A 57,671-nucleotide genomic window follows, 5' to 3' on the forward strand; every position below is an offset into this window, starting at 1 on the left:
GGTCCTTGGAGTGGCCAGGGGTGATCACCGCCGGGGTGGGCTCGTCGCCGCTGGTGCCGGTGGCGCCGGCGTAGTTCCCGTGCAGGGTGATGCTGGTGCTGTCGTTGTGCAGTTGGGTGGTGTCCACGGCGAACTCTTTGATCGCGCGGAGCACGACCGCGGTCGCCAGGGACGCCCGGTCCGCATAGAACAGCTCTTCGAGCACCCGCCCGACCCGGTCGTCGTTGACCGCCCCGACCTGAGCGGGTGACAGGCCAAGCAGGGCCGGGTCGTAGCGAGCGGCCCACTCGCCCAGGGCGTAGAGCGGCTCGCGGCCCAGGACCAGGTTGGTCACCACGAGCCGGACCGCCGCGGCGCCCGGCAGCTTCACCCGGGGGTCGCCGGTGCCCAGCGCGGCGGTGAGGAGAGCGGGAAGGGTCAGGCGGTCCAGGATGCGGTTGACGATCGGCAGGGCGCCGACCTGGGCGGAGACCAGCTGGCAGTCCTGCACCTGGTTCATGAGAACCCTTCCTCCTGTTGACGGCGTCCGTCTCCCACACTATCCTTCGATTGTCAACCGGAGGACGCGACGCGCCGAAAGGACTCCCATGCCCTCGCCCCCAGCCCCAGACGTAGCCCCAGACGTAGCGGGTCTCGCCGCCGAGCTCGACAAGACCCGCTACGCACTGCCCGGCACCCTCTCCCGGCGTTTCATGCGCTGCGGAAAGGCGAACTGCCGATGCAAAGCCGACCCGCCCGCCCTGCACGGGCCCTACTTCCACTGGACCCGGACCATCGCGGGGAAAACCGTCAGCCGAACCCTGAGCGCCGACCAGGCCGCCCGCTACCAACCCTGGTTCGACAACGCCCGCCAGTTCCGCGAACGCCTCAGCGACCTCGAGACCCGATCACTCCACGCGTTCGACGAAGCCGAAAGACCCGACTAAACCCGCCAACTTCGACCCCAGCGATGTGCGGAACGTGCGCTATAGGACGTCAACGCTCGGACGTTGCGGGGGGCTACGGGTTGCAGCCCGCGGCGAGCATGGTGAGCGAGTCGACCTTGGGGCGCCACGGCTCGAGGTTCCAGCTGGCCTTGTCGGGTGCGCCCAGCGCGTGGCACAGCATCTGGTCGTGCATCGTCGCCAGGTCGGCCGCCGGCTCGGCGGCGACGAGCGCAGACCACAGCGCGTCCTGAGCCGCGAGCCCACCCGTCCGCACCCACGGCGCCGGCACGACGGCGAGCGACCGCCCGCCTTCCTGGGTGGTCCAGTGCTCCCTGACCAGCGGGTCCGCACCGAACACGAGAGTCGCCGTGCCTGCCGGTCCGGCGTCGACGAGCAGGTCGGCCAGCCCGGGGTCGCCCTTGCGGACGGCCAGCTCGGCGTCCCGGCGCACCCCTGCGCCGCCGACGACCCCAGCGCGGGTCAACGCCCCGACGACCGCCCCCGAGCCCCCGAGCACCGCGGCCGACCCGTCCGACCGGGCCTCGAACTGAAGGCCCGCGGGAGCGGCGAACACCGCGGCGACCTCGCGCGACGGCGTGCCGGTGGTGGACGCGGGTACCGCGACGACCCCGAGCGACACCGCCGCCGACCCGTCGCCCTGCGCCGTGACGGTGACCGGCGGGGTGAATGCGGCGACCGTGAGCGTGACTTTCCCCGAGTGCGCGGGCGTGCCCGCGGTCCGGGCCGTCCCGGCGAGCTTCACCGGATCCGCGACCGGTGCCGGGCTCGGAGACGGGGTGAGCGTCGACGCCGAGGATCCGCCACCCGGTGTGAGCCCGGAGCCCCCGCCACCCAGGAACGAGCAGGCGGCAAGTCCGCTCACGAGCGCCACGCACAGCACGCCGCGGGCGAGCCGGCCCGCCGGAACGGTGCACCCGAACAGGCCGATCCGGGGTGGTCGCGAGGTCACTTCCGCACCGTAACCTGCGGCACCCGTCGACAGATGCCTCCATTCCGGGCGAACTCTCGGCTCTCCTGACACTTCCGTGGGTCGTTGAGAGCGGCACTGATGTGTTTTCGCGGACACAATGAGGTGCCTCGCGACGGCGCTGAGGTCCCGTAGCGTGCGGATTGGGGTTTGCCGACTCGGTTCGCCGATCTCACGCGACTTCGTCGGTCCAGCCAGTGTCCGAGATCGCCGGCCAGTCCGCCTGGTCGACCTCAGTGCAGCGCTCTGTGCAGCGCTCTGTGCAGCGAAAGTGCACCAAAACGTCTCATTCACTGCACTCTGGCTGCACAGAGGGCTGCACTGAGCCCGCCCACTCGCCGGATTGAACACCGGCCGGGCATCGACCCCCGCCGAACGCGAAAACTCCCGGCCAGGTGACCCTGACCGGGAGCTTCGGTGGTTCTCGAGTGCGTTCCACGTGGAACGACTCGCACTGTGCGCGAGGGGGGACTTGAACCCCCACGCCCTTTCGGACACTGGCACCTGAAGCCAGCGCGTCTGCCATTCCGCCACTCGCGCGCGCCGGAGAAACTTAACACGACGAGGGGGTCGTTCCCCACGTCCGGGTCCTGCCGCGGCCTCCCGGAGGCACGGCTGCGTCACATCGACAGGTCCGCGGCACCGCTCACAGCCTCGCGTGGCACCGCAGATTGTTACGATCGGCAACAATGGGGCGCCAGTCCCACGCCTGACCCTGCCTGCGCAGGAGGCGACGAACGCACGACGACGACGCAAGGAGGTGGCCATGGGCATCCTCGACAGGTTCGAACAGGGCGTGGAGCGCGCGGTCAACACCGCCTTTGCCAAGGCGTTCAAGAGCGAGGTCAAGCCGGTCGAGCTCGCGAGCGCGCTGCGGCGCGAGGTCGACGACCGCGCCGCCGTCGTGGACCGGGAACGCACCGTCGTCCCCAACGCCTTCACCATCGAACTCTCCCCCGCGGACTACAAGCAGATCATCGACTGGGGCGCGGAGCCGCTCGCGGATGAGCTCGCGGCCAACGTCACCGAGCACGCCTCGGCGCAGCGCTACGCGTTCGTCGGTCCGGTCACGGTGACCTTCACCGAGCACGAGGACCTCGAGACCGGCCGGTTCCGGGTCCGCAGCGCGACAGTCCGGGGCGCCGTCGCGCCCGCCGCCGCGACCGCGGCGCCCAGCACGCGCCACCCGCTGGTCGACATCGACGGCCAGCGCTACCTGCTCACCGGTCCGGTCACGGTCATCGGCCGCGGCTCCGAGGCGGACATCATCGTGGACGACCCGGGCGTCTCCCGGCGCCACATCGAGATCCGGGTCACCAAGGACGGCGTCGTCGCCGCCGACCTGGGCTCGACCAACGGCCTGTTCGTCGAGGGCCACCAGGTACCCGCGGCCACCCTGCTGGACGGCAACACCCTGACCATCGGCCGGACCAGGATCCTGTTCTGGACTGGAGCCGACTCCGACGCCGAGGACGAGGACGACCAGTGACGGAGCCGCATGAGTGAGCTGGCAGTCACCCTGCTCCGGCTGGGGTACCTCGTCCTGCTGTGGCTCTTCGTCCTCTCCGCCATCGGCGTGCTGCGCCGCGACGTGTACGGGACCAAGATCACGGCCCGCGGCCAGAAGGCGACCGGCCGCAAGGCGCCCAAGGCCGCGGCGAGCGGCGCGGCCGCGCCCGCAGTGCCCGCCGCCACGCCGGCCCCGCGCCGCGACACCCCCACCCGCCTGGTGGTCACCGAGGGTCCGCTGCGCGGCACGACCCTGCCGCTGACGACGTCCGCGATCCTGATCGGCCGCGCGCCGTCGTGCACGCTCGTGCTCGACGACGACTACTCCTCCTCGCGGCACGCCCGGATCTTCCCGCAGTGCGGGCAGTGGTTCGTGGAGGACCTCGGGAGCACCAACGGCACGTTCCTGGGCACGGTCCGGGTCGAGAAGCCCACCCCCGTCCTGCCCGGCGCGCACGTGCGCATCGGGCAGAGCGTCGTCGAGCTGCAGAAGTAGGGGCGGGAGAGCGAACCGTGACCATCGCCCTGCGGTACTCCGCCAGGTCCGACGTCGGCCTGATGCGCGCCAACAACCAGGACTCCGCCTACGCGGGCCCGCACCTGCTCGTCGTCGCCGACGGCATGGGCGGGCACGCGGGCGGCGACGTCGCGTCCTCGGTCGCGGTCGCGACGCTGGCCCCGCTCGACGACGAGGCGCACGGCCCCGACGACGCCCTGGAGCAGCTCGACCGTGCGCTGCACGCCGCGCAGGAGGAGCTGCTCGCCCGCGCGACCGCGGATCCCGAGCTCGCGGGCCTGGGCACGACCGTCACCGCCCTGCTGCGGGCTGGCAGCAAGCTCGCGATGGCCCACATCGGCGACTCTCGCGCCTACCTGCTGCGCGACGGCGAGATGACGCAGATCACGACCGATCACACGTTCGTGCAGTACCTGGTCAACACGGGCAAGATCACCGCCGAGGAGGCCGAGCACCACCCGCAGCGCTCGGTCGTGATGCGCGTGCTCGGCGACTTCGACATGGAGATCGTGCCCGACCTGTCGGTCCGCGAGGCCCGCGCCGGGGACCGCTGGCTGCTGTGCTCCGACGGGCTCTCGGGCGTGGTGAGCGCGGACACTCTCGCCGAGACCCTGCGCGGCGTCCCGAACGTCGAGGAGTGCACCGAGCGGCTCATCCAGCTCGCGCTGCGCGCCGGCGGGCCGGACAACATCACGGTGATCGTCGCCGACGTCGTCGACCTGGACACCCTGCCCGACGGCGCCGCGCCCGGCACCGCGTCGGCCATCGTCGGGTCGGCGGCCACGTCGCGGAACCGGCGCAGCGCGGCCGCGGACGGCCCGGCGGCCCGGGCCGCGACCCTGACGATGAGCGCGCCGTCGGACGACGCGAGCGCCGTGGAGGCAGCGGAGGACGACGCGGAGGACGACGACGCCCGGGCCGGTCGCCGGCGCCGCCGCGTGGTGACGCTCGTCGGCATGCTCGTGCTGCTCGCCGCGATCGGCGTCGGCGGGCTCGCGGCGTACCGGTGGACCCAGACCCAGTACTACGTCGGGGTCACCGAAGGGGACGTCGCGATCTATCGCGGGATCCCGCAGACCGTCGGCCCGCTCGCCCTGTCCACGGTCGTGGAGAAGACCTCGCTGGTGGCCCAGGACCTGCCCGGCTTCGTCCGGACCCGGCTCGACCAGGCGATCCCCGCGACCTCGCTCGGCGACGCGCGCTCGAGGGTGGCCCGGCTCGTCGAGGACAACAACAAGGCCAACCCCACACCGACCCCCACCCCGGCGAAGACGCCGGTCCCCGCGAAGACGCCCGTGCCCGCGAAGACCCCGACGACTGTGAAACCCGCCTGATGGCGACGATCACGCCCCATCGCGTGCGCCCCGGCCGGAACGTCGAGCTCGGGCTGCTCGGGCTCGCGCTCGCGCTGGGCGTGGCCGCGTACGCGCTGGTCGGCCTGAACGTCGAGGGCAAGCTGCCCGCCAACATCTACGGCTACAGCGCCGGGATGGTCGTGATCGGCCTCGGGCTGCACGTCGTGCTGCGGTTCCGCGCGCCCTACGCCGACCAGGTGATCCTGCCGGTGGCCATCGCGCTGAACGGCATCGGGCTCGCGATGATCTACCGGATCGACCTCGCGCACGCCGCCCGCGGCAACCCGACCGCGTTCGCGACCAAGCAGCTCGGCTGGACCGCGATCGGCGTGACCCTGGCGGCCGTGGTGCTGATCCTGCTGCGTGACCACCGCACGTTGCGGCGCTACACGTACACCGCGATGGTCGCCGGCCTCGCGCTCACCGTGCTGCCGCTGGTGCCCGGGCTGGGCACCACGATCAACGGCGCCCGGATCTGGGTCCACCTCGGCAGCCAGTCCCTGCAGCCCGCGGAGTTCGCGAAGATCGCCCTCGCGATCTTTTTCGCCGGGTACCTCGTGACCAACCGGGACACCCTCGCCCTGGCCGGGCCCCGGGTGCTCGGGCTCCAGCTGCCGCGCCCGCGCGACTTCGGCCCGATCATCCTGGTGTGGACCGGTTCGCTCGCGGTGCTCGTCTTCGAGCAGGACCTCGGCACGTCGCTGCTGTTCTTCGGGCTGTTCGTCGCGATGCTCTACCTGGCGACCGAGCGGACCAGCTGGATCGTGCTGGGCATGGTGCTGTTCGTCGGCGGCACGGTCCTCGCCGCGACGGCGATCTCCCATGTCGGAGCGCGTTTCGACGCCTGGCTGTACGCGTTCGACAACGACGTGTTCAACCGGACCTTCGGCGGCTCCGGGCAGCTGGTGCGCGGCCTGTTCGGGATGGCCAGCGGCGGGCTGTTCGGCACCGGCTGGGGGGCAGGGCGGCCCGACCTGGTGCCGTACGCCGAGTCGGACTTCATCGTCGCGTCCCTCGGCGAGGAGCTGGGCCTGACCGGCCTGCTCGCGATCCTGGTCGCCTACCTCGTGCTCACCGAGCGCGGCCTGCGCACCGCGATCGGCGTGCGGGACGGCTTCGGCAAGCTGCTCGCCGGCGGCCTGGCGTTCGTGGTCGCCTTCCAGTGCTTCGTCGTCGTCGGAGGCGTGACGCGGCTGATCCCGCTGACCGGCCTGACCATGCCGTTCATGGCGTACGGCGGCTCGTCCCTGCTCGCGAACTGGGTGATCGTCGCGCTGCTGCTGCGGATCTCGGACAGCGCGCGGCGCCCGGCGCCACCGGTGTTCACCGGCTTCGTCGAGCCACCGACAACGACCGCCGACCATCAGAAGACCGAGATCCTCAGCGGACTGAAGGAGGCCCGCGGATGAACACCCCCTTGCGCCGGATCGCCGTCGTCGTCTGCGTGATGTTCCTGTCCCTGATGGGCGCCGCGACCTGGGTGCAGTTCGTGCAGGCGCCCAAGCTCAACGCCGACTCGCGCAACGTGCGCACCCTGTACCGGGAGTTCAACAACTCCCGCGGCCCGATCATCGTCGGCGGGGACCCGATCGCCTCCTCCAAGCCGGTCGACGACGCGTTCAAGTACCTGCGGACCTACTCGGGCGGCCCGCTCTACGCGCCCGTGACCGGCTTCTACTCGACCGTCTTCGGCCGGACCGGGATCGAGCGGGCGTCGAACGACTACCTGACCGGCTCCGCGGACTCGCTGTTCCTGACCCGGATCCAGGACCTGTTCACCGGCCGCCAGCCGCAGGGGTCCTCGGTCGAGCTCACGATCAACCCCAAGATGCAGCAGGCCGCGTGGGACGCCCTCGGCGACCAGCGCGGTGCGGTCGTGGCCCTGGACCCGAGCACGGGGGCCATCCTCGCGATGGTCTCCAAGCCGAGCTTCGACCCGAACCTCGCCGCCGGCCACAACACGGCCCAGGTCAACAAGGCGTACCGCGCGCTCGACGCCGACCCGGCGAACCCGATGCTCAACCGGGCGGTTTCCCAGACGTACCCCCCGGGGTCCACGTTCAAGCTGATCGATTCCGCCGCGGCGCTCGAGGCCGGCATGACGCCCTCCTCCCAGCTCCCCGCGCCGCGCAGCCTCGCGCTGCCCGGCTCGAGCGCGCGGGTCGGGAACTTCGGCGGCGAGTCGTGCGGACCGGGCAAGACCGTCTCGCTCGCGGATGCCCTGCGGGTCTCGTGCAACACCGCGTTCGCGCAGCTCGGGATGGACCTCGGGGCGAACAAGCTGCGCGCCCAGGCCGAGGCGTTCGGCTTCGACCAGGACCTCTCGGTCCCTCTGAAGGTGGCCGTCAGCCAGTTCCCGGCGACGCTGGACACCCCCCAGACGGCGCTCTCGTCCATCGGTCAGTACGAGGTGCGGGCGACCCCGCTGCAGATGGCGATGGTGTCCGCGGCGATCGCGAACGGCGGCACCGAGATGAAGCCGTACCTGGTGCAGACCGTGCGCGACCCCGACCTCGACGTCGTCGACGAGGCCTCTCCGGAGAAGTTCGGAGAGCCCATCTCGAAGAAGACCGCCGCGGCACTGCGGGACATGATGATCGGCGTCGTGCAGAACGGCACCGGCGGGTCCGCGCAGATCCCGGGGGTCCAGGTCGCCGGCAAGACCGGCACCGCTCAGACCACGTCCGACGCCCCGCCGCACACCTGGTTCACCGCGTTCGCACCCGCCAGCCAGCCCAAGGTCGCCGTCGCGGTCATCGTCGAGCACGGCGGGACCATGGGCAACGAGGCGACCGGAGGGCGGGTCGCGGCGCCGATCGCGCGCGCGGTCATCGAGGCGGCGCTGAACCGATGAAGCCGCTGCAGGGCATGGCTCTCGGCGACCGGTACCGGCTGGACCGGCGGATCGCCATCGGCGGCATGGGGGAGGTCTGGGCGGGGCACGACATCGCCCTGGCTCGCGACGTCGCGGTGAAGGTGCTGCGCGAGGAGTTCGCGGGGGACTCGGGCTTCCTGGAGCGGTTCCGCACCGAGGCGCGCAACTCGGCGTCGCTGTGGCACCCGAACATCGCGCAGCCGTACGACTACGGCGAGCAGGAGGGCTCCGCCTACCTCGTCATGGAGCTCGTCATCGGCGAGCCGATGAGCGACCTGCTCGAGCGCGAGCGCACGCTGTCGGCGGAGCGGCTGCTGCCGATCCTCGCGCAGACCGCGCGCGCGCTGGACGCGGCGCACGCGGCCGGCGTCGTGCACCGCGACGTGAAGCCCGGCAACATCCTGCTGGGCCCAGGCGGGCAGGTGAAGATCACCGACTTCGGCGTGTCCACGGCCGTGAACCAGGCGCCGATGACCGCGACCGGGATGGTGATGGGCACCGCGCAGTACCTGTCCCCGGAGCAGGCCGTCGGCCACCCGGCGACCGGATCCTCCGACCTGTACTCCCTCGGGATCGTCGCGTACGAGTCGCTCGTCGGGCACCGCCCGTTCACCGGCCCGACGGCGGTCGACATCGCGGTCGCGCACGTGAACGACCCCGTGCCGCCGCTGCCCGACTTCGTCGATCCCGCGCTCGCCGCCCTCGTCGTGCGCCTGCTGTCCAAGGAGGCGGAGGACCGGCCGACGACGGCGGGCGCCCTCGCGGACCTCTTCGACGAGCTGATCGCCGACGGAGCGCCCCCGGCGCCACTGGTCGTCGGGCCGGTTCCCGGGTCGGTTGTCGAGCCGGTTCCCGGGTCGGCGCCGGTCCCGTTCACGTCCGGCGTGCCGGTGTCCGGCACCCCGCTCAACGCCACGGCCGCACCCGTTCCGCCGGCCGCGCCGGTGCCCCTGACCGGGGTGCCGGCCTTCCCGCCGGCGTCCGATACCACCGGGGCGCAGGCGGGCACGCCGCCGTCGTACCCACCGCGACGCGAGCTGCGCACAGGGGCCGCACCGGGCGACGAGCGCGCCCCGCGGACCGCCGCGACGCGCACCTCGACCACCACCGGCAAGCGTCTGGGACGGCTGACCTGGCCCATGCTGGCGCTGCTGCTCCTCGTCGTGGCGCTCTTGGGGGCCGCGCTGGCGGATACCCTGATGGGGTCGGGGCGGGCGGATTCTTCCCCCGCAGAGACCACCACGGGCCTGATTCTGGCCGGTGGAGCGCCTGAACCCGCCGATTTCGGTGGGATGATCTCCGAACGCGCGCCGACCGGACAAACGGTCGGTGCGTTTACAACGACAGCTAAGGCGGACGCGTAGTGGCGGACGACGCACCCCGGATCCTCGCCAACAGGTACGAAGTTGGCGACCTCATCGGGCGCGGTGGCATGGCCGAGGTCCACATCGGCCACGACACCCGCCTGGGGCGGACCGTGGCGATCAAGATCCTGCGCTCCGACCTCGCACGTGACCCGTCCTTCCAGGCCCGGTTCCGCCGCGAGGCGCAGGCCTCCGCCTCACTGAACCACCCCTCGATCGTCGCCGTGTACGACACCGGCGAGGACATCACCTACGAGTCGACCGGCGTGAGCTCGACCGCCCCGTTCATCGTCATGGAGTACGTCGAGGGCCACACCGTCCGCGACATCCTGCGGGACGGCCAGGCCGTGCCGATCGAGGAGGCCGTGGAGATCACCGCGGGCGTCCTGTCGGCGCTCGGGTACTCCCACCACGCCGGCATCGTGCACCGCGACATCAAGCCCGCGAACGTGATGCTCACGCCGACCGGCGCGGTCAAGGTGATGGACTTCGGCATCGCCCGGGCCATCGCGGACTCCGCCGCGACGATGACCCAGACGCAGGCCGTCATCGGCACCGCGCAGTACCTCTCCCCGGAGCAGGCGCGCGGCGAGCAGGTCGACGCCCGCAGCGACCTGTACTCCACCGGCTGCCTGCTCTTCGAGCTGCTCACCGGGCGGCCGCCGTTCACCGGCGACTCCCCCGTCGCCGTCGCCTACCAGCACGTGCGCGAGCCGGCGCCGACGCCGAGCTCGCTCGCGTCCGACGTGCCCGAGTCCCTCGACCGGATCACGCTCAAGGCGCTCGCCAAGGAGCGCGACTCGCGGTACACCACCGCGGCCGAGTTCCGCGCGGACCTGGATGCCGCGATGCGCGGCGGGCAGATCACCGCCCCCGCCGTCGGGGTCCTCGCGGCCGCCGCGGTCTCGGAGTCCTCCGCCGCCCAGGCCACGCAGGTGCTGGCCCCGATCACGTCGCCGACGTCGGTCGTCCCGGCCGGGTCGCGCGCCCTGGGCTCGGTCGCGCCGCCGACGTCGAGCACCGCGACCCCGCACCGCGCGGACGAGCCGCCGAACCGTCGCGTACTGCTCTGGACGCTCATCGTGATCGCGGTCCTCGCGGTCGCGGGGATCGCGGGGTTGCTCTACGCCAACGCCCACAAGACCCCGCCGGCGCCCACCACGGTCTCGGTTCCCGACCTGACGAACCGCACGTACCCTGCCGCGATCGCGGCACTCGAAAAACTCAAGCTGACGCCCGAGCGGCAGGTCGAGCCGAGCGCGACCGTTGCGGTCAACTCCGTCACCAAGACCGACCCCGCCGCCGGCAAGAAGGTCGACATCGGTGGGACCGTGCAGGTGTTCGTCTCCTCGGGCCCTGCCCAGGTCACCGTCCCGGATGTCGCCGGACAGACCCAGGACCAGGCTCGCGCAGCGCTCAAGTCCGCCGGTCTGGTGGCCGGTGACGTCAAGACGGAGGACGTGCCGGCCACCAAGGACATCGTCACCAAGACCGAGCCCGCGGGGAAGTCCGCGGTTGCCGAGGGCAGCTCGGTGAGCATCTTCGTCGCCTCTGGTTCGGTCGAGCTGCCCGACCTCACCGGCAAGTCGAAGACGGAGGCTCTGGCGACCCTGGCCAAGCTCAAGCTGAACTCCAACACCAGCGCCGTCGAGAGCCCGGACGAGGCCCCCGACACGGTCCTGGCGCAGGACCGCAGCCCGGGTCTCGTGCCGCAGGGGACCACGATCAACCTCAACGTCGCGATCGCCCCGACCACCGTGAAGATCCCCGACGATCTCGTCGGCAAGACCTACGCCGCGGCTGAGGCCGAGCTCAAGACGCTGGGTCTGGTCGCCGCCCGCTCGGACGCCGCGAGCGACAAGCCGGCCGAAGAGGTGCTCTCCTCGAACCCGAACAAGGGCACCCCGGTAGCCGTCGGCTCCACGGTCACCCTCACGACCTCCGGCGGCCCAACCTTCACCCCCCCAGCCGCCTGACCCCCCTCCGCCGAGGTAGGGCCGTCCAAGGCTCTACTTCGGCGCTGGTACTACGTCGCCCGGGGGCCGGGTCCGCCCCCAGGATCCGGCGATGAGTGCCAGAGCAACGCGAGAGGCGAGACGTTGTCGTCCGAGCGCCCGAAACACGACAACAACGGCTCTCCTGACCGATCCGTGGGTCATTTTCGGCGGGCTGAGGTCGACTGACCCACGGAAGTGTCAGGAGAGCCACGACAACTCGCATCTCGCGGCGCAGCGGCACCTGGCGGATCACCTAAAGGCCGGGGTGCATGGTCAGGTGCGGACCAGGGGGTGCAGGGATTTGCTGCGGGGGATGGCGGTTTCGTCGCCGCAGATTGCTAGCCAGTTGGCCAGGAGGCGGTGGCCACCTTCGGTCAGGACGCTCTCGGGGTGGAACTGCACGCCGTGCAGGGGCAGCGTCTTGTGCTGCAGGCCCATGATGACGGGGCCGTTCGCGGTCGACACGTGCGCGGTGACCTCGAGCTCGTCGGACACCGTCCCGGACAGGACCGTGAGCGAGTGGTAGCGCGTCGCGGTGAACGGCACCGGCAGCCCGGCGAGCACGCCCGCGCCGTAGTGCTCGATCCGGCTCGTCTTGCCGTGCATCAGCTCCGGGGCGTGCGCGACCGTCCCGCCGTAGACCTCACCGAGCGCCTGGTGCCCGAGGCACACGCCCAGCATCGGGGTACCCGACGCCGCGCAGTCGCGGATGACCTGCATGCTCGCGCCCGCGTCGGCCGGTGCGCCCGGGCCGGGCGAGATCAGCACGCCGTCGTACCCGGCACGCTCGGCGAGCGGCGGGACGGCGTCGTTGCGCACGACGACGGTCTCGGCGCCCAGCTGGGCCAGGTAACCCACGATCGTGTAGACGAAGGAGTCGTAGTTGTCGATCACCAGGATCCGGGTCATGGAATCACCCCACAGTCGTGTTGTTGAACGGCATCAGCGGCGCGACGGCCGGGAACACCCAGAGAAAACAGGCGGCGAGGACGGCGAGCGCCGCGATGCCCAGCAGGATCACGCGCACCCACCTCGGTCCGGGCAGATGCCGCCACAGCCACCCGTACATCATGCGCCCCCGGAGATCTCGGCCGGCGCGGCGTCCGCGGCCGGCGCCCAGTAGTCCAGCACACCGTGCACGATGAACCGTTGTCGCGCGGAGAACATCGGGTGGCACGTCGTGAGCGTGATCGACCGTTTCGTCGGCACCCCGCCGGGCTTCCCGGGCACCGGGTCGATGACCTGGACGTCGCCCGGACGGACGATCTCGGTGCTGGTGACCCGGTAGACGAACCAGTTGTCCTTCGTGCGCACGACGAGCGGGTCGCCGACCACGAGCTCGGCGATCCGGTTGAACGGCTTGCCGTAGGTCGTGCGGTGCCCGGAGATGGCGAAGTTGCCCATCCCGCCCGGCATCGCGGTGCCGACGTAGTGGCCGATCCCCTTCGGGTCGAGCACCCCGACCCGGTCGACGCCCTGGCTCACCGGCCGCACGTAGTCCTTGCCCCACCGCGGCACGAAGAGCGTGGCGAACGTCACCGCGTGGCCCGGTTCCGCCATCACCGGCGGGGCGTCGTGCCGCGGCGTCGCGGACGACGGAGTCGGCGACGGCGCGCCGTCCGGCACCGGCATCGGGCTCGGCGTCCAGTGCAGGTCCGCGACGATCTGCGCCTGTGCGCGGTCCCCCTGGACGTCGGTCCACCACAGCTGCCAGACGATGAAGGCCAGCAGCAGGACGCCGAGCGTGATCATGAGCTCGCCGAGGACGCCGGTCGCGCCGAGCGCGACCTGCCGCGAACGTGCGCCCCGCGAACTGTTCACCGGCGCCGCGCGATCGCCGCGCGTCGGCGCAGCGGTCACGGTTGATCCAGGTCGGTCGACGTCGGGGCAGCCGCGCCGGCCTTGGCGGCGGACGGGAAGACCTTCGTCCCCTTGGGCACCTTCGCGAAGTGCAGCTCGGTTCCGCTCTCGGCGCCCGGCAGCTTGAGGGTGTCGCTCGTCGTCACCGACCAGCCGAGCCCGACGGCCCGGACCCAGCCGAGGTACCTCAGGATGCCCGGAGAGCGGTACAGCGCGGCCCGTAGGGCCTTCGGGTCACCGATCACCCGCACCTCGTACGGGGGCGAGTACAGCCGGCCGCCGAGCGAGAGCACGTTGCCCACGCAGCGGAAGGCGGTCGTCGAGGTCACCCGCTGATCCTGCAGCACCATCGCCTCGGCGCCACCCGCCCACAGGGCGTTGATGACTTCCTGCACGTCCTGCTGGTGCACGACCAGGTCGTCCGGGCCGACGCCGTCGCGCAGCGGGGTGTCCGGCGGCGCGTCGGTCAGCTGCACCGTGATGCCCTGACCGGTGACGGCCCCGCTGCCGGCGACGATCGCGATGTCCCGCACCTGGCCGGGGTCGCCGGTGTCGATCGCGGCGGACTGCTTGGTGGTGAGCCTGTCGACCTGCGCCCGCAGGTGGCCGACCTGGCTGCTGAGCGAACCGACCCGGTCGGACTCGACCTTCGCCAGCTCGCTCAGGTCCTGCGGGTGGCGCTCGTCCTGATCCTTGGCCAGGCGCGCGTTCGCCGTGAACATCAGCCCCGCGAGGGCCAGCACCAGACCGGCCGACGCCGTCCCACGGAGCCGGCGCAACGACGTGCGACGCGTATGGTCGGTCACCTGCGCTCCTACCCCTTTGACGAACGGCACTACGCTAGTTCACGAGCGGCGGGCTGATCTCGTTTCAGCCCTGGATGCCGCAGACAGGAGCCAGCCGAAGTGCCCGAGTCGAGTCCGCGGAAAAAGCCCGCGTACATACCACCGCCCGCCAAGGCGACCCCGCAGACGAACCCCGGCTGGCTCGTCCCGGTCATGCTCTCGCTCATGATCCTGGGACTCGTCTGGATCGTCGTCACGTACATCACGCAGTCCAAGCTGCCGATCCCCGGGCTCGGGCAGTGGAACCTGGCGGTCGGTTTCGTGCTGATCATCACCGGTTTCGGTCTGACCACCCGCTGGCGCTGACGCTCGTCCGCGCGGCCGGCCGTCCCCAGTTCTGTACTTTTCTGTGGATAACTACACGGTTGTAGTTCCACAGTTGTGAGTAAGTCTGGGGACAACTCGGTCATCCCCCGACGGGTCACACCGTCGCGTACTTGGCCAGCGCCAGGACGACCAGCAGGACGGCCATGCCGACCGTCGCGGCGACCGCGAGGACACCGCGCCGTTCGCGCGGCGCGTAGGCGAAGGCTGCTCCGACGGCCAGCCCGGTGACCAGCCCGCCGAGGTGCGCCTGCCAGGCGATGTTCGGCACCATGAACCCGATCACGGCGTTGATGCCGATGAACACCAGGATCTGGCGCGCGTCGCGACCCAGGCGCCGCAGCACCACGAGGATCGCCCCGAACAGACCGAAGACCGCGCCGGAGGCGCCGACGACGCCCGACACCCACGCGACGTCCGTCTGCGTGACGATCGGGGAGGCGAGCAGCAGCACGCCGACCGAGCCGCCGACGGCGGACAGCAGGTACAGGGCCGCGAACCGCCAGCGACCCAGGGCGCCCTCGAGGTACGGGCCGACCAGCCACAGCGCGTACATGTTGAACGCGATGTGCAGCGGGCTGGTGGAGTGCAGGAACGCCGCGGAGATGAACCTGATCGGCTCGATCTCGCCGGCGGCGGGGGAGAAGGCCCAGCGCTGGGTCCAGTCCGGCAGCATCAGCTGCGCGAGATAGCTCGCGACGCACAGGCCGATGATCGTGAGCGTGACGACCGGACGCCCGCCCCGCACGCGCCCCCCGAGCACCGTCCGGGTGGCCGGCAGCGCGCGGGCTGCCTCGCGCACGCAGTCGACGCAATGGATGCCGACGGCGGCGGGGCGCTGGCACTCCGGACACGCAGGCCGCCCGCACCGCTGGCAACGCACGTACGACACCCGGTCGGGATGACGCGGGCATACCGGCGGCTGGTCGGACAGCGGCGCCCCCACGGGAAGGTCAGTTGTCATCGGGCAGGTGACATCGAGTCCGTGGGGGCGGCGGGCGAGGTTCTCAGTCCTCGACCGTGACCGAGTTGATGACGATGTCCTCGACCGGACGGTCGCCCGGACGCGTCGTCGTCGCGGCGATCTCGTCGACGACCTTGCGGCTCGCGTCGTCGGCGACCTTGCCGAAGATCGTGTGCTTGCCGGTGAGCCACGCGGTCGGCGCGACCGAGATGAAGAACTGCGAGCCGTTGGTGCCGCCGGCCTTGCCCGTGACCGGGTCGCGGCGCTGGCCGGAGTTGGCCATCGCGAGCAGGTAAGGCTCGGTGAAGGCGAGCTCGGGGTGGATCTCGTCGTCGAAGGAGTAGCCCGGGCCGCCGGTGCCGGTCCCGAGCGGGTCCCCGCCCTGGATCATGAAGCCCTCGATGACGCGGTGGAAGATCACGCCGTCGTACAGGGGCTCGGTCCGCTCCGCGCCCGTGCGCGGGTCAGTCCAGACCTTGGTGCCCTGCGCCAGGCCGGCGAAGTTCGCCACCGTCTTGGGCGCGTGGTTCGGATAGAGCTCGAAGCGGATGTCACCGGCTGTGGTGTGCAGAGTCGCGTACATGGGTCCATTGTTCCACGCCCGGTCCCGCCCGGTTCCCTGCGACGTACGCCATGCGTCCCCCTGCGCGAACTCGGTTCCGGATGCCGGTGGCACCACGCGCGTGAGCCGTGGGTGGCAGAGTGGGGTTCTCGAATGCACGTTCCGCCGACCACCTGGGAGTGGACATGTTCGACCGGATCCGCCGTTCCGCCGCCTCGACCGCCGGGAGCGTCGACACCTCCCGGCTCAAGAGCCGGGTCGGTACCTCATTCACCGATGCCGGCGAGAACGCCGGCCAGACCGCCGCCCACCTCGCCGAGCAGGCCAAGGAGGCCGCCGTGCTCGCTCGCGCCGTGGCGACCGAGGCCGCCGCCGGCGCGAAGGAGGCCGCGGGCCTCGCCAAGGACTGGACCGCCCCGAGGCTCGAGGCCACCATCGACTGGCTGGCCCCACGCCTCGAGCACGCGTGGCAGGAGGGCGTGAAGGCAGCCGCCCCCAAGGTTGAGGCGGTCGCCGAGAAGGCCGCCCCGGTGCTCGACACCGCGCACGACAAGCTCGTCGACGAGCTGCTCCCCCGGATCGTCGCGGCCGTGAACGACGCCGCGGAGCGCGCCGGGGCCGCCATCGAGCGTGCCGCGGACAGCGCCGCCGAGGCCCCGGCAGCGGTCGCCGCCGCGGCGGCTGCGGTCAGCGCCACCAAGAAGAACAAGCACACCGGCGCGAAGATCTTCTGGATCTTCGCCGCCCTCGCCGCGGCCGCGGGCGCCTTCGCGGCCTGGCGCCGCACGCAGCCGACGACCGACCCGTGGGCGGACCCGTGGGAGCCCGTGGGAACCCCCGTGAGCGAGGGTGGGCACGACCCCCGGCACGAGATGCAGGAGAAGGTCGGTTCCGCGGCCGAGGCGGTCGGCGAGGTTGCCGGCGCGACAGTCGCCATGAGCCGGGAGGCCTCGAAGAAGGCCGCCGACCGGGTCGCGGAGGTCCGCGAGGACGTCACCGAGCGGATGGCCGAGGCACGCGAGGCGACCCGCAAGGCGACCAGCCGCCGCAGGTCGGCGCCGAACACCTCCGAGGGCGACGACGACGCCTCGAGCGAGGACGGGGCACCGACGGACGAAGCGGCCGACGCCGATGAGTCGGTGTCCGACCAGTCGGACCAGACGGCGCCCTGACCTCACAAGGCACCTGTTCGCCCCCTGCGGGGGACGATCTGTACCAGGCCGGGTTTGTCGGTCCCAGCGCGCGGTGGAGCCCGCGTACGGACCAGCAGCCCGGCCTGGTGTTTTCTTGCGCCCGACGGCTGTCCACCCAGCCGGAATACAAGAAAGCCCAGGTCACAGACGGGGTCTCTGACCTGGGCAACCGAGTGGAGCGACGGGGAATCGAACCCCGATTTGAGCCTTGCAAAGGCCCTGTTCTACCGTTGAACTACCGCCCCGCGAAACGTGAGTGGAGCTACCTCTGCCAGCTCACTCGAAGGTGTCGGTGACCTCGGCCCAGAGATCCCGCTCGTCGCGGTCCTCGTCGAGCCGTCGCCACACCAGATATCCAGCCGTGGCGGCACCGAGAAGCAGAAGCAACTTCTTCATCGAATCCCCCAGTGTCGCGTTCGTTGAAGTGGGCCTAAGAGGACTTGAACCTCTGACCTCTTCCTTATCAGGGAAGCGCTCTAACCGTCTGAGCTATAGGCCCGCACTCGTAATCCCGCCGGTGGTACCCGGGGCGCCGAAAGACTACCCCAGCCGGGCCGCGCCGCCCAATTCCTGCTCGGCGGCACGGCCCACGGCGCTAGTCGTCGGTGAGGGTGAGGCTCACGCCGCCGACCAGCGCGGCCGTGATGTTGTACAGGAAGGCGCCGATCGTGGACAGCGCGGTCAGCAGGATGACGTCCACGACGCCGACCATCGTCGCCCCGGCGACGACCCGGCTGAACTCGACGTACTTCAGGATGTCGATCGGCGACTCCTTGCCGGCGATCTCGGTGATCATGTCGTTCACCTTGGTGAAGACCGCGAGCCCGTCCAGCACGAACCAGACGACCGCGGCAGCCACGACGATCATGACGCCCACCGCCACGGACAGCAGGAACGACAGCTTCATGACGGACCACGGGTCGACCCGGGAGACGGACAGCCGCACCCGGCGCGGCGCGCCGTCGCGGGCGGCCGCCGGTGCCGGCATGCGGGCGCCGTCGGGTGCGGCGCCGGACCGGGCGGTGTTGCGGGGCGCCGCCGAGGCGGCGTGGGTGTCGTTGGCAGCGATGGTCGGGTCCGCCTTGGTCGAATCGGGCCGCGGCGGTGCGCCGTTGGCCGAGGGGGGGAACTTGGTGGCCCGAAGGGCACCCGCGGCCACCGTTGCCCCAGCAACGGTCGCGGTGGCGCTCTTGAGGGCCCTGAGCATCGAGGTCGCCATGGGGCCCCTGGCGGGGGTCTCGGGTGCCTCGTGTGCCGATTCCTCGTTCCCGGCGGCGACCGCCGGGGAGGTTGTGGTGCGCGGCGGCGCCGGAGCGGCCACCGTCAGCGCCGGGAGGGGCGCGATCTGGGTCTTGGGCGCGACGACGGGCGGGACCGTCGAGGCCGGCCTGGCGGCCACCCTCGGGACCGGGATGGACGCCGGCAGCGAGGTCGGCACCGACGTCGGGCTCGCCGGCTTCGCGGCGGCCGACGGCGACGGCGTAGCGGGCGCCTTCGCGATCGGCTCCTTCGCGGCAGGCGGCGTCGGCGTGGGCCGCGGCGCCGCCCGGGGCACGATCGGGGTCGCGGTGGTCTCCTGCGCGGACGCCTTCGGTGGTGCGGCCGACGAGGCTCCCGGGTTCACCACGGCACTACCCTGCGCGGGGACGTCGTTCACCGGCCGCACGACCATGGGCCGGGCCGCCGAGGGGCGAGCGGCGCCCGGGCTGCCGGGCTTCTTGAGCGGCGGGATGGAGGGGGGGACCGGCTGGTCGCTGCTCATACCTCTCCCTCGCTCGTCGTGCCCTCGGACTCGTCGATCGTGTTCTCGGAGATGTCTGCCTCGGTGACGTCGCTGATCTCGGTGTTCTCATCCGCCTCGACCCCGTCTGGTTCTGGCTCGCCGTCCACGGTAGCCGCATCCTCGCTCAGCTGTCGCTCGTTGTTTCGAGCGATTCCGATGATCCGGTCACCCCGGTCCGGCTTGGCGAACGTGACGCCCTGCGTGTTCCGGCCGGTCGCCGTCACCTCGTTCACCGCGGAGCGCACGATCTTGCCGCGCTCCATGATGACGAGCACCTCGTCGTCCTCGTCGGCGATGAGCGCGCCGACCAGGTCCCCGCGGGCCTCGACCAGGTTGGCGACCTTGATCCCGAGGCCGCCACGGCCCTGCACGCGGTACTCGGTGATCGAGGTGCGCTTCGCGAACCCACCCTCGGTGACCACGAACAGGTCGGCGCCCTCGCGCACGACGTCCATCGCGAGCAGCTCGTCGCGGGCCCGGAACTTCATGCCCGTCACACCCGACGTCGCCCGGCCCAGCGGGCGCATCGCCTCGTCGCTCGCGGTGAACCGGATCGACTGGCCCTTGCGCGAGACGAGGATGAGGTCGTCGATCGCATCCACGAGCCGCGCCGAGACGAGCTCGTCAGACTCGCCGTCGGTGTCCTCGCGCAGGTTGATCGCGATGACCCCGCCGGTGCGGTTCGAGTCGTACTCGCCGAGCCGGGTCTTCTTGACCAGCCCCCGGCGGGTGGCGAGCACCAGGTACTCCGAGTGGTCGTAGTCCCGCAGGTCGAGGACCTGGGCGATCTGCTCACCGGGCTGGAAGGCGAGCAGGTTCGCCACGTGCTGACCCTTGGCGTCGCGGCCCGCCTCGGGCAGCTCGTACGCCTTCGCGCGGTACACCCTGCCGAGGTTGGTGAAGAACAGCAGCCAGTGGTGGGTCGTGGTGACGAAGAAGTGGTCGACGATGTCGTCCTCGCGCAGCTGCGCGCCGCGCACCCCCTTACCGCCGCGCTTCTGCTGGCGGTAGTTGTCGATCCGGGTGCGCTTGGCGTAGCCGCCCCGCGTGATCGTGACGACCACGTCCTCCTCGGCGATGAGGTCCTCCATGGAGACCTCGCCCCCGAACGGCAGGATCGCGGTGCGCCGGTCGTCGCCGTGCTTGTCCACGATCTCCATCAGCTCGGTGCCGACGATGTCGCGCTGGCGCTGCGGGGAAGCGAGGATCGAGAGGTAGTCGGCGATCTTGCGCTGGAGCTCGTCGTAGTCGTCGGCGATCTTCTGGCGCTCCATGGCCGCGAGGCGGCGCAGCTGGAGGTTGAGGATCGCGGTGGCCTGGTCCTCGTCGACGTCGAGCAGGCCCATCAGGCCGATGCGCGACTCCTCGACGGTGGGCGAGCGCCGGATCAGGGCGATGACCTCGTCGAGCAGGTCGAGGGCTTTGAGGTAGCCGACCAGGATGTGCGCCTGCTCCTCGGCCTTCTTCAGCCGGAACTTCGTGCGGCGCACGATGACGTCCAGCTGGTGGGTGACCCAGTGCCGGATGAACGCGTCGAGGCTGAGCGTGCGCGGCACGTTGTCGACCAGCGCCAGCATGTTCGCGGAGAAGTTCTCCTGCAGCTGGGTGTGCTTGTAGAGGTTGTTCAGCACGACCTTCGCGACGGCGTCGCGCTTGAGCACGATCACCAGCCGCTGGCCGGTGCGCCCGGACGTCTCGTCGCGGATGTCCGCGATGCCCTGCATGCGGCCGTCCTTGACGAGCTCGGCGATCTTCTGCGCGAGGTTGTCCGGGTTGACCTGGTACGGCAGCTCGGTGATGACCAGGCAGATCCGGTTCTGGATCTCCTCGACGTTGACAACGGCCCGCATCGTGATCGAGCCGCGGCCGGTGCGGTAGGCGTCCTCGATGCCGCGGTGCCCGAGGATGGTCGCGCCGGTGGGGAAGTCGGGGCCCTTGATCCGCTCGATGAGCGCGGTCAGCAGCTCTTCTTTGGTCGCCTCGGGGTTCTCGAGGTGCCACTTCACACCCTCGGCGATCTCCCGGAGGTTGTGTGGCGGGATGTTCGTGGCCATGCCGACGGCGATGCCGGCGCTGCCGTTCGCGAGCAGGTTCGGGAACCGCGAAGGCAGGACGATCGGCTCCTGGTTCTTGCCGTCGTAGTTGTCGCGGAAGTCGACGGTGCCCTCGTCGATGTCCCGGACCATCTCCATGGCGAGGGTCGCCATCCGGCACTCGGTGTACCGGGGCGCGGCGGCCGGGTCGTTGCCGGGGGAGCCGAAGTTGCCCTGGCCGGCGATCAACGGGTACCGCATCGACCAGTCCTGCACCAGGCGCACGAGCGCGTCATAGATCGAGGAGTCGCCGTGCGGGTGGTACTTGCCCATGACGTCGCCGACGACGCGCGAGCACTTGTTGTAGCCGCGGTCGGGGCGGTAGCCGCCGTCGTACATGGCGTAGAGCACGCGCTTGTGGACGGGCTTGAGGCCGTCCCGGACGTCGGGCAGGGCGCGCCCGACGATCACGCTCATCGCGTAGTCCAGGTAGGACCGCTGCATCTCGAGCTGCAGGTCCACCTGCTGGATCCGGCCGTGCATCAGCAGGTGCGCGGCGGTCTGGGCCCCCTCGTCGGGCTCGACCGTGCCTTCGCCATCGCTGGACCCGGGAGTCTGATCAGTCACCGTCTACCTCATCTTTCGCGCGGGGCCCGCGGCGCCGGGGATGTTCGCCGGGCGCGGACCACCTGTGGTGCGTTCCTTTGACCTGCTTGCGAATGTCAGATGTCGAGGAACCGCACGTCCTTGGCGTTGTGCTGGATGAATGCCCGACGGGACTCGACGTCCTCGCCCATCAGGATCGCGAAGATCTCGTCCGCGGCCGCGGCGTCGTCCATCGTGACCTGCAGCAACGTGCGCTGCTCGGGGTCCATGGTGGTCGCCCACAGCTCCTGGTAGTCCATCTCGCCGAGACCCTTGTACCGCTGCAGCCCGCCGTCCTTCGGGATGCGCTTGCCGGCGGCCTGCCCGGCGACCAGGACCGCGTCCCGCTCGCGGTCGGAGTACACGTAGTCGTGCGCCGAGTTGGACCACTTGATCCGGTACAGCGGCGGCTGGGCGAGGAACACGTGGCCGTGCTCGATCAGCGGACGCATGTACCGGAACAACAGCGTGAGCAGCAGGGTGGCGATGTGCTGGCCGTCGACGTCGGCGTCGGCCATCAGCACGATCTTGTGATAGCGCAGCTTGGCCAGGTCGAAGTCCTCGCCGATGCCGGTGCCAAACCCGGTGATCAGCGCCTGCACCTCCTGGTTGCCCAGGGCACGGTCGAGCCGGGCCCGCTCGACGTTGAGGATCTTCCCGCGAATGGGCAGGATCGCCTGGGTGCGCGGGTTGCGCCCGCGGACCGCGGAACCGCCGGCCGAGTCACCCTCGACGATGAAGATCTCGCACTCTTCGGGCTTGTTCGACTGGCAGTCGCGCAGCTTGCCGGGCATGCCGCCGGACTCCAGCAGGCCCTTGCGCCGGGTCGCCTCGCGGGCCTTGCGGGCCGCCATCCGGGCCGCGGAGGCCTGGATCGACTTGCGGATGACGTCGCGGGCCTCGTTCGGGTGCTGCTCGAGCCAGTGCCCGAGCTGGTCGTTGACGACCCGCTGCACGAACGTCTTGGCCTCGGTGTTGCCGAGCTTGGTCTTGGTCTGGCCCTCGAACTGCGGCTCGTGGAGCTTGATCGAGATGACGGCGGTGAGCCCCTCGCGGATGTCGTCCCCGGTGAGGTTGTCGTCCTTCTCCTTGAGCCAGTTCTTCTCGCGCGCGTACCGGTTGACCAGGGAGGTCATCGCCGCGCGGAAGCCCTCCTCGTGGGTACCGCCCTCGGTGGTCGCGATGGTGTTCGCGTAGGTGTGCACGGACTCCGTGTAGGCGCCCGTCCACTGCATCGCGATCTCGACCGACAGCCCGCGCTCGGCGTCCTCGGACTCGAAGTCGATGATCTCCGGGTGGACCAGCTCGACCTTCTTCGCCGAGTTGAGGTGCTGGACGTAGTCGATCAGACCGCCGTCGTACTTGTAGGTCACCGTGCGGTGCGGTGCGATCTCGGCGGCGTCGCCGACCACCTCGTCGGCGGTGCCGGTGTGGCCGGGACGCTCGTCGGTGAGCGAGATCTGCAGGCCCTTGTTCAGGAAGGCCATCTGCTGGAAGCGCACACGCAAGGTCTCGAAGTCGTACGTGGTGGTCTCGAAGATCACGTCGCTGGCCCAGAAGGTCACCGTGGTGCCGGTCTCGTCGGAGTCCTCGTCCTGGGACAGCGGTCCCTGCGGGAAGCCGTCGGCGAAGCTCTGCCGCCAGACCGATCCCTGCCGGCGCACCTCGACCTCGAGGGTCGCGCTGAGCGCGTTGACGACCGAGACGCCGACGCCGTGCAGCCCGCCGGAGACCGCGTACCCGGAGCCGCCGAACTTTCCGCCGGCGTGCAGCACGGTGAGCACGACCTCGACGGCCGACTTCCCCTCACTCTCGACGATGCCGACCGGGATGCCGCGGCCGTTGTCGACGCACCGCACGCCGCCGTCGGCGAGCAGGGTGACCTCGATGTGGTCGCAGTACCCGGCCATGGCCTCGTCGACCGAGTTGTCCACGACCTCCTGCACCAGGTGGTGCAGGCCGCGCTCGCCGGTCGATCCGATGTACATTCCGGGTCGCTTACGAACTGCCTCGAGGCCCTCGAGCACGGTGATGGCACTAGCGTTGTAGCTGCCATCGGTCGTCGTGCTGGCACCGTTTGTGGGGCTCTGGTCGGCCACGGGCGGGGGTACTCCTCAAGCTCTCGCACACGCGGACGGACCGAGCCGGTGGGCCGGATCACTCCCGGGCGCTGAAGTTCCGGGCACAGACGCACCAGGAATGACCTCCACAGTCTACCTGGCGAGCGCGCCTGACCCCTTCTTCCACAGGCTCTAACCGTAGGTATCTCGCGGACCTCGGCCCGGAACCGATCGCGGACCCTTCTTGAAGCCCGGTCCGACCGGCCCGGCGACCTTCACCTCGCGCACCACGCCCTCGCCGACGTCGTCCGCGAGCCGGCGCAGCAGCTGGGGGACGAGCAGCTTCAGGTTGGTCGCCCAGCTCGTGGAGTCGGTACGCACCAGCAGGACGCCGTCCTCGAAGTTCTCGGGGGTGCAGTGGTCCGCGATCTGGTCGCCGACGACGTCGCGCCACCGGCCGATCACACCACCGACGGACACATCCTCGGTCCAGCCGCGGTCCCGAACGAGCGCCGCGAGGGTGTCGGCGACCAGGCGCGGGTCGCGTCCGTCCCGGCCGGGCGATCCCCGCAGCGGCTCGAGCGGGCTGCGCCGCCGCGGTGCCTGCCCGGGCCGGATCCCCCGGCCGGCGGCCGCGGCCTTGGCCCGGTTGAGAGCGGCGCGCGCAATCTCCGCGGGCGGCGTCAGCTCGACCCGGTCGCCGACCGGCCGGCCTTCGTCGGGCTCGCCGTCCCCGCCCGCCGGGCCGGGTCGGGACGTGCCGCGATGCGGCGGCGTGAGGTCGTCGCCGGGCAGCGGCGGCTCAGGGGACACGGGTGACCTGCCCGTCGGCCACCTCGAGCCGCGTGCCCGCGAGCTGCTCGGGCAGATCGCTCGCGACCGCGGCCGTGACGATGACCTGACCGGCCCCCGCGACCAGGTCGGCAAGCCGGTTGCGGCGCTTGGTGTCCAGCTCGGCGAACACGTCGTCGAGCACCAGCACCGGTTCGCCGTCCACGCCCCAGTCGCTCACCCAGTCCGGTCCGTCGTGCTGGGTCAACAACCGGTAGGAGGCCAGCCGCAGCGCGAGCGCGAGCGACCACGACTCGCCGTGACTCGCGTACCCCTTGGCCGGCAGCTTCCCGAGCTCCAGGACCAGGTCGTCGCGGTGCGGTCCGACCAGACACACCCCGCGCTCGATCTCCTTGCCGCGCAGCCGGCCCATGGCCTCCATCAGCCGTGCCTCGAGCAGCTCGACGTCGGGGGCGACCCCGCCGTCGGCGGGCGTCGCGTCGTCGCCGTCCGCGGGCGACGACGGCGGCTCGAGGGCGGCATCGAGGGAGGATCTGTAGGTCATGTGCGCGGCACCCTGCCCCCCACTGACCTGCTCATACGCGCTGGCGACATGCTGGTAGAGCGCACCGACGAGGGCGTGCCGGGCGGACAGGATCTGGGCCCCGGTCTCGGCGAGCTTGGCGTCCCACACGTCCAGGGTGCGCAGGTCCGCGCCTCCCCGCGAGCCGCGCGAGGCGGCGCCGGCCGACTTCAGCAGTGCGCTGCGCTGGCGCAGCACGCGGTCGTAGTCGCCGAAGACGCCGACCATCCGGGGGCTGACGAGCACCGCGAGCTCGTCGAGGAACCGCCGGCGCCCGTCCGGATCGCCCTTGACGAGCGCGAGATCCTCCGGGGCGAACAGCACCGTGCGCAGGATGCCGAGCACGTCGCGGGGCCGGGGGACCGGCGAGCGGTTGATGCGGGCCCGGTTCGCCTTGCCGGCGGTGATCTCGATCTCGATCAGTCGCGACCGGTCGTCCCGCACGACCCGGGCCCGGACGACGGCGCGGGCGGCCCCCGAGCGGATCAGCGCGGCGTCGGACGGCACCCGGTGACTGCTCAGCGTCGCGACGTAGCCGAGCGCCTCGATCAGGTTCGTCTTGCCCTGGCCGTTGGGTCCGACGAGGGACGTGACCCCCCGGTCGAGCTCGACGTCGACTCCCGCGTAGGACCTGAAGTCCACGAGGGAGAGGTGGGAGACGTACACGACTTGTCGATCCTCGCCGGTTGGACGGTCCTGGGGTTCGTGGTCGCTAGCGGGTGGTCGCGACGGTGAGCGTCGGTCAGGAAGCCGGGCCTGCGGGCTTGACCGCGTGCCCGCCGAACTGCTGGCGCAGTGCCGCGACGACCTTCATGGCCGGCGAGGCACCCTGCCGTGACGCGAACCTGGCGAACAGCGCCGCCGAGATCACCGGCAGCGGGACGGCATGGTCGATCGCCGCATCCACGGTCCAGCGACCCTCACCGGAGTCCTCGACCCAGTCGCTGATGTCGCCCAGCTCGGGATCCTCCTCGAGGGCCTTCACCAGCAGATCCAGCAGCCACGACCGCACGACCGTGCCGCGGCTCCAGGCCTTGAGCGTGCCCGGCACGTCGGTGATCAGCGGGCTCGCCTCGAGCAGCTCGTAGCCCTCGGCGTAGGCCTGCATCAGGCCGTACTCGATGCCGTTGTGCACCATCTTCGCGTAGTGCCCGGCACCGGCTGCGCCGGCGTGCACAAAGCCCTCTTCGCGCGGGCCTTCCGGGCGCAGTGCGTCGAAGATCGGCATCGCGGCCTCGACGAGCTCGTCCTCGCCGCCGACCATGAGCCCGTAGCCGTTCTTCAGGCCCCACACCCCACCGGAGACTCCGGCATCGAGGTAGCCGATGCCCTGCTCGGCGAGGGACGCCGCGTGCCGGGCGTCGTCGGCGAAGTGCGAGTTGCCGCCCTCGATGACGACGTCACCGGCTCTGAGCAGGTCCTTGAGCTCCTCGACGACGGCCAGCGTGGGTGGCCCGGCGGGGACCATCACCCACACGATGCGCCGCCCCTCGGGCAAGGCGTCGACCAGGCCACTCAGCGAGGGGACGTCCGAGACGTCCGGGTTGCGGTCGAATCCCGTGACCTCGATGTCGGCGCCGCGAAGGCGCTCGCGCATGTTTGCGCCCATCTTGCCGAGACCGACCAGGCCGATGTGCATGTGCTGCCGCGCCATTGTCAACCTGTCAGCTAGCGAAACGGATCGGTACCAGCAGGTACCGGTATTCCTGGAGATCGTCCCCGTCGAGCGAGACCTGGCCGGTGAACTCGACCGGCTTGTTCGGGTGGGTGAACGACAGCCGCACGAAGTCGGTGTTCAGCGCACCGAGGCCGTCCAGGAGGAACTGTGGGTTGAAGGCCACCGAGATCTCCTCACCGACCAGGGAGGCCTCGAGGGCCTCGGAGGCCTGCGCGTCGTCACCTTGGCCGGCGTCGAGCACGACCTGGCCCTCGGAGAACGACAGCCGGATCGGGGTGTTGCGCTCGGCGACCAGCGCGACCCGCTTGGCCGCGTCGGACAGGGCCTGGGTCGAGACCACGGCGTGGATCGGGGTCTCGTCCGGGAACAGCCGGCGCACGGCCGGGTAGTCGCCGTCGACGAGGAGCGAGGTCGTGTGGCGGCCGCCGGCCTCGAAGCCGATGAGATCGACCCCCGAGCCGGTGGCCAGCGCGATGTTCACCTGGGCGGAACCGCTCAGCGACTTCGCCGCGTCGGACAGCGTGCGGGCCCGGACGAGGGCGACGATCGAGGTGTCGGGCGAGGCCTGCGTCCAGGTGAGCTCGCGCAGCGCGAGCCGGTAGCGGTCGGTCGCGAGGAGCGTGATCTTTTCGCCCTCGATCTCCATCCGGACGGCCGTGAGCAGCGGGAGGGTGTCATCCCGGCTCGCGGCGACGGTCACCTGGGCAACCGCGCGGGTCAGCTGGTCGCCGTCGATCGTGCCGGTGATCTCCGGCATCGCCGGCAGCGCGGGGTAGTCCTCGACCGGCATGGTGAGCAGTGTGAAACGACTCGCACCGCAGGTCACGGTCACTTTCGTGCCATCCAGGATGACGTCGACCGGCTTGGCCGGCAGGGCCCGGGAGATCTCCGCGAGCAGGCGACCCGAGACCAGGACGACGCCGGGTTCGCTGACCTCGGCGGCGATCTCGGAGCGTGCGGAGACCTCGTAGTCGAAGCTCGAGAGGTACAGGATCCCGCTCGGGTCGGCCTCGATGCGCACCCCGGCCAGGACGGGAACGGGCGGTCTGGTCGGCAGGGATCGTGCGGTCCAGGTGACGGCTTCCGCCAGCACATCGCGTTCGACCCGGAACTTCATCACACGCCCCTTAGTGGTGAATCGCGACGGTTCCCGTCGAGAGGTTCGAGCGAACACTACCCGGGTGCGGAGACAGTCCGATACCCGTGGGGATGTAGTTCAGCCGGCATCGCGTGAGGTCGCAGATCGAAGAGATGAAGGCGCTGTGGATCCCTGATGAAGAACAAGTTCGTCGTTGTCATCGCCTCTGTGCACTGTGTGGACGAAGCATCGAGTTGCAGGTCACGGCGACGAAGCGGGTGTGGACGTGGTGGGGGAACGACAAGGTTCTTGTCATTCGGACCGGTGGACGAACTACAAGGTTCGCGGCTCCGTCCACGGATCCGGCCCGCTCCGTCCACATCCGGCCAAGCATGCCGTCCACACCCGTCCACAGAGATATGCACAGGTGTGTACATTCATCGAAACGGCGGATTTTCGTCGCGCGTCCGGGCGCGTCGAGGGGGCTCGAGGGGACCTCGAGCGGGGTTGCTGCGGCGGGCAGAGGTGGTCAGCCGCTGGTTGGCGGTCCGGTCAGCGGTCCGGTCAGCGACCGACCAGCGGTCGGTCGGTGGGTCGGTCAGTTGCGGCGTTGCTGTTTGATCCGGCTGGTGAGCTCGGTGACCTGGTTGTAGGTCGATCGCCGCTCAGCCATCTGCTCGCGGATCTTGCGGTTCGCGTGCATGACCGTGGTGTGGTCCCGGTTACCGAAGGCCTGCCCGATCTTGGGCAGCGACATGTCGGTGAGCTCACGGCACAGGTACATGGCGATCTGCCGGGCCGTGACCAGGACCCGTGAACGCGACGGACCGCACAGGTCCTCGATCGCCAGACCGAAGTACCCCGCCGTCTGGCCGATGACCGCCGACGCGGTGATCTGCTCGGCGTTCTCATCGCTGATGAGGTCCCGCAGGACGATCTCGGCCAGCGACCGGTCGACCTGCTGACGGTTCAGGTTCGCGAATGCGGTCACCCGGATCAGCGCACCCTCGAGCTCGCGGATGTTGGCCGAGATCTTCGAGGCGATGTACTCCAGGACGTCGTCGGGCGCCTGGAGACCCTCGCTGCCGGCCTTCTTGCGCAGGATCGCGATGCGGGTCTCGAGGTCGGGCGGCTGGACGTCGGTGATCAGGCCCCACTCGAACCTGGACCGCATGCGGTCCTCGAACCCGTTCAGCTGTTTGGGCGGCAGGTCGGAGGTGATCACGACCTGCTTGTTCGAGTTGTGCAGCGTGTTGAAGGTGTGGAAGAACTCCTCCATCGTCTGTTCCTTGCCCTGCAGGAACTGGATATCGTCCACGAGCAGGACGTCGACGTCGCGGTAGCGGCGCTGGAACGCGCCGGCCTTGTCGTCACGGATCGAGTTGATGAAGTCGTTGGTGAACTCCTCGGAGTTCACGTACCGCACCCGCACGCTCGGGTAGAGGTTGTGGGCGTAGTGGCCGATCGCGTGCAGCAGGTGCGTCTTGCCCAGGCCCGAGTCGCCGTAGATGAACAGCGGGTTGTACGCCTTGGCCGGCGCCTCCGCTACCGCCACCGCGGCTGCGTGGGCGAACCGGTTGGACGAGCCGATAACGAACGTCTCGAAGAGGTACTTCGGGTTGAGCCGGACCGGCTCGACGGGCGGGGCCTTCTTGCCGTGGTTCGTGCGCTGGCCCATGTACGCGGGCTGCAGCGGCTCGTCCCAGGTGTCGTCGTCCTCGGGATAGCCGTGCGTGGTCTCACCGGGCACCGAGGCCGGGGCCGCGACGGGCCGCAGGTTGGGTGCCGTCATGGTGTTCAGGTCCGAGTCGACCGTGATCGCGAACCGGGCCTCGCGGCCGAGCGCGTGCGACAGGGCCTCGGTGACCTCGCTGCGCACCCGCGACTCGAGGTAGTCCTTGGTCAGATCGTTCCCGACGGCGAGCAGCAGCGTGTCGTTGAGCAGCCCGAGCGGTTTGGCGAGCTTGACGAAGGCGAACTGGCGGGGCGTGACGTCGGGACTCTGCTCGATCTCGGCGACGGTCCGTTCCCAGACCTGAGTGACGCCCTCGTCCTGTCCAGACACGTGGATTCCTCGCTGCAGATCGTCGATCATCGAGCCCGCAGTCTTCCACGAGTCGCCTGAGTCCACATACTTTTCCACAGGTGCGGACGAGGCAACCCCTTCTCACTGGGTGAGAACGACAAGAATTCGCCGCGACGGTCGAACTCGGCGCGGTTTGACCGTCAGGTGGCCGTGAGCGTAATGTCGACAGGCCGCTGTTGACGGCTCCTGTGCCGTGCCCGCACGGTACGCAGGTGCCCGGTGAGTGCACCGAGCCTCAACGCTGGCAGCAGACCTGCATCGTCCGTTCCCGGACGCTGCGCTTCCTCGAAGTAGTTGGAGAAAATCGTGACCAAGCGGACCTTCCAGCCGAACGTCCGGCGCCGGGCGAAGACCCACGGTTTTCGCCTGCGCATGCGTACCCGCGCGGGCCGGGCGATCCTCGCGGGTCGTCGCCGCAAGGGTCGCGCCGAGCTTTCAGCCTGACCCAGCACGGGTGCTTCCCGCCCGGCACCGGATGCGCCGCCCCGCTGATTTCGAGCGGGCGGTGCGCCGAGGTGCACGCTGTGGGCGCCAGAGCCTCGTCGTCCACCTCGGATGCGACCCAGTCGTTCCCGGCCCGGTGGTCGTAGGGTTTGTGGTCTCCAAAGCAGTCGGGAATGCGGTCGTGAGAAACCGCGTCAAGCGGAGGTTGCGAGCTGTGGTGAGTCACCGGATCGACCAGTTGCCTGACGGTGGGCGACTGGTCGTTCGTGCGTTGCCGGGCTCTGGCGACCTGGACTCGACTGTTCTCGGTCGGGATTTCGACGCCGCCCTGCTCGGTGCCCGACGACGGATCGAACGGCAGCGGACCAGGTGACGACGTGACAGCAATTCATCCCATGTCTGACTCTCACCTGGCGACCGACTCCCGCGTCGACCCGGTCAAGCTGCGCTCGAGGATCGCTGCCGCACTGGCCTACCTCGTGCGGCTCCCGGCACGCCTCGTCGTGGGTCTGCTGCGGCTGTACCAGCTCGTGGTGTCGCCCCTCTACGGATCGACCTGCCGGTTCTACCCGTCATGTTCGCAGTACGCACTGCTCTCGGTTCAGCGGCACGGCGTCGTGCGGGGGACCCGCCTCGCGGCGTGGCGCCTCCTGCGGTGCAACCCGTGGAACCCTGGCGGCGTTGACGACGTTCCCCCGGGCAGGGTGCCTGCGCATCCTGCGCACCCGCACCACTGACCGACATGAGCCCTCGCGGGCGCCATCTGCTTTCTGACTGACGTGAGGGACTGCTCCGATGGACTTCTTCAAGATCCTCCTACCGCTCGAGTGGGTGGTGGCCTGGATCATGTATCTGGCGCACTCCGCGCTCAGCGCGATCGGGATGAGCCCGGCAAGCGGTGCGACCTGGGGCCTGTCGATCGTCGGGCTCGTGATCGTGATGCGGATCCTGCTCATCCCGCTGTTCTTCAAGCAGATCCGGGCGTCGCGTGGCATGCAGATGCTCGCCCCCGAGATGCAGGCGATCCAGAAGAAGTACAAGGGCAAGGGCGACCCGGCGTCGCGCGAGGCCATGAGCCGCGAGACGATGGCGCTGTACAAGAAGCACGGGACCAACCCGTTCTCCTCCTGCCTGCCGATCCTGGCGCAGTCGCCGATCTTCTTCGCGCTCTTCCGGGTGCTCAGCTCGCTCGGCCACATCGCGGACGGCTCGCGTGCGCCGATCGGACCGATCGGCAAGGCGGTCGCCTCGCAGGCCGAGAAGTCGACGATCCTCGGCGCCCCGCTGTCCTCGACGTTCATGGGCGCCGGCGGCGCCACCAAGACCAGCACCATCATCGTGACGGTCCTGCTGATCGGCGCGATGACGCTCACCACGTTCCTCACCCAGCGCCAGCTGACCATGAAGAACATGCCGCCGTCCGCGCTCGAGGGTCCGATGGCCCAGCAGCAGAAGGTCCTGCTGTACGTGCTGCCGCTGGTCTTCGCGTTCTCGGGGGTCAACTTCCCGATCGGTGTCCTGCTCTACTGGACGACGACGAACATCTGGTCGATGGGTCAGCAGTTCTACACGATCCGCCGCATGCCGGCACCGGGTTCGCAGGCGGAGCGGGCGATGCACGCCCGCAAGGCGCGCAAGGGCATCGCCATCGACCCGATCACGACCACCGACGGTGGCACTACGGTGATCGAGGGGGCCCCGTCCAAGGGCCAGCGGCAGCAGCCGGTCCGTAAGGACCGCGCCCGGCCGAGGCCCGTGCAGGGGGAGGCGGCCGGTGCGACCGATGGCGAGCAGCGCCCGCCCGCGCCCACGAGCCCGACGACGCCCCCCGCCGCGAAAAAGCGCAAGCCGGGCGACACCGCCCCACCTGCGTCGCCGACCCAGCCTAAGAAGTGACCGCGGCCGGTTCGCCGGCACGAGTTGTGTCTACGAGGAGTCTTGATGACCACGTCAGCTGACCGGGAGATTCCGGTCGACGAGAAGACGGCGACGAAGCGGCTCGAGGAAGAAGGCGAGATCGCGGCCGACTACCTCGAGGAGCTGCTCGACATCGCCGACCTCGACGGCGACATCGAGATCGACGTCGACCACGGCCGGGCAGCGGTCGAGATCCTCGGCGAAGAGGGTGCCGAGCGCTCGTTGCGCCGGCTCGCCGGTCCCGATGGCGAGGTCCTCGACGCACTCCAGGAGCTGACCAGGCTCGCGGTTCAGGCCAAGACGGGGGACCGGAGCCGTCTCATGCTGGACGTCGCCGGCTACCGGGCCGGCCGCCGGGCCGAGCTCCTCAAGGTCGCCGAGGCAGCGATCGCGACGGTTCGCGCGAGCGGGGAGTCCCTCGCCCTCGAGGCGATGAACCCGTTCGAGCGCAAGGTCGTGCACGACGCCGTGGCCGAGGCCGGCCTGGTGAGCGAGTCGGACGGCGTCGAGCCCGCCCGGCACGTCGTCGTGCGCCCCGCCTGACCTAGGCACCATCGCCCGCCCGCGGTAGCTCCGGGGCACCGCGGCGACGCGTCGGCGGGCGTTTCACGTGAAACACCCGCCGACGGAATGCCGACTCGCCCGTTCCCTCGGCGGGTGGCCCCCGGGAAAGCCGAGCCCGATTGTTACCAGGGCCGGGCCCGCTAAAGTCTCGTGGGCCGGCCACAGACCTTCTGCTCAGGGAGCACCAGTGGAGACCACCCCGGACGGCGCGCGCGGCGAACAGCCCCAGCCGGACCCCATCGAGCCGGACCCGATCGACCCCGACCCGATCGAGCCGGACCCTCTCGAGAATGACGAGCGGGTGGCCACCTACCTCGGTGCGGCCTACCCGATCCTCGTTCACTTTCATCGCCTGCTCACCGAGCAGGGAGTCCTGCGCGGGCTGATCGGGCCGCGCGAGGTGTCCCGGCTGTGGGAACGCCACCTGCTGAACTCGGCCGCCGTCGCGCAGTTCCTGCCGACCACCGGGCGGCTGATCGACGTCGGCTCGGGGGCCGGCCTGCCCGGCGTCGTGCTCGCCGCGATGCTCCCGGAGGTGGAGGTCATCCTCCTCGAGCCGATGGAACGCCGCGCCGAGTGGCTGACCGAGGTGGTCGCCGAGCTGGGGCTGGCGAACGCGGTCGTGCGCCGGGGCCGGGCCGAGGAGCTGCACGGTGAGCTGCAGGCGGAGGCGATCACCGCGCGAGCCGTCGCCCCGATGGATCGGCTCGGGCGCTGGACCCTTCCGTTGCTGGTCAAGGGTGGTGTTCTGGTCGCGCTCAAGGGTCGACAGGCTCCCGTCGAGGTCGCGAAGGCCCGCAGCGCATTGAAGAAGCTCGGCGCCGGCCAGGTGGAAATTCTCGAAGCTTTGACCATCGACGGCGTGGAGAGCACCACGGTGGTGCGTGTCGTGCGAGAGACTGTGCGCGGCTCGTCTTTGAGTCGGGCGGGAGCGGCACAGACCGCGGCACCCCGGCGGGATCGCGAGAAGTGACAGGAGATTCGATGGCACAGACCGACGATGTCTTCGGGGTACGCGGACCAGAGGGTCCGCGCAGCCATTTCCCCGGCGCGGTCATCATGGGAAAGATGCTGCGGCAGGGGCGCCTGGTGAAGGACGAGGCCGACGACCAGCGACGAGCGGCTCTGGTGAGCGCCCTGCCGCAGATCGACGATACGGACTCCCCGCTGCTGGCCCAGCTCGCGCTCGACGCTCGACGCCGCATCGAGCTGCGCGGCCGGCGCTTCCCGCGGCCGGCCGCGACCCGGGTGATCACCGTCGCCAACCAGAAGGGTGGCGTCGGCAAGACGACGACCACCGTGAACCTCGCGGCCGCCCTCGCGCAGGCCGGGCTCAACGTCCTGGTGATCGACAACGACCCGCAGGGCAACGCCTCGACCGCGCTCGGCGTCGACCACCACGCCGGGACGCCGTCGGTGTACGAGGTCCTGGTCGACGGCGCACCGCTGCGCGGGGCGGTCGTCCAGTGCCCCGACATCCCGAGACTGTTCTGCGTCCCGGCGACGATCGACCTGTCGGGAGCGGAGATCGAACTGGTCTCGATGGTTTCACGTGAAACCCGCCTGAAGGTCGCCCTCGACACCTACCTCGCCGAGCGCATCGCGAACGGTGAGGAGCCGCTCGACTACGTGTTCGTGGACTGCCCCCCGAGCCTGGGCCTGCTGACCGTCAACGCGTTCGCGGTCGCACGCGAGGTGCTCATCCCGATCCAGTGCGAGTACTACGCGCTCGAGGGACTCAGCTCGCTCCTCAAGACGATCCAGCTGATCCAGTCGCACCTCAACCCGACGCTGCACGTCTCGACGATCCTGCTGACCATGTACGACTCCCGGACGAACCTCGCGCAGCAGGTGGTCGCCGAGGTCAGGAAGCATTTCCCGGAGAAGACCCTGCGCACGACGGTGCCGCGGTCGGTACGGGTCTCGGAAGCCCCGAGCTACGGCCAGACCGTGATGACGCACGACCCGGGCTCGAGCGGGGCGCTCGCCTACCTCGAGGCCGCGCGCGAGTTCTCGGAGCGTGGCGCCGCGCACGCCGTGGGACCAGTGGACGGACTACCAGGCGGATCGTCCCGCACGCAGAACATCGTGAGCACGGAGGAGGACCGATGAGCGAGAAGCGGCGCGGACTGGGTCGGGGCTTGGGAGCTCTGATCCCGACCGGCACGGATTCCAACCGTCCGGTTGACGTGTTCTTCCCGCACAACACCGGTGGGCTCGCCGTCGTGCCGCGGCCGGTCGAGCTGGACGAGCCGGAGGCGCCGGCCGACATCGAGGACGCGCGAACGTTCACGCTCGGATCGGGTGCGGCCGACCTGCCCGAGCTCGACGAGCTTCCCGAGAAGGCCGAGCCCGACGACGGGCTGCTGCCCGTTCCGGGCGCGCGGTTCGCCGACCTGGCCCTCGACTCGATCCGCCCGAACGCTCGCCAGCCGCGCACCGCCTTCGACGAGGAGGCGATGACCGAGCTCGCCGACTCGATTCGTGAGATCGGCGTGCTCCAGCCGATCGTCGTCCGCGCGGCGGCGGGCGAGGACGGCACCGCGTACGAGCTGATCATGGGGGAGCGCCGCTGGCGCGCGACCCGACTGGCGGGGCTGGACTCGGTGCCCGCGATCATCCGGGAGACCGACGACGCCGACCTGCTTCGGGACGCCCTGCTGGAGAACCTGCACCGCGCTCAGCTAAACCCGCTCGAGGAGGCCGCGGCCTACCGGCAGCTCTTGGACGACTTCGGCTGCACCCACGAGGAGCTCGCCGCGCGGATCTCGCGGTCGCGGCCGCAGATCTCCAACACCCTGCGCCTGCTGCGGCTCCCGCCGCTGGTCCAGCGCCGGCTCGCCGCCGGCGTGCTCTCGGCCGGGCACGCTCGCGCGCTGCTCGGGCTGGACGACGTCGTGGCGATCGAACGGCTAGCCCAGCGGATCGTTGCGGAGGGCCTGTCGGTCCGGGCGACCGAGGAGATCGTCTCGCTCGGCGGGGACAACGTGCCGGCGCCCGTCGTGCACCGCCCGCGCGCGGGGGAGCGGAACGCAGCGCTCGACAACCTGGCTTCCCGGCTGTCCGACCGGTTCGAGACCCGGGTCAAGATCGCACTGGGGAAGAGCAAGGGGCGACTCACCGTCGAGTTCGCCTCGGTGCAGGACCTCAACCGGATCCTCGAGACCCTGTCGCCGCAGGATCCGGGTCTGCTCAGGAGCGAGTGACGCCGCAGGTCAAGGTCGTCGGGGGATGTTGACCCGCCCGGGGGAGTCGCTGGGGTTTCGACGTCGAGACCCCAGCGTCGAACCTGTGGCCCGGTCCGCTAGTTCTCAGGATCACGCGTGACGACCCGGCGTGACCGCCGGCCGCGACGGATCAGGACCTGCGTCGCATAGAACGGAACGACCGATGCGAGCATGGCGACGAGAAGGCTCAACCAGAAACCGATCTGCTGCCGGAGCTCACTGGTTCCCACGACGATTGCGCCGATGTACAGCCAGAAGAGGATCCAGTAGGACCACGGCCTGACCGGTGGATGACCCCAGAACCGGACGGGCGTGTTCGGGTTCGCGCGAGCAGCAACCACTCCTGCCAGGCCTGCGGTAATGGCTCCGAGCAGCACGAGCATCAGGCCCATGTCCGGATGCTCGCACAGGCTGAACCGGGAAAGCCACCCGACTCCCGGTACCGAAGAACCTCGCCGGTCGAGGTTTCCCGCGGCTCCCGTGACGCCGAGGGCGGTGGTGGTGGAGGCATTCCTCGTTCGCGCTGAGGACGCGTTCCCGCGGGAAAGCGCCCCTTGGAGGCCTCACGGGAGTCGGTCCGGTTGGTTCGGTCGCACCAGAGAGCCGGAGTCGCATACGGCATCGACCGGTCGGGGACTCCGTTTCACGTGAAACAGGCGGTCCGATGTGCCGAGAACTGACCGAGCATCCCTATCCGGGAAAGTTCCAACGCGCCGGGCAACCCGGCCGGCAGCGGCATGCCTTCCGCGCCGGGGTTGTGTCGCGGTCGAGGTCCGCCAGCCGGTCGAGGGCGAACTTCAGGTCCGTCACCCTTGCCCGCTCGTGCTTTTCGAGCAGGTCCTGGATGACCCTCTCGGTCAGCTCCGTGGGCGACGGGACGGCGCGATTGCTACTTCGCCGGGTACCACACGCTGACCAGCAGTTCGCGATAGGGCTTCGAGGGAACCAGCGGGTCGGGGTGGCTTCGGTCGACCAGGTGCAGATCGACCGTGCCGATCGGGCTCTTCCCCGTGGGGCCGGCAGCGACAGCAGGGCGTCTCCAATGGAATCTGCCTCGGTCCCTCCTCGTGCCGCGGGCTTGGCGGGGACCGCGGCGCGGAACACGAGGCGCCGGCCATCAGCGGGACGGCCGTGATCCCCAGACCGACGACTGCCCTCCTGGTGGGACCGGAACGGGAAGATCGGGTGGCTGTGGACATCGGTCGGTTCCTTACAGCGTCGGGGGAGGGGGTACCCGATGACTGTTTCAACCAGGACGTCCGACGGCGACGGGCTGCGGGACGATCCACCCGCGGGTCTCCTCCGTCCCGTCGAAGGAGGGCGGGTCCTCCCGGAGAGGCAATCCAGCTACGCTCGGCGGGACTGTCTCGGCTGCGTCGACGATCCGCGTGCGCTGTTCGGCGGGACGGTCGAGAGCGGAAGAGCGAGAGTCTCGTGACAAGGCCTGATCCCCGGTGCGGTCCAGGAGCTTCACGTGAAACAGGTGACGACCCAGCTCCACTCCGAGTCGCAGATCCTGGCGTTCTGTGAGCAGCGCAAGGACAACCAGCGCCAACCACGGCAGCTCGACCTCTGTCCGTGCGGTGAATATTCGGCGTGGAGATCCGAGGGCGCACCGCTACCCTGACGGGCATGCGAGATAGCTAGCCGCTCGGTGCGGCCCCTCCTCGGCGCCCGGCACTCCAAGCCGGGACGGACCGGACGGGCGATGCGCCGCCTCGCGGACCCCCCCCGCCGCCGCCGCGCCTTTGAGTGTGAGCATTTCTCGTTCGCAGTGATCGACGACGATGCCGACCCCCCTCCACGAAGGACTCGCATGCCCCACAACCTTGGCGAGCGCGCCCCTATGATCGGCCGTACCTACGAAGAGCTCATCTCCGACGCCCTGCGCGCCGCCGTCGTCGGCTGGGACTTCTCGTGGCTGACCGGACGGGTCGATCGTGGTTGCCTGCCCTGGGACTACCTCTCCCTCGCCCGCGACGAGCTGCCGCAGGTCACCAGCCTGCTCGACGTCGACACCGGTGGCGGTGAACTCCTCGCCAGTCTCGCTCCGCTGCCCGCCGCGATAGCAACGGAGCCCTACCCGCCCAATCTGCCCGTCGCGACGGCGCGACTCGCGCCGCTGGGGGTCGACGTCCGAGCAGGTAGCGGCTCGACACTGCCCGTCGGGGATGGGGAGGTGACGCTCGTCCTTAACCGACATGGATTGCTTGACCCGGCGCAAACGGCACGGGTGCTCGCGCCGCACGGCGTTCTCCTCACCCAACAGGTCGGCAGCCGGAACGACCTGGAGTTCAATGACGCTCTCGACGTTCCGCCGCCGGTTCCGCCGGACGCGCGCACACTCGCCTCGACAGTCGCCGGGCTCGAGGACGTGGGCATGGTGATCGACAATGCGCGCGAGGACTACCCCGTCGCGCGCTTCTTCGACGTGGGTGCCGTGGTGTTCCAGCTCCGTTCGGTGCCCTGGCAGGTGCCCGGCTTCGACGCGGAGAGCTCGGGGGAGCACCTGCGCAGCCTCGACGCCCACATCCGGAGAACCGGAAGCTTTGACGTCACCAGCCACAGGTTCCTGGTCCGCGCGCACAAGAAGGGGCTCAGCTGAGCCCGATCCGGAGGCAGCGGGACCGAGGCGACCGCATCCAGGCGCTCGCCCTCGTCCACGACGGCCGGCTCGTTCGCCCGAGCCGGCCGGGCCGGCCCGGCAACGATCGTGGTTCCACGTGAAACTCCGAGCACGAGCACGAGCACGAGCACGAGCAACCGATCGCTCGGACGGGGACCGGAAGCGGGGGAACGGGACCTGATCCAGGCGGTGCGGACTAGGTAGCCTGGCAGGACGGACAACGCCGGGGGCGCGCGCGAGGTCGTGAATGTGCAGGACGCGAAGGCACACCTGTCTGAGCTCGTCGCTCGCGCCGAACGAGGCGAGATCGTCATCATCGGCCGCGCCGGCTCGCCCGGCGCCCGTCTCGTCGCGTTGGCGCCGACCCCGCCCCGCACGTTCGGCTCCATGGAGTTCACCACCCCGGACACCTTCGACGAACCGCTGCCCGACGCCGACCTGCGGGTTTGGGAATGACGGCGTACTTGCTCGACACGCACGCCTACCTGTGGTTGCTCGGTGACCCCACGCGGGTGCGGGCCGAGGTGCGTGACCTCCTCGCGGACCCGGCGCACACGCTGCTGGTCTCCCGCAACGTCCGCGCTGGAGGTCGCGACGAAGGCTTGGCTCGGCAGGATCGACGCCGTCCTGACCTGGTAGTCCGAGGTGATGCCCGGCGAGACACGCAAACAGGTCGCGGGCGACCCGCCGACACGAGGGTCGAGCGACAGCGGACACGAGAAGCTGCCCGGAGTTGGCGACGAAGCGGCCCGCCGGCGGTCATGAGATATGCCGACACGACGTCGTTCGCCTCGCTGCCCCTCGGGCGGTCTCGCTCGTCGAAGAGGGATAGCCCTGGTAATCAACGGTGGCCGCAACGGCGGGTCGTTCGCTCGTCGTGCGTTGTATCTGAGGGTTTCGGTCACGGGGTTGAACAAGTCATCCACCTGCAAGACGGTCACCGGCCGCGTGTCGATGCGATGCGCCAGGTGCGAAGCGAAGGTGCTCTTGCCGCTCGCTCCGACGCCGTCGATCGAGACCAGGGCACGACCCTGGGGCGGCACTCCCGCGAGCAGCCGCGCGACGATCTCCTCGAACTCGCCGGCGGGTGCGGGGCGCCGTCCGCTCGATCGGGGTTCATCCCGTGCTCGATCACCGACGCGCGTACCGACGACCCGCCCGGCCAGTCCGCCCGCTCGACCTCAGTGCAGCGCTCTGTGCAGCGAAAGTGCACCAATACGCATCATTTGCTGCACTCTGGCTGCACAGAGCGCTGCACAGAGCCCACCCGCTCGCCGGAGTGAAGGCCGGCCCGGCGTCGAACTCCCCGGCTACGTGCGAGGCCACCGGGCCACCCGCGAGCTCGGCGACCCGCGAGCTCGGCGACCCGCGAGGCCGGCGTCGGGCAGCGATCCGGGATCTGACTTGCCACGGTCCGATTGATCCTGCGTCGAGCCGAGCGATCACCACGGCCGCCAAGACGGCACCCGGTAGCTCGAGCACCGACCGGTCCCCCCGGACAAGAATGACCCGCGGATTGGTCGGGAGAGCCACAGCTACTCGCAGTTCGCAGCCCGAGCGAGGCCGGGGACGACCGGTCGAGACCGTCGTCGAACCGTGGGCCAGTTCGACGCTCGAATCGAGCCGCGTGAACGCTCGCTCCGAGATCCGATGTGCGGACGCGACGACCGGATCCACGCTGCGACCTGATCGCGCGGTTTTGAGTCGTTGCTTGAACGGGCCGACGGACGTTCCACGTGAAACATCCGGGCGAGGACAGATCAGCTCACGCGAGCGCCGTCAGCACCAGCGACCGGTACAGCTTCGGCAGGTCGTGCCCGCCGGCGATCGCTGCCTGCGGGAAGAGCGACGTCTCGGTCATGCCGGGTGCCACGTTGACCTCGAGGAACTGGGGCGCGCCCGCGGAGTCCAGGATCAGGTCGGTGCGTGACAGGTGGCGCAGGCCGAGGGTCTGGTGCGCCGAGACCGCGACGGCCGCGACGGCGTCGGCCTCGGCGGTGGAGAGCCGGGCGGGGGAGAAGTACTCGGTGCGCCCGGGGTTGTAGCGCGCGTCGTAGTCGTAGGGACCGTCCGTGACGATCTCGACGGCGGGCAGGGCGCGGATGCCGTCCGCGTCCTCCACGACGCTGACGGCGAGCTCGCGTCCCTCGACGGCGTGCTCGACGAGCAGGGTGTCGCCGTAGGAGAAGGCGTTGACCATCGCGCGGGGGAGCTCCGCCGCGTCGCGCACCAGGGTGACACCCAGGGCGGAGCCACCGTGCGAGGGCTTCACGACCAGCGGGAGACCGAAGCGGCTGAGCAGCGCCTCGAGCACCCGGCCGGCCCCGAGCTCCCGGAACAGGCTTTGCGGGAGGGTGACGAAGTCCGGGGTCGCCAGGCCTGCGCGCGCGACCAGGGACTTGGCGATCGGCTTGCTCCAGGCGACCCGGCTCGCGCGCGGTCCGGTGCCCAGGTAGCGCAGCCCGAGCAGCTCGATGACGTCCCGCACCGAACCGTCCTCGCCGCTCGCACCGTGCAGCAGCGGCCACACGAGGTCCGGGCGAGACTCGCTCAGCGCGGGCATGAGGTCCGCGTCGACGTCGTGCACGCTCACGTCGACGCCGGCGTCGCGCAGACTTTCCGCGACGCGCCGCCCCGAGCGCAGCGAGACGTCGCGCTCGTGCGACATCCCGCCGGCGAGGACGACGACGCGCGGTGCGCCGCGAGGAGTGGACGGCACGGTGGAGGCAGCGGTCACGGGGGTGTTCCTCACTGAGCGGGAGCTGACGTGATGGGGCGGGTGTGCTCGGCGACGGCCGGTCAGGCCACGTCGGGACCGGGCTGCTGCAGGTCGTCGCGCGACCGCGGCCCGGATACGCCGAACAGCGAGACGAGCTCGCTCTCGCCAGCGACCACCCCGGCGAGGCGACGCACGCCCTCGCGGATGCGGTCGGGGGTCGGGAAGCAGAACGACAGCCGCATGTGGTCGCTGCCCTCGCCGTTGGCGTAGAACGCGGTGCCCGGGACGTAGGCGACCCTGGCGGTGACCGCGCGGGGGAGCATCGCCTTGGCGTCGAGCCCGTCGGGCAGCTTCACCCAGGTGTAGAAGCCGCCGTCGGGCACGGTCCAGGAGGCGTCCGGCAGGTGCTCGGCGAGCGCGCCGACCATCGCGTCGCGGCGCTCCCGGTACAGCTCGCAGAACGCCTTGATCTGGCTCCGCCAGTCGCACGTGGCGAGGTAGGTCGACACGGCCAGCTGGGAGGCGTTCGATGGGCACAGGATCGCGGACTCGCTGGCCAGCACGAGTTTCTCGCGCACCGCGTGCGGCGCGACGGCCCACCCGACGCGGTACCCGGGGGCGAACGTCTTGGAGAACGTGCCGAGGTACACGACGCCGTCGGCGTCGAGCGAGCGCAGGGCAGGGATCGGGTCGCCGCTGAAGCCGAGCAGCCCGTAGGGGTTGTCTTCCAGGACGAGCACGCCGTAGCGGCGGGCGATCTCCAAGATCTGCGGGCGGCGCTCGGCGGACAGGGTCACGCCGGCGGGGTTGTGGTAGTTCGGCACGGTGTAGAGCAGTTTGACCCGACGGCCCTCGCGGGCGAGGCCGGCGAGGGTCTCCTCGAGCGCGGCCGGGATCAGTCCGTGCTCGTCGAGCGGCACGTGCACGACGTCCGCCTCGGCAGCGCGGAACACTCCGAGGGCGCCGACGTAGCTGGGCGCCTCGGCGACGACGACGTCGCCCGGGTTCACGAAGATCCGCGTGACCAGGTCGAGGGCCTGCTGGGATCCGGTGGTGACGATGATGTCGTCGGGGTGGGCCTCGATGCCTTCGAGGCGCATCACCTCCACGATCTGTTCGCGCAGGGTCTCGTCACCCTGCGCGGAGCCGTACTGGAGCGCGGTGGTGCCGCGCGTCGTGACCACGCGCTGGCTCATCTCGCCCAGGACGTCCAGGGGGAGGCCCTCGAGGTACGGCATACCGCCGGCCAGCGACACGACCTCGGGACGGTTGGCGACCGCGAACAGCGCGCGGATCTCGGAGGCCCGCATGGCGTGGGCCCGGTCGGCATAGGAGTCCAGCCACGGGTCCAGGCGCGTGCCGTGCGGGGCGCCGGTGGGCGCCGTCGGCGTCGGGACGGCGGCGGCTGCAGTGATGGGGGGCAGCTCGCCCGCCCCGGACGTCTCAAGGCTCATACCCCAGAGTGTCCCACGACCCCTCACGACCCCACCGTAGGTCCGGCCCCCGGACCGTCATCCTGCGCCGGGGTAGTACCGCCGCGCCGAGGTAGAGCCGTGCAGGGCTCTACCTCGACGGTCGGGTTCTACTTCGGCGACAGGGGGGTCAGGGCCTTGTCGATCTCGGCGGTCAGGACCGCCTTGGGGCGGGCGCCGATGAGGGTGGAGATGACTGTGCCGTCCTTGACGAAGTGCATCGTCGGGATCGAGACGATGCCGTAGTCGGCCGTGACCTTCGGGTTCTCGTCGGTGTTGAGCTTGACGATCTTGACCTTGCCCGCGTACGTGACCGCGAGCTCGTCCAGGATCGGTGCGACCTGGCGGCACGGGCCGCACCAGGGTGCCCAGAAGTCGACGACGACGAGCGTGTCGGCCTCGAGGACCTCGGCGGCGTACGTGGCGTCGGTGGCGTGGACGGGAACGGTCATCGGATCTGCTCCAGGGTGACGAGGTCGAGCGCGGGCATACCTAGTTGTTCAGGTCGGCGAGGAAGTGCTGGGCATCGAGCGCCGCGGCGCAGCCGGTGCCGGCCGCCGTGATGGCCTGCCGGTAGGTGTGGTCGACGGCGTCGCCGCACGCGAACACGCCGGGCAGGTTGGTCTTCGTCGTCTGGCCCTCGACCTTGATGTAGCCCTCGGCGTCAAGATCGACCTGCCCGACGACGAGATCGGTGCGCGGCAGGTGCCCGATCGCGACGAACAGGCCGGTCGCGGCCACCTCACGCTCCTCGCCGGTGACCGTGTCGCGCAGGGTGGCGCCGGCGAGCTTGTCGGCGCCATGCAGGGCGACGATCTCGCTGTTCCACGCGAAGTCGATCTTCGGGTCGTTCTTGGCGCGGTCGGCCATGATCTTCGAGGCCCGCAGCTCGCCACGGCGGTGCACCATCGTGACCTTGGACGCGAACCGGGTGAGGAAGGTGGCCTCCTCGACGGCCGAGTCGCCGCCGCCGACCACGAGGATCTCCTGGTTGCGGAAGAAGAAGCCGTCGCAGGTCGCGCACCAGGAGACGCCGCGGCCGGAGAGCCGCTTCTCGTCCTCGAGGCCGAGCTCGCGGTACGCGGAGCCGGTCGCCAGGATCACGGTCTTGGCCGTGTACGTTTCGCCTTCACCGGTTCGTACAGTCTTGATCGGGCCCGCGAGGTCGAGTTCGGTGGCGTCGTCCCAGACCACCTCGGCGCCGAACTTCTCGGCCTGCTTCTGCATGCTCTCCATGAGCTCGGGGCCGATGATGCCGTCCGGGAAGCCGGGGAAGTTCTCGACGTCGGTCGTGTTCATCAGCGCGCCGCCCGCGGTCACGGACCCGGCGATGACCAGGGGGGCGCTGCCCGCGCGCGCCGCGTACAGCGCTGCGGTGTAGCCGGCGGGGCCGGACCCGACGATGATCACGTCGCGGAGGGGCTGAATCTGCTCGCTCAAGAGAGTCCTTTACATGGTGCGTCGTGGCTGTCGGGCAGTGCATGAGTTCGACACCGTGCATCAGAACGGATTCTCGACCGTTTCTGTTCCGAAGGGCGAGAGTTCTGTGCCGACGTGGCAAGAATTCTGTGCCGACGTGGCGTGAATCGGCGTCTCAGGACACGCCGACCTCGGCGAGCTCCAGGCGGTTCGCGCCGTCGGCCGTCTGTGGCAGGGCCGTGAACCACAGGACGATGTGCTTGGTCTTGGTCGGCTTGCTGAGGGTGAACGTGGTGTTCGGTCCGAGCGGTCCCTGCGCGAGGATCGTGCCCTGCATCGGGGTCGACGGGTCGGTGGCGCGAATCTCGACGTTCCCGCCGGTGCCGTGCACCTGGAGCTTGACCGTGGTGACGGTCGCGTCGGCGGTGAGGTTCACGGCGTAGCCGATGCCCTTCTTCAGCCCGGCGAAGGTGGACGCCTTGTAGGTGCGCGTGTGCCAGAACGTCGCCGGGTTGGCGTCGATCGCGAGTGGCACGGCCTCCGGGTGCTCGTTGTTGTCACCCTCGGGTGGCGGGTCGAGCTGCTGACCGGAGGCGATCACCGGGGCGGCGGCGGCGCTCTTGCTCGGCGTGGCGCTCGGCTCGGTTGTCGGGGTGGACGACGCCGACGCCGACGCACTCGTACGCGCGCTCGGGGTCGCGGCGCCAGCCTTGGGCGTCCCGCCCGGGCTGGTCAGCGTGCTGAACGCGGCCCAGAGCACGACCACGACGACGAGCAGGACCAGCCCGATCACGAGCTTGGTCGGGTCGAAGCGCTTGGTGACCATCGCCTCGCGAGCCGCCGAGAGCTCCTCGCGCGCGACGCGGGGGATCTGGTGAGCGAGCGCGATGGCCCCGGTCGTCGTCGGGACGGGGGAGGTCGGGGGCGGGCCGGCGGCCACCGGCCGGGGGATCGAGGGCTTGCGGACCGGCGGCACCACCGGGGGGCGCGCCGAGACCGGGTCCGAGGCGGCGGGCAGGACGGTGGTGGCTCCGGGGTGCGCCGTCGTGGGGAAGACGGAGGTCACTCCCGGGTCCGCCGCGACCGGCATCACCGTGGTGGCACCCGGGTCCGCAGCAGCGGGCAGGACCGAGGTGGCGGAGGGGTCGACCGAGGCGCCGGGGCTCGTCGAACGAGTCGCACCCCGAGCAGCCGCCGCTGCCGCGCCGGCTGCCACGCCGCCCGCACCGGCTGCCGCGCCGAACGCCGTCGTGCGGGTGGGCACTGCGGGGGGAGGAGTGCCGGGTCGGGCCGCGGGCGCCGCCGGACGCTCGGCGAACGCGGACCGGACGGACTGCCGCTGCACGGTTGCGGGCGAGGCGACCGGCGCGGTGGGGGCGGCCTCGGGAAGCGGGGGGATCGCGGCGATGACCGCCGTCGGCGACCCTCCGCGCGAGCCCGCGAGCAGGTCCACCGCCCGGAGGTTGCCCCACGGCTCGAGTTCCAGGACGAGCTCGGCGGGGGTGTGCGGCCCGTCGTCGTGCCCGCCGAGAGTGACGGCGCACAGCGTGTCGAGGTCGTTCGGCACGCCCGCGACCAGCTCGGACGGCGCGACCGGGAGGCCCTCGAGCGACGGAGCGGCGGGCAGCTGGGGCACGCTCGGGCCGTCGGCCTCGACCGCGTCGGGGACCGTCCCGGGCCAGCGCCCGGTCATGGCGGCGTACAGCAGTGCGACCAGGGCGACGGTGTCCGCGCGGGTCGTGGACCGGGCGTCGTTCTGCTCACGGCCCAGCAGCGCGCCGTCAATGGCGAGCCCGGTGAGCAGTACGCGGTCGTCGGGCGTGAGGTGCAGCACGGAGGGGCGCAGCGCGAGGTGGTGCACGCCCCGGCGACGCGCGGTCTCCAGGGCGGACGCGGCCTCGCCGATGATGGCGCGGGCCTGGTCGGCGGGCAGCGGCCCGCGCGAGACGAGCTGGGCGAGCGACGGGCCCTTGACTGGCTCGGTCACCATGTACGCGACGCCGGCGTGCTCGCCGACGTCGAGCACGCGCACCAGGCGGGGATCGGTCACCAGGGCGGCACGGCGGGCGGCGTCGAGCGCCTGCGGCACGTGCCCCTGGGACAGGATGGCGACGCGCACCGCGCGGTCCAGGATCTGGTCCTTCGCGTGCCAGGCGGTCGCGCCCGCGAGGTCCGAGGCGATCGGTTGGAGCATCCGGTAACGGCCGGCCAGCAGCGTGCCTCGTCCGACGACGCCGTCCACCGGGCCTCCCTTGTGCTTGCCGTGCGCCTTGCGCGCTGGTGTCACCGGCCGCGCGCCGGTGCGGCCATGTTACGCGGAGCGACCCACCCGACGGAGCAACGGGCGCACCAGATCGTCGAGCTCTCGCACATGCATGAGCTTGAGCAGGCCCGCGTAGATCGCCGTCATGAGCAGCCCGACGCCGACGCAGACCAGCACGGCGCGCGGCGCGCCGGAGGCGGCGAGGTGGCCGATCAGGTGCACCGAGGTCCAGCCCGCGCCCGCCGCGACCAGGGCCGCGAGCACGGCCCGGACGTGCAGGCGCAGGATCGGGCCGGCGCCGAGCGTGCCGAGCTTGCGACGCAGCAGCACCAGTGCGACGACCGCCCCGAGGCCGTAGGAGATCGTCATGGAAAGTCCCGCACCGACCACCCAGTACCGGGGTTCCGTCAGCGCCTGCGTGAGCAGCGAACCGCCCGCCACGACCGCGGCCATCCCGACCTGGATCGGCACCATCGAGCGGGCGTCCTCGTACGCGTAGAAGACCCGTTGCGTCATCGACCAGGCGCCGAAGGCAGGCAGGCCCAGCAGCATCACCAGGATCACGGCGCTCAGCGCGGACACGTCCTGGGAGCTCGCGGACGGCTGCAGGACCCGGGCGAACGGGTACGCCAGGACCATCAGCACCGCGGCCGCGATGACGGTGAACAAGCCGACGGTCCGCAGCCCGAACGAGAGATCGGCGCGCACCGCGACGACGTCGTTGGCCGCGGCCCGGGCCGACAGGCCGGTGAACAGCGCGGTGAGCAGCGAGACCGTGACCAGGGAGTGCGGCAGCATGAACACGAGGAACGCGTTGTCGTACACCGCGTTCCCGGCCAGGCCCGCACCGCCGCCCGCCGTGTTACCGACCGCGCTGGCCACATTGGTGATGACGAGGACGCCGAGCTGGCCGACGACGAGCCCGGCGAACGTCCACGACGCGACCCGCCCGGTGTTGCCCATGCCGACCCCGCGGAACCCCCACCGGGGCCGGTATCGAAAACCGCTGCGGTAGAGCGGGACCAGCAGCACGAACGCCTGCGCGACGACACCGAGTGTCGCGGTGCCGGCGAGCAGGGCGACCTGCGTGCCGGTCCAGGTCGCGGGGTCGTTGATCAGACCCTTGTGGTCGGCGAACACGCCGTGCACGGCGATGAAGGCGCCGAGACCGGCCATCGCCACCAGGTTGTTCACGACCGGCGCCCACATCAGCGGACCAAAGCTGCCACGGGCGTTCAGGACCTGCCCGATCAGCGCGTACAGGCCGTAGAAGAGCACCTGCGGCAGGCACCAGTAGGCGAACAGCACCGCGAGGTCCGTCAGCCGCGGGTCGGCGTAGCTGGTGTAGAGCGAGACGAGCAGCGGGGCTGCGAGGGTGAGCAGCCCGGCGAGTGCGGCGAGGAGCACGGCACCGAGGGTGAGCAGCCGGTTGACGAAGTCGTCACCGTCCGCGCGCTTGTAGGCGCGCACCACCTGCGGCACCAGGACAGCGTTGAGCACCCCGCCGGCGATCAGCAGGTACAGGATGTTCGGCAGCTTGTTGCCGACCGCGAACGTGTTCGCGGCGTTCCCCGTCAGCCCGATCGCGTACACGAGCAGCGCGCCCTTGACGAACCCGAGGACCCGCGACACGGCGGTACCGGAGGCCATCAGCGTGGTGTGGCGACCCAGGTTGGCCCGCACGACGAGTGCCTCGTCGGGCACGACAGGCGCCTCGTCGGGCCCGACGGCGTCCGGCGTCAGGTCGTCGGGCGTCGGCACGCCGGGGCGCTGGGCGCTCATCGTTGGTCCACCTTCGGGGGTTCGGGCACGGTCATGGTCGGTGCGGTCAGGGCAGGACCCTCCGACACGGGGATCGGCGCGACGTCGGACACGGCGATCACGGCCAGCTCCTGCTCGCTCGCGCCGCGGCGGGTGGTCTGTCCGCGGCGGATGGTGCGCACGATGCCGAACAGGAACGCGAGCCCGAGGATGCCCGCGACGATCACGGTCCCGACATTCTCCCAGTCGGCACGGACCCGGACGACGAACGGTGTCGCGTCGGCGATCGGGCTCCCGTCCGGCGCGAGCAGCGCGACGTTGACCTTCACGTCGCCGCTGCCCACGGCCTTGAACGGGATGCGCGCCTGCGTCTGGGAGTTGGCCGGCACGACGACCGACTTGGCGCCGTCGACGACGAGCCGGCGGTTCTCGGGATCGAGCGCGACCTGCACCGTGACGTCCTGGTTCAGGTCGTTGCGCAGCCGGACCGGGAAGGTACCCGACTGCGAAATGATCTTCAGGAGGCTCCCGGGCACCACGGACACCCCGCTGCGCCGCGCAGTGAGGGCTGCCTCGGCATCGTGCACCGCGGCGGTGCGCCGGGCGGGCTCGGCTCGCCAGGCGACCGAGAGCGGCGCGAGCTCGGTCGCGTCGGCGCCCGTGAGGAGCGTGGCCGGGTCGTGGACGAGCGTCGCGAACCGGTCGAGGGCGGCCCGGGCAGTGCGGAGGGTCTGGATCTGGGCCGGCGCGACCTCGCGTGCGGCGACGACCTTCGTGGGCAGGGCGTCGCGCTCGACGCCCGGGTCGGCCGTGCCGATCAGGGTCGAGACGGGCGACAGGTGGACCCACGGGGCGCCCGCGATGGTCCCGAGCTGCGCCCGCGCGATCGCCACGTCGGGCCGCCAGCTCCGTCCCGGCGCGAGCAGGAGGTGCCGGGCGTCGTTCGGGCGTTCCCGCGCGACGACGGCGGTCTCGGCGAGCATGCGCTGCGCGGCGGTCGCGGCGGTCGCGGGTCCGGCGTCGAAGAGCTGGGCGGTCAGGGCGGGATCGGCGACGAGCGCGCCGACGTCGCCGGACGGCGTCTTCACCGTGGCGCGCCCGGTCGGGGTGTAGGACAGGTCGGGCGACGCGAGCCCGTCCCCGCCGACGACGACGTTGCGCGCGCCGGCCTTGGCCGCGAGGGCCACCGTGGCCTGGTCCGGCACGCTCTGGGCCGGCCACGCGAGGTCGGTGCGCGGCGGTGTGCCGAGGACGGGCAGGGATCCGCGCCTGCTGAGTCTGGTGGCGGACGCCGCGGTGTCGGCGGCACCGGCATGCGCGAGCGCCGCGAGGTCGGGGTCGAGCCAGGGGAGGGCGAAGATGTCGCGACCCGCGGCGGCCGTGGCCAGCCTGGCCGCGAGCACCCGGGCCTGCGCGGCGGGGGTCGTCTGGTCGGCCCCGCCCGCTGCGGCGGTGTCGTCGGCGGCCAGCGCTCCGAGCAGCGCCGGGTCGACGACCCACGCGACCGCCGGCCGGTCCTTGGTCACCGTGAGCATGTCGCGGAGTCGCGCGAGCTCCGCTTTCGAGGGAACGACCGGGTGGGTGGCCGCGTCCGGGGTGAGCGGGTCCCCGGTGAGCGGGACGGCCACGCTGACGCGCACGGTGCTGAGCTGGGGGGTGGGGAGCCACAGCGTGAAGGTGCGGGCGAGGCCCGCGCGCCGCCCGGCGTCCGTGAGCTCGACCGAGATCCCGCGCGGACCCCACGCCGCGGGCGCCGTGGAGAGCAGCAGCTCGTTCGCGGGGACCTTGAGCTGGATGTTCGCGGTGGCACCAGGGGCGAGCGGCTTGCTCAGCGGCGCGGACCGGACCGACGTCCCGGCGTAGTCGGTCGGGTCGGCTTGCGCCCACTGGTCGACCGCGCTGCGGGTGGAGATCAGGAACCGCCTGATCCGCAGCGCCGCCCGCGGGTTGGCCAGCGCGGTGTCGCCCGTGTTGCGTACCGTCGCGCGCACCACGAGCTCGTCGCCCGGCCGCAGCACCTGCGGGGAGACGCTCGTGATGGAGACGTCCACCGGGAGCGCGTCCCCGGAGGAGTCGGCGCTGGTGGTGGGCGTGGGGGACGGGGAAGCGGGGTCCGACGCGCTCGGCGTCGGGGTGCTGGCGCCCGCGGGCAGGGCGCCGACCAGGGCGGGCTCGAGCAGGACGCCGACCGCGAGGACGGCGCCCAGCAGACCGCGGAGCAGCGGTCCGGGGCGCGCGCTTCGGGCGCGACGAAGCCGGGCGCTCATGCCCCGTTGACGAGCACCACGTGCGCCGCCTCGGCGAGCCGCCGCTCGTTCGGGTAGGCGAGCCGGTGCGGAAGGTCGGTCAGGGCAACCCATTCGGCGAGCTCGGCCTCTCCATCGGGGTCTCCCTCGACGCTCAGGGTTCCCCCGAGCGCGTCGAGCAGGAAGTGGTGCACGACCTTGTGCACGCGGCGGTCGTCGCCGGTGAACCAGTAGTCGACGATGCCCAGGCGGCGCACCACCTCGCCGCGGATCCCTGTCTCTTCGGCGATTTCGCGGACGGCGGCCTCCTCGGGGGTCTCGTCGCCCTCGAGGTGACCCTTGGGCAGGCACCACTCGAGGCGCCCGGCCCGGTTGCGGCGTGCGATCACGGCCGCGAGGTGCACGCCGCGGACGAAGGAGACGACCAGCCCGCCGGCCGAGGTCTCGTCGACGACGGGCAGGCTGGGCGCAACGGCGCGGCCCAGGGCGGGGTCGATCCGGAGCGGATGGCCGCCCGGCGGCGCCGGCACGCCGCTTGGGCGCGGATGCGGCGGGACGCTGGACATGTCGCCACTGTAACTAGTCTGCGCGGTCGGGTCGGGCCATCGGTCGGCCGCCGGGTGGTCGCCGACCAGCCATCTGGCGGCCACCCGCGCCGCCGCACGGCGACATCTGGCAGGCTTGCACGTCGTGCCCCTGACCGAGAACCCCGCCGACGGCGTCGCGCCGGCCCCGGAGGCCGTGTCCTCCGAAGCCCCCGAGCTGCGTGCGCTGCGCGGCCGCGTGCGCGACATCCTGGCCGATCTCGCCCCCGAAGCCCTCGAGCTCGGCGAGATCTTCCGGGCCGCCGGCCACGAGCTCGCGCTGGTCGGGGGACCGGTTCGCGATGCCTTCCTCGGGCGAGTCAGCGCGGACCTCGACTTCGCGACGTCGGCGACGCCGGACCAGACGCAGGCGCTGCTCGCCGCCTGGGGTGACACGCACTGGGCCATCGGCAAGGCGTTCGGGACGATCGGCGCGGGTCGCAGCCGCGGCGGGGAGCACGTCGTCGTCGAGGTGACCACCTACCGGACCGACGAGTACGACACGTCGTCGCGCAAGCCCGAGGTGGTCTTCGGGGACACGCTCGACGGCGACCTGTCCCGGCGCGACTTCACGGTGAACGCGATGGCGGTCCGGCTGCCCGAGCTCGAGTTCGTGGACCCGTTCGACGGGCTCGCGGACCTCGCGCGCGGCACGCTGCGCACGCCGGTCAGCTCGCGCCAGTCGTTCGACGACGACCCGTTGCGGATGATGCGGGCCGCCCGGTTCGCCGCCCAGCTCGGTTTCACGGTGGCTCCCGAGGCGTGGGCCGCGATCGAGGAGATGAGCGATCGGATCGAGATCGTCTCGGCCGAGCGGGTGCGCGACGAGCTGGTCAAGCTGCTGATCTCCGGCGGACCGCGCCGCGGGCTCGAGGTGCTGGTCGACACCGGGCTCGCCGCGCACGTGCTGCCCGAGCTGCCCGCGCTGCAGCTCGAGATCGACGAGCATCACCGGCACAAGGACGTCTACGAGCACTCGCTCACGGTCCTCGAGCAGGCGATCGCGCTGGAGACCGGACCGGCGGGGCCCGTGCCGGGCCCCGATCTGGTGCTCCGGCTCGCCGCGCTGCTGCACGACATCGGCAAGCCGGCGACCCGGCGGTTCGAGGACCGCGGCGGCGTGAGCTTCCACCACCACGAGGTCGTGGGCGCGAAGCTGGTCACGCGCCGCCTCAAGGCGCTGCGGTTCGACAAGGACACGGTCAAGGCGGTCGCGCGGCTGACCGAGCTGCACCTGCGCTTCCACGGGTACGGCGAGGGCGGCTGGACCGACTCGGCCGTGCGCCGCTACGTGACCGACGCCGGACCGCTGCTCGAGCGCCTGCACCGGCTCGCCAGGTCGGACTCCACGACCCGGAACCGGCGCAAGGCGGACCGGCTCTCGCGCGCGTACGACGACCTCGAGGCGCGGATCGCGGTGCTGCGCCAGAGCGAGGAGCTGGCGGCGATCCGACCCGACCTCGACGGCGAGCAGATCATGGCGATCCTGGGGGTACCGGCGGGCCCGGAGATCGGGCGGGCGTACCGGTTCCTGCTCGAGCTGCGGATGGACCGCGGTCCGCTCGACGAGGCGACCGCGACCGCCGCGCTGCTCGAGTGGTGGGCGACGCAGGAGCGTTGAGGAGGCCGGGACGCGGGTCCGGTTCCGCACTTTGAGGTCTTCTGGGGGCGCGTCGCCGGGCATTGCGAGCCCCGATGCGGTAATTTACCCATCTGAAACACCGTCATTACCGTCGTGACATGGGCGTCCCGATACGGTCAAGTGAAACTGGTGTGCAGATTCGCGGCGCTTGCTCCAGGGCCGCGGACAAGATCCCGTAGAACGGAACAGCATGATCTCCTCAAGCCCGATCAGACGGATCGCCACTGTGAATTCTGTAAGAAGGCGGGTGCTGTCATGGTGATCTCCGAGAAGCCCGCGGCGAGCGCGCCCCGGTCGATGAAGAGAGAGATCGGACTCGTCTCCCTGCTCTGGGTCTCGATGGGCTCGATCATCGGTTCAGGATGGCTATTCGGGGCGAAGACCGCGCTCGCGACGGCCGGGCCGGCCGCGATCATCTCCTGGGTCATCGGTGGGGCGGCGATCCTGATCCTCGCCCTGGTGCACGCCGAGCTCGGGGCGATGTACCCGGTCTCCGGCGGCTCGGCCAGATTCCCGCACTACGCGTTCGGCGGGGTGGCCGGCGCGTCGTTCGGCTGGTTCTCCTGGCTGCAGGCCGCGACCGTGGCGCCGATCGAGGTCTCGGCGATGATCAGCTACGGCACGCACTACTCCTTCGCCAGCGGCTGGTTGAACACCAAGGGGCTGCTCACCCCGAGCGGCCTGGTCGTGGCCATCGTGCTGATGGCCCTGATCTCCTCGGTGAACTTCCTCGGCATCCGGGCCCTGGCCCTGACGAACAGCGTCGCGACCTGGTGGAAGGTCGGCGTCCCGCTCGCCACGATCCTGATCGTCGCCATCCTCGGCGGGTTGCACCCCGGGAACTTCACGGCGGCTGACGGCTTCGCGCCCGACGGCGTCCATGGGATCCTCGCCGCGGTCTCCACCAGCGGGATCATCTTCGCCTACCTCGGCTTCGAACAGGCCGACCAGCTCGCGGGCGAGAGCAAGAACCCGAAGCGGGACATCCCGATCGCCGTGATCGGCTCGATCGTGCTCGGCCTCATCATCTACATCGCGCTGCAGCTCGTCTTCCTGCTCGCGCTGCCGCAGAGCGCGATCGGCTCGACCTGGGCCGAAGTCTCGCCCGGGCTGTACACGGCGTTCACCGGGCCGTGGGCCCAGCTCGCCTCCCTGGTCAGCCTCGGCTGGCTGGCGACGATCCTCTACGCGGACGCGATCATCTCCCCCGGGGGTACCGGGTTGATCTACACCGCGGCCTCGTCCAGGGTCTCCTATGGGCTGAGCCGCAACGGCTACGTGCCGAAGCTGTTCGAGTCGCTGAACAAGCGCGGCGTGCCGTGGTTCGGGGTCCTCACTGCTTTCATCGTCGGCTGCATCTGCTTCCTGCCGTTCCCCAGCTGGCAGTCGCTCGTCGGGCTGATCACCAGTGCGAGCGTGCTGATGTACGCCGGGGCGCCGCTCGCGTTCGGCGTCTTCCGCAAGCGACTGCCCGACACCGAGCGGCCCTACAAGCTCCCGATGGGGCACATCTGGGCGCCTCTCGCGTTCGTGGTGGCGAACCTGATCATCATGTGGTCGACCTGGGCCACGGACTACAAGCTCGGGATCGCCATCCTGATCGGCTATGCGATCCTTGCCATCAACCGGATCTTCAAGCTGAACCCGCACCCGCCCGTGCTCAACTGGCGCGCCGCGCAGTGGCTGCCGGTCTACCTGATCGGGCTCGGCCTGATCGTGTACGTGAGCGACTACGGCCCGATGAAGACTCCGCTGATCCCGCTCTGGTGGGACATCGGCACGGTCGCCGCGTTCAGCCTGGTCATCTACTACTGGGCCCTCGCGGTGTCGTTGCCGCGCGAGCAGATCCTGGCGATCATCGGCGAGGCGGAGCCGATCAGCGCGGTGAACGAGTAGGTATCAGGGTCAGAGTCGAGCGAGGCGTTCCTGCCCGAACGCCTCGCTCGACTCGGGTCACCAGCACCCGCGGAGCTCACCGGTGTGCTGCAGCGTCGTTGTTTCACGTGAATCACCCCGGCCCGGGTCCAGTTGGGTCGGCGTCGTCACCGCGTCAGGGGCGTTTGCGCGGGAACGCGGAGCGGGTCGAGCTCGCCCGGTAGACGAACGCGGCCAGCAGGTAGGCCAGGGCCAGGACGGCGAAGACCCCGTGGGAGTAGCCGTCGTCGGGCAGGACGAGGGCGGCCAGCGCTGCGGCGCCCACGAAGGCCGCGTTGTACAGCACGTCGTACAGGGCGAACGCGCGGCCCCGGAACGCGTCGTCGGTGTCCCGCTGCACGATCGTGTCGACCGCGATCTTGGCGCCCTGCGCGGCCAGCCCGAGCGCGCCCGCACACGCGAGCACGGCCCACCGGCTGTCGGTCGCGGCGAGCAGCAGCTGGCTCGCAGCGGCCAGCGCGAGGCAGTACACGATCCACGCGTGCGGCCCGTTGCGCCGGCTGAGCACCGGGGTCAGCACCAGTGCGAGCATGAACCCGATGGCCGTCGCGGCGAGCACCGTGCCGAACGTGCGCAGGCCCGCGGTGGCGTCGGCGGGGTCCGCGAGCAGGTTCCGTGAGATGAGGATGCTCGCGATGAAGACCATCCCGTACAGGAACCGGTGCGCGGCCATCACGAGGAGGGCGCGCGCCGGGGTGCCCTGCTCGCGCAGGTGGCGGGCCCCTGCGACGAGGTCGTGGCCGAGAATGCTCAGGGCGCGGCGGAGCTCTCCGGCGTCGGCCCGGCGGTCGGGGCCGAGCAGGTCGCGGCCGATGCGGGTCGCGAGCGCGGCCGCCACCGCGAGCACGAGTGCGGCGACGGCCAGCACCGTGGCGTCCTTGGTGCGGCCCGGCGGCAGGATCAGGCCGAGCGTGAACGCGATGCCCGCGCCGACGCCGGCGGCGGCCGCCCCGAGCGTGGGTGTCAGCGAGTTGGCCGTGAGCAGCAGCGGGCCGCCGACGACGCGCGGGAGCGACGCCGACAGCGCTGAGAGCAGGAACCGGTTGATCGACAGGTTGACCAGCGCGAGCGCATAGACGCCCGGGCCGACGCCGCCGGTCAGCAGCAGCAGCGAGATCGTCAGGGTGATCGCGACCCGCGCCAGGTTCCCGACGACCAGCACCTGCCGGCGCCGCCAGCGATCGAGCAGCACGCCGGCCCAGGGGCCGACGACGGTGAAGGGGAGCAGCAGCACCGCGAACGCCGTGGCGACCCCGGTCGCCGTGCTCGCGTTCTCGGGGGAGAAGAAGAACAAGGTGGCGAGCCCGACCTGGAACATCCCGTCGCCGGTCTGGCTGGTCAGGCGGACCGCGAGCAGCTTGCGGAAGTTGGGGAGGTGGAGAAGCTCTCGCAGTTCGGAGATCACCAGCACGTTGGCAGCGTACTGGGCGAGATGCGCCCGGAACCGGGGTACGGGCCCGAGCTTGATCGACGCAGACAAGGTCCCGGACGTCGAGCCTCGGAGTCGGGCTGGGCGCATGCCTGGGTGTGGCCAGGGTGCACCTCGGGCTGCACCGTCGATACACCCAGCCATTCACCCAGCCATAGGCATGGTCGAATTGGTCGACGCGGAGTCGCGGCGGTCGAGATTCTCAGCGAAACGCGAGGGAAACGGCCAGGCCTTACCGCGGTCACCCGGACGTAATTTACGTCGAGAGGGGACGTCGTCGGCCCCGATTGGAGCATGGCTACAATTCCCCCGGACAGCAGCCCCGGGGCCGATCTGCGCACCGGAGGCCATGGCTGCGCCGCGCCACACCCTGGAGGAACGATGGACGACCGCGAACGATGGATCGCCTCGGCCGCACTCGAGCTCGGGATCGATGAGGACCTCATCGCCACGGTGAGCGGCCCGGTGCTGGACATGGTGCGGGACATCGCGCACGGCGTGAACCGGCCCTCGGCGCCGCTGACCGCCTTCCTCGTCGGCCTCGCCGCCGGCGCGGGCACCGCGGACGCCACCTCTGCGGAGCTCGCCGACGCCGTCATCGCCCGACTGGCCCAGGTGGACACCCTGGTGCAGGCGTGGGACGCGGACGCCTCGGCCTGATCTGCCGATCCCTGGCGACGCAACGTGGTCCGCGCGCCGGACGAGTCGTGCCAATCTGGGGGGATGACCGCACTGCTGCTCGCTGAAGAGCTGTTCCTGCTGGCGCACGACGACGAGTCCGGCAAGCCCGGTGCCGTGCTCGCGCTCGACAACGCTCTTGCTGGTGCCCTGCTGCTCGACCTGGCCGCCGTCGAGCTCGTGCACGCCGAGGGCAAGTCGCTGACGGCCGTCGAGGGGACGCCTGCGCATCCGCTGCTGGCCGCTGCGCACGCCGAGCTGCTGGCCAGCGACGCCAAGCGCACGGCGCAGCACTGGGTGAACCACCTGCCCAAGGCGCTCAAGCCGCTGCGGGACCAGGTCGGGAGGTCGCTCGCCGAGCGCGGGGTGCTCAGCGAGGAGCGCGGCAAGATCCTCGGGATCTTCGACACCGTCCGGTGGCCCGAGATCGACCCTGCTCCCGAGCACGAGCTCCGATCACGCCTGAAGCACGTGCTGGTCTACGGCAACGAGGCGGAGGCCCGCACCGAGCTGCTCATCGCGCTGCTCAGCCCGCTCGGACTGGTGCGGGAGGTCGTCGACAAGCAGCACCGCAAGCAGGCCGAGCATCGCGCGAAGGACATCTCCCAGCACAGCGCCACGGCCGGCCCGACGTCGGCCGCCGTCGCGCGCTCGGTCCAGGCCGTGCAGGCCGCCATCGTGGCCGCCGCCATCGTGCCGGTCATCGCCGTCACGACCTGAGCCCACATAGCGAGACGAATTGATTCACA

The 57,671-nt window shown here is 70.8% G+C and carries 50 protein-coding genes and 3 tRNA genes; 24 read left to right on the plus strand and 29 right to left on the minus strand.

The annotated features are described in order from the left end of the window. Window positions 1–499 (minus strand): DUF4277 domain-containing protein (locus VIM26_RS23340; RefSeq protein WP_331955725.1); only part of this gene is annotated, 499 nt, incomplete at its 3' end. A gap of 88 nt (window positions 500–587) precedes the next feature. On the opposite strand from VIM26_RS23340, the gene VIM26_RS23345 reads away from it, so the two are divergent. Continuing rightward, entirely contained in the window at window positions 588–926 is a 339-nt protein-coding gene (locus tag VIM26_RS23345) for a DUF6788 family protein (protein WP_331955726.1), read from the plus strand. Window positions 927–999: 73 nt separating this feature from the next. Here VIM26_RS23345 and VIM26_RS23350 read toward each other — a convergent pair whose 3' ends face one another. Together VIM26_RS23350 and VIM26_RS23355 are read right to left on the minus strand one after the other, a co-directional pair. Continuing rightward, window positions 1,000–1,896: a DUF2599 domain-containing protein gene (locus tag VIM26_RS23350; RefSeq protein ID WP_331955727.1), complete on the minus strand. Its 897-nt coding sequence runs from the start codon at window positions 1,894–1,896 to the stop codon at window positions 1,000–1,002. A 475-nt stretch (window positions 1,897–2,371) separates the two neighbouring features. Next, a tRNA-Leu gene (locus VIM26_RS23355) sits at window positions 2,372–2,454 on the minus strand. 226 nt (window positions 2,455–2,680) lie between these two features. Here VIM26_RS23355 and VIM26_RS23360 point away from each other — a divergent pair. Genes VIM26_RS23360 through pknB form a run of 7 tightly spaced genes read left to right on the plus strand, consistent with a single transcriptional unit; the run spans window position 2,681 to window position 11,510 of the window. Further along, window positions 2,681–3,403 (plus strand): DUF3662 and FHA domain-containing protein, encoded by a 723-nt coding sequence (locus VIM26_RS23360; protein WP_331955728.1) that lies wholly within the window; start codon window positions 2,681–2,683, stop codon window positions 3,401–3,403. Window positions 3,404–3,412: 9 nt separating this feature from the next. After that, entirely contained in the window at window positions 3,413–3,919 is a 507-nt protein-coding gene (locus VIM26_RS23365) for an FHA domain-containing protein FhaB/FipA (protein ID WP_331955729.1), read from the plus strand. Window positions 3,920–3,936: 17 nt separating this feature from the next. Further along, window positions 3,937–5,274, plus strand: a complete 1,338-nt coding sequence (locus tag VIM26_RS23370; RefSeq protein ID WP_331955730.1) for a Stp1/IreP family PP2C-type Ser/Thr phosphatase — start codon at window positions 3,937–3,939, stop codon at window positions 5,272–5,274. Further along, the gene (locus tag VIM26_RS23375) at window positions 5,274–6,704 is read left to right on the plus strand and encodes an FtsW/RodA/SpoVE family cell cycle protein (RefSeq protein WP_331955731.1); all 1,431 of its coding nucleotides are present in this window, start codon (window positions 5,274–5,276) and stop codon (window positions 6,702–6,704) included. Before VIM26_RS23370 ends, VIM26_RS23375 begins: the two co-directional genes overlap by 1 nt. After that, the gene (locus VIM26_RS23380) at window positions 6,701–8,149 is read left to right on the plus strand and encodes a peptidoglycan D,D-transpeptidase FtsI family protein (RefSeq protein WP_331955732.1); all 1,449 of its coding nucleotides are present in this window, start codon (window positions 6,701–6,703) and stop codon (window positions 8,147–8,149) included. The genes VIM26_RS23375 and VIM26_RS23380 overlap by 4 nt, the downstream gene beginning before the upstream one ends. Further along, window positions 8,146–9,534: a serine/threonine-protein kinase gene (locus VIM26_RS23385; RefSeq protein WP_331955733.1), complete on the plus strand. Its 1,389-nt coding sequence runs from the start codon at window positions 8,146–8,148 to the stop codon at window positions 9,532–9,534. The genes VIM26_RS23380 and VIM26_RS23385 overlap by 4 nt, the downstream gene beginning before the upstream one ends. Further along, entirely contained in the window at window positions 9,534–11,510 is a 1,977-nt protein-coding gene (pknB, locus tag VIM26_RS23390; protein WP_331955734.1) for a Stk1 family PASTA domain-containing Ser/Thr kinase, read from the plus strand. Before VIM26_RS23385 ends, pknB begins: the two co-directional genes overlap by 1 nt. A gap of 294 nt (window positions 11,511–11,804) precedes the next feature. Here the strand turns inward: pknB and VIM26_RS23395 are convergent, their stop codons facing one another. From VIM26_RS23395 to VIM26_RS23405, 3 genes are all read right to left on the minus strand, one after another. Continuing rightward, entirely contained in the window at window positions 11,805–12,440 is a 636-nt protein-coding gene (locus VIM26_RS23395) for an aminodeoxychorismate/anthranilate synthase component II (RefSeq protein ID WP_331955735.1), read from the minus strand. Window positions 12,441–12,599: 159 nt separating this feature from the next. Beyond that, the gene (locus VIM26_RS23400) at window positions 12,600–13,391 is read right to left on the minus strand and encodes a class E sortase (RefSeq protein ID WP_331955736.1); all 792 of its coding nucleotides are present in this window, start codon (window positions 13,389–13,391) and stop codon (window positions 12,600–12,602) included. Beyond that, the gene (locus VIM26_RS23405; RefSeq protein WP_331955737.1) at window positions 13,388–14,197 is read right to left on the minus strand and encodes a DUF881 domain-containing protein; all 810 of its coding nucleotides are present in this window, start codon (window positions 14,195–14,197) and stop codon (window positions 13,388–13,390) included. The genes VIM26_RS23400 and VIM26_RS23405 overlap by 4 nt, the downstream gene beginning before the upstream one ends. A gap of 99 nt (window positions 14,198–14,296) precedes the next feature. Between VIM26_RS23405 and VIM26_RS23410 the strand changes: the two genes are divergently transcribed. Beyond that, window positions 14,297–14,542 carry a cell division protein CrgA gene (locus VIM26_RS23410; protein WP_331955738.1) on the plus strand — a complete coding sequence of 82 codons (246 nt, stop codon included), beginning with the start codon at window positions 14,297–14,299 and terminating at the stop codon, window positions 14,540–14,542. A 115-nt stretch (window positions 14,543–14,657) separates the two neighbouring features. Here VIM26_RS23410 and VIM26_RS23415 read toward each other — a convergent pair whose 3' ends face one another. Together VIM26_RS23415 and VIM26_RS23420 are read right to left on the minus strand one after the other, a co-directional pair. Then, window positions 14,658–15,362: a rhomboid family intramembrane serine protease gene (locus VIM26_RS23415; RefSeq protein WP_331955739.1), complete on the minus strand. Its 705-nt coding sequence runs from the start codon at window positions 15,360–15,362 to the stop codon at window positions 14,658–14,660. Window positions 15,363–15,567: 205 nt separating this feature from the next. Beyond that, complete coding sequence (locus VIM26_RS23420) at window positions 15,568–16,107, minus strand: peptidylprolyl isomerase (protein ID WP_331955740.1); 540 nt, start codon at window positions 16,105–16,107, stop codon at window positions 15,568–15,570. 164 nt (window positions 16,108–16,271) lie between these two features. Between VIM26_RS23420 and VIM26_RS23425 the strand changes: the two genes are divergently transcribed. Then, window positions 16,272–17,258 (plus strand): hypothetical protein, encoded by a 987-nt coding sequence (locus tag VIM26_RS23425; RefSeq protein WP_331955741.1) that lies wholly within the window; start codon window positions 16,272–16,274, stop codon window positions 17,256–17,258. Between the two features lie 195 nt (window positions 17,259–17,453). On the opposite strand, the gene VIM26_RS23430 is transcribed toward VIM26_RS23425, so the two are convergent. The 11 genes from VIM26_RS23430 to dnaA form a co-directional block, all read right to left on the minus strand. Further along, window positions 17,454–17,524, minus strand: a tRNA-Ala gene (locus VIM26_RS23430). Window positions 17,525–17,555: 31 nt separating this feature from the next. Next, window positions 17,556–17,675: a DLW-39 family protein gene (locus VIM26_RS23435; RefSeq protein WP_331955742.1), complete on the minus strand. Its 120-nt coding sequence runs from the start codon at window positions 17,673–17,675 to the stop codon at window positions 17,556–17,558. Window positions 17,676–17,704: 29 nt separating this feature from the next. Beyond that, window positions 17,705–17,778 (minus strand) — tRNA-Ile (locus VIM26_RS23440). A gap of 96 nt (window positions 17,779–17,874) precedes the next feature. Then, window positions 17,875–19,041: a DUF3566 domain-containing protein gene (locus tag VIM26_RS23445; RefSeq protein WP_331955743.1), complete on the minus strand. Its 1,167-nt coding sequence runs from the start codon at window positions 19,039–19,041 to the stop codon at window positions 17,875–17,877. Next, window positions 19,038–21,722: a DNA gyrase subunit A gene (gyrA, locus tag VIM26_RS23450; RefSeq protein ID WP_414696552.1), complete on the minus strand. Its 2,685-nt coding sequence runs from the start codon at window positions 21,720–21,722 to the stop codon at window positions 19,038–19,040. Before gyrA ends, VIM26_RS23445 begins: the two co-directional genes overlap by 4 nt. Window positions 21,723–21,817: 95 nt before the next feature. Continuing rightward, window positions 21,818–23,839 carry a DNA topoisomerase (ATP-hydrolyzing) subunit B gene (gene gyrB, locus VIM26_RS23455; protein ID WP_331955744.1) on the minus strand — a complete coding sequence of 674 codons (2,022 nt, stop codon included), beginning with the start codon at window positions 23,837–23,839 and terminating at the stop codon, window positions 21,818–21,820. Between the two features lie 153 nt (window positions 23,840–23,992). Beyond that, window positions 23,993–24,613, minus strand: a complete 621-nt coding sequence (locus VIM26_RS23460; protein WP_331955745.1) for a DUF721 domain-containing protein — start codon at window positions 24,611–24,613, stop codon at window positions 23,993–23,995. Then, complete coding sequence (gene recF, locus VIM26_RS23465) at window positions 24,603–25,820, minus strand: DNA replication/repair protein RecF (RefSeq protein WP_331955746.1); 1,218 nt, start codon at window positions 25,818–25,820, stop codon at window positions 24,603–24,605. Before recF ends, VIM26_RS23460 begins: the two co-directional genes overlap by 11 nt. A 76-nt stretch (window positions 25,821–25,896) precedes the next feature. Then, window positions 25,897–26,793 (minus strand): phosphogluconate dehydrogenase (NAD(+)-dependent, decarboxylating), encoded by an 897-nt coding sequence (gene gnd, locus VIM26_RS23470; RefSeq protein ID WP_331955773.1) that lies wholly within the window; start codon window positions 26,791–26,793, stop codon window positions 25,897–25,899. Window positions 26,794–26,818: 25 nt separating this feature from the next. Then, window positions 26,819–27,949: a DNA polymerase III subunit beta gene (dnaN, locus tag VIM26_RS23475; RefSeq protein ID WP_331955747.1), complete on the minus strand. Its 1,131-nt coding sequence runs from the start codon at window positions 27,947–27,949 to the stop codon at window positions 26,819–26,821. Between the two features lie 559 nt (window positions 27,950–28,508). After that, a complete protein-coding gene (dnaA, locus tag VIM26_RS23480; protein ID WP_331955748.1) occupies window positions 28,509–29,975 on the minus strand; it encodes a chromosomal replication initiator protein DnaA in 1,467 nt (488 codons plus the stop codon). 327 nt (window positions 29,976–30,302) lie between these two features. Here dnaA and rpmH point away from each other — a divergent pair, with 327 nt between their 5' ends. The 8 genes from rpmH to VIM26_RS23520 all read left to right on the plus strand — a co-directional run bounded on the left by rpmH (window position 30,303) and on the right by VIM26_RS23520 (window position 36,127). Beyond that, complete coding sequence (rpmH, locus tag VIM26_RS23485) at window positions 30,303–30,440, plus strand: 50S ribosomal protein L34 (protein ID WP_130101797.1); 138 nt, start codon at window positions 30,303–30,305, stop codon at window positions 30,438–30,440. A gap of 10 nt (window positions 30,441–30,450) precedes the next feature. After that, entirely contained in the window at window positions 30,451–30,813 is a 363-nt protein-coding gene (gene rnpA, locus VIM26_RS23490) for a ribonuclease P protein component (RefSeq protein ID WP_331955749.1), read from the plus strand. A 22-nt stretch (window positions 30,814–30,835) separates the two neighbouring features. After that, on the plus strand, window positions 30,836–31,177 hold the full coding sequence (yidD, locus tag VIM26_RS23495; RefSeq protein WP_331955750.1) for a membrane protein insertion efficiency factor YidD: 342 nt from the start codon (window positions 30,836–30,838) through the stop codon (window positions 31,175–31,177). Window positions 31,178–31,235: 58 nt separating this feature from the next. After that, the gene (yidC, locus tag VIM26_RS23500) at window positions 31,236–32,336 is read left to right on the plus strand and encodes a membrane protein insertase YidC (RefSeq protein WP_331955751.1); all 1,101 of its coding nucleotides are present in this window, start codon (window positions 31,236–31,238) and stop codon (window positions 32,334–32,336) included. A gap of 45 nt (window positions 32,337–32,381) precedes the next feature. Further along, window positions 32,382–32,900 (plus strand): protein jag, encoded by a 519-nt coding sequence (locus tag VIM26_RS23505; protein ID WP_331955752.1) that lies wholly within the window; start codon window positions 32,382–32,384, stop codon window positions 32,898–32,900. Window positions 32,901–33,108: 208 nt separating this feature from the next. Beyond that, a complete protein-coding gene (gene rsmG / locus VIM26_RS23510) occupies window positions 33,109–33,894 on the plus strand; it encodes a 16S rRNA (guanine(527)-N(7))-methyltransferase RsmG (protein WP_331955753.1) in 786 nt (261 codons plus the stop codon). A gap of 11 nt (window positions 33,895–33,905) precedes the next feature. Next, window positions 33,906–35,033: a ParA family protein gene (locus VIM26_RS23515; protein WP_331955754.1), complete on the plus strand. Its 1,128-nt coding sequence runs from the start codon at window positions 33,906–33,908 to the stop codon at window positions 35,031–35,033. Next, window positions 35,030–36,127, plus strand: coding sequence for a ParB/RepB/Spo0J family partition protein (locus VIM26_RS23520; protein WP_331955755.1), 1,098 nt, complete (start codon window positions 35,030–35,032; stop codon window positions 36,125–36,127). The genes VIM26_RS23515 and VIM26_RS23520 overlap by 4 nt, the downstream gene beginning before the upstream one ends. Window positions 36,128–36,225: 98 nt before the next feature. Here VIM26_RS23520 and VIM26_RS23525 read toward each other — a convergent pair whose 3' ends face one another. Further along, window positions 36,226–36,540 (minus strand): hypothetical protein, encoded by a 315-nt coding sequence (locus VIM26_RS23525; RefSeq protein WP_331955756.1) that lies wholly within the window; start codon window positions 36,538–36,540, stop codon window positions 36,226–36,228. A 1,424-nt stretch (window positions 36,541–37,964) separates the two neighbouring features. Between VIM26_RS23525 and VIM26_RS23530 the strand changes: the two genes are divergently transcribed. Further along, window positions 37,965–38,753: an SAM-dependent methyltransferase gene (locus VIM26_RS23530; protein WP_331955757.1), complete on the plus strand. Its 789-nt coding sequence runs from the start codon at window positions 37,965–37,967 to the stop codon at window positions 38,751–38,753. Window positions 38,754–39,023: 270 nt separating this feature from the next. Then, window positions 39,024–39,230 (plus strand): type II toxin-antitoxin system prevent-host-death family antitoxin, encoded by a 207-nt coding sequence (locus VIM26_RS23535; RefSeq protein WP_331955758.1) that lies wholly within the window; start codon window positions 39,024–39,026, stop codon window positions 39,228–39,230. Window positions 39,231–40,539: 1,309 nt separating this feature from the next. Here VIM26_RS23535 and VIM26_RS23540 read toward each other — a convergent pair. The 8 genes from VIM26_RS23540 to VIM26_RS23575 form a co-directional block, all read right to left on the minus strand. Beyond that, window positions 40,540–41,511 carry a D-alanine--D-alanine ligase gene (locus VIM26_RS23540; RefSeq protein WP_331955759.1) on the minus strand — a complete coding sequence of 324 codons (972 nt, stop codon included), beginning with the start codon at window positions 41,509–41,511 and terminating at the stop codon, window positions 40,540–40,542. Window positions 41,512–41,573: 62 nt separating this feature from the next. After that, window positions 41,574–42,947, minus strand: coding sequence for a PLP-dependent aminotransferase family protein (locus VIM26_RS23545; protein ID WP_331955760.1), 1,374 nt, complete (start codon window positions 42,945–42,947; stop codon window positions 41,574–41,576). A gap of 128 nt (window positions 42,948–43,075) precedes the next feature. Beyond that, window positions 43,076–43,417, minus strand: coding sequence for a thioredoxin (gene trxA / locus VIM26_RS23550; protein WP_331955761.1), 342 nt, complete (start codon window positions 43,415–43,417; stop codon window positions 43,076–43,078). A 40-nt stretch (window positions 43,418–43,457) separates the two neighbouring features. Further along, a complete protein-coding gene (gene trxB, locus VIM26_RS23555; RefSeq protein WP_331955762.1) occupies window positions 43,458–44,405 on the minus strand; it encodes a thioredoxin-disulfide reductase in 948 nt (315 codons plus the stop codon). Between the two features lie 154 nt (window positions 44,406–44,559). Beyond that, on the minus strand, window positions 44,560–46,671 hold the full coding sequence (locus VIM26_RS23560; protein ID WP_331955763.1) for a hypothetical protein: 2,112 nt from the start codon (window positions 46,669–46,671) through the stop codon (window positions 44,560–44,562). Between the two features lie 24 nt (window positions 46,672–46,695). Continuing rightward, window positions 46,696–48,429 carry a murein biosynthesis integral membrane protein MurJ gene (gene murJ, locus VIM26_RS23565; RefSeq protein WP_331955764.1) on the minus strand — a complete coding sequence of 578 codons (1,734 nt, stop codon included), beginning with the start codon at window positions 48,427–48,429 and terminating at the stop codon, window positions 46,696–46,698. After that, the gene (locus tag VIM26_RS23570; protein ID WP_331955765.1) at window positions 48,426–50,675 is read right to left on the minus strand and encodes a DUF6049 family protein; all 2,250 of its coding nucleotides are present in this window, start codon (window positions 50,673–50,675) and stop codon (window positions 48,426–48,428) included. The genes murJ and VIM26_RS23570 overlap by 4 nt, the downstream gene beginning before the upstream one ends. After that, the gene (locus VIM26_RS23575) at window positions 50,672–51,220 is read right to left on the minus strand and encodes an NUDIX hydrolase (protein ID WP_331955766.1); all 549 of its coding nucleotides are present in this window, start codon (window positions 51,218–51,220) and stop codon (window positions 50,672–50,674) included. The genes VIM26_RS23570 and VIM26_RS23575 overlap by 4 nt, the downstream gene beginning before the upstream one ends. Before the next feature lie 130 nt (window positions 51,221–51,350). On the opposite strand from VIM26_RS23575, the gene VIM26_RS23580 reads away from it, so the two are divergent. Continuing rightward, window positions 51,351–52,859: a CCA tRNA nucleotidyltransferase gene (locus VIM26_RS23580; RefSeq protein WP_414696553.1), complete on the plus strand. Its 1,509-nt coding sequence runs from the start codon at window positions 51,351–51,353 to the stop codon at window positions 52,857–52,859. A 276-nt stretch (window positions 52,860–53,135) separates the two neighbouring features. After that, complete coding sequence (locus tag VIM26_RS23585) at window positions 53,136–54,776, plus strand: APC family permease (RefSeq protein WP_331955767.1); 1,641 nt, start codon at window positions 53,136–53,138, stop codon at window positions 54,774–54,776. Between the two features lie 154 nt (window positions 54,777–54,930). Here VIM26_RS23585 and VIM26_RS23590 read toward each other — a convergent pair whose 3' ends face one another. Further along, the gene (locus VIM26_RS23590) at window positions 54,931–56,226 is read right to left on the minus strand and encodes an MFS transporter (RefSeq protein ID WP_331955768.1); all 1,296 of its coding nucleotides are present in this window, start codon (window positions 56,224–56,226) and stop codon (window positions 54,931–54,933) included. 399 nt (window positions 56,227–56,625) lie between these two features. On the opposite strand from VIM26_RS23590, the gene VIM26_RS23595 reads away from it, so the two are divergent. Together VIM26_RS23595 and VIM26_RS23600 are read left to right on the plus strand one after the other, a co-directional pair. Continuing rightward, window positions 56,626–56,904 carry a DUF6457 domain-containing protein gene (locus VIM26_RS23595; protein ID WP_331955769.1) on the plus strand — a complete coding sequence of 93 codons (279 nt, stop codon included), beginning with the start codon at window positions 56,626–56,628 and terminating at the stop codon, window positions 56,902–56,904. A 63-nt stretch (window positions 56,905–56,967) separates the two neighbouring features. Then, window positions 56,968–57,642, plus strand: a complete 675-nt coding sequence (locus tag VIM26_RS23600) for a GOLPH3/VPS74 family protein (protein WP_331955770.1) — start codon at window positions 56,968–56,970, stop codon at window positions 57,640–57,642. Window positions 57,643–57,671: the final 29 nt, after the last annotated feature.

This window comes from Pengzhenrongella sp., assembly GCF_036565025.1.
GTDB lineage: Bacteria > Actinomycetota > Actinomycetes > Actinomycetales > Cellulomonadaceae > Pengzhenrongella.

Bases quoted from the DNA above. Each gene is read 5' to 3' on its own strand.
- VIM26_RS23345 (WP_331955726.1), top strand. From the start codon at position 588: ATGCCCTCGCCCCCAGCCCCAGACGTAGCCCCAGACGTAGCGGGTCTC.
- VIM26_RS23360 (WP_331955728.1), top strand. From the start codon at position 2,681: ATGGGCATCCTCGACAGGTTCGAACAGGGCGTGGAGCGCGCGGTCAAC.
- VIM26_RS23365 (WP_331955729.1), top strand. From the start codon at position 3,413: ATGAGTGAGCTGGCAGTCACCCTGCTCCGGCTGGGGTACCTCGTCCTG.
- VIM26_RS23375 (WP_331955731.1), top strand. From the start codon at position 5,274: ATGGCGACGATCACGCCCCATCGCGTGCGCCCCGGCCGGAACGTCGAG.
- VIM26_RS23380 (WP_331955732.1), top strand. From the start codon at position 6,701: ATGAACACCCCCTTGCGCCGGATCGCCGTCGTCGTCTGCGTGATGTTC.
- VIM26_RS23385 (WP_331955733.1), top strand. From the start codon at position 8,146: ATGAAGCCGCTGCAGGGCATGGCTCTCGGCGACCGGTACCGGCTGGAC.
- VIM26_RS23395 (WP_331955735.1), bottom strand. From the start codon at position 12,440: ATGACCCGGATCCTGGTGATCGACAACTACGACTCCTTCGTCTACACG.
- VIM26_RS23420 (WP_331955740.1), bottom strand. From the start codon at position 16,107: ATGTACGCGACTCTGCACACCACAGCCGGTGACATCCGCTTCGAGCTC.
- VIM26_RS23425 (WP_331955741.1), top strand. From the start codon at position 16,272: ATGTTCGACCGGATCCGCCGTTCCGCCGCCTCGACCGCCGGGAGCGTC.
- VIM26_RS23435 (WP_331955742.1), bottom strand. From the start codon at position 17,675: ATGAAGAAGTTGCTTCTGCTTCTCGGTGCCGCCACGGCTGGATATCTG.
- VIM26_RS23445 (WP_331955743.1), bottom strand. From the start codon at position 19,041: ATGAGCAGCGACCAGCCGGTCCCCCCCTCCATCCCGCCGCTCAAGAAG.
- gnd (WP_331955773.1), bottom strand. From the start codon at position 26,793: ATGCACATCGGCCTGGTCGGTCTCGGCAAGATGGGCGCAAACATGCGC.
- dnaN (WP_331955747.1), bottom strand. From the start codon at position 27,949: ATGAAGTTCCGGGTCGAACGCGATGTGCTGGCGGAAGCCGTCACCTGG.
- yidD (WP_331955750.1), top strand. From the start codon at position 30,836: ATGTCTGACTCTCACCTGGCGACCGACTCCCGCGTCGACCCGGTCAAG.
- yidC (WP_331955751.1), top strand. From the start codon at position 31,236: ATGGACTTCTTCAAGATCCTCCTACCGCTCGAGTGGGTGGTGGCCTGG.
- VIM26_RS23505 (WP_331955752.1), top strand. From the start codon at position 32,382: ATGACCACGTCAGCTGACCGGGAGATTCCGGTCGACGAGAAGACGGCG.
- VIM26_RS23515 (WP_331955754.1), top strand. From the start codon at position 33,906: ATGGCACAGACCGACGATGTCTTCGGGGTACGCGGACCAGAGGGTCCG.
- VIM26_RS23520 (WP_331955755.1), top strand. From the start codon at position 35,030: ATGAGCGAGAAGCGGCGCGGACTGGGTCGGGGCTTGGGAGCTCTGATC.
- VIM26_RS23525 (WP_331955756.1), bottom strand. From the start codon at position 36,540: ATGGGCCTGATGCTCGTGCTGCTCGGAGCCATTACCGCAGGCCTGGCA.
- VIM26_RS23530 (WP_331955757.1), top strand. From the start codon at position 37,965: ATGCCCCACAACCTTGGCGAGCGCGCCCCTATGATCGGCCGTACCTAC.
- VIM26_RS23545 (WP_331955760.1), bottom strand. From the start codon at position 42,947: ATGAGCCTTGAGACGTCCGGGGCGGGCGAGCTGCCCCCCATCACTGCA.
- trxA (WP_331955761.1), bottom strand. From the start codon at position 43,417: ATGACCGTTCCCGTCCACGCCACCGACGCCACGTACGCCGCCGAGGTC.
- murJ (WP_331955764.1), bottom strand. From the start codon at position 48,429: ATGAGCGCCCAGCGCCCCGGCGTGCCGACGCCCGACGACCTGACGCCG.
- VIM26_RS23570 (WP_331955765.1), bottom strand. From the start codon at position 50,675: ATGAGCGCCCGGCTTCGTCGCGCCCGAAGCGCGCGCCCCGGACCGCTG.
- VIM26_RS23575 (WP_331955766.1), bottom strand. From the start codon at position 51,220: ATGTCCAGCGTCCCGCCGCATCCGCGCCCAAGCGGCGTGCCGGCGCCG.
- VIM26_RS23585 (WP_331955767.1), top strand. From the start codon at position 53,136: ATGGTGATCTCCGAGAAGCCCGCGGCGAGCGCGCCCCGGTCGATGAAG.
- VIM26_RS23595 (WP_331955769.1), top strand. From the start codon at position 56,626: ATGGACGACCGCGAACGATGGATCGCCTCGGCCGCACTCGAGCTCGGG.
- VIM26_RS23600 (WP_331955770.1), top strand. From the start codon at position 56,968: ATGACCGCACTGCTGCTCGCTGAAGAGCTGTTCCTGCTGGCGCACGAC.